Annotated in this window: 53 protein-coding genes, 1 tRNA gene, 2 rRNA genes and 1 pseudogene (1 of these 57 cut by a window edge); 29 read left to right on the top strand and 28 right to left on the bottom strand. The window is 40.5% G+C overall.

The features are described from left to right. Positions 1 to 79 precede the first annotated feature (79 nt). The 6 genes from PARA_RS04190 (at position 80) to hemN (ending at position 6,047) form a co-directional block, all read left to right on the top strand. Positions 80 to 155: transfer RNA gene (locus PARA_RS04190), tRNA-Glu, on the top strand. Between the two features lie 180 nt (positions 156 to 335). Then, positions 336 to 3,234, top strand: a 23S ribosomal RNA gene (locus PARA_RS04195). A gap of 142 nt (positions 3,235 to 3,376) precedes the next feature. Next, positions 3,377 to 3,492, top strand: a 5S ribosomal RNA gene (gene rrf / locus PARA_RS04200). 181 nt (positions 3,493 to 3,673) lie between these two features. Beyond that, positions 3,674 to 4,231 carry a Der GTPase-activating protein YihI gene (yihI, locus tag PARA_RS04205; RefSeq protein ID WP_014064681.1) on the top strand — a complete coding sequence of 186 codons (558 nt, stop codon included), beginning with the start codon at positions 3,674 to 3,676 and terminating at the stop codon, positions 4,229 to 4,231. A gap of 5 nt (positions 4,232 to 4,236) precedes the next feature. After that, positions 4,237 to 4,680, top strand: a complete 444-nt coding sequence (locus tag PARA_RS04210) for a DUF2489 domain-containing protein (RefSeq protein WP_014064682.1) — start codon at positions 4,237 to 4,239, stop codon at positions 4,678 to 4,680. Next, positions 4,680 to 6,047 carry an oxygen-independent coproporphyrinogen III oxidase gene (gene hemN, locus PARA_RS04215; protein WP_014064683.1) on the top strand — a complete coding sequence of 456 codons (1,368 nt, stop codon included), beginning with the start codon at positions 4,680 to 4,682 and terminating at the stop codon, positions 6,045 to 6,047. The genes PARA_RS04210 and hemN overlap by 1 nt, the downstream gene beginning before the upstream one ends. Before the next feature lie 48 nt (positions 6,048 to 6,095). Here the strand turns inward: hemN and lysA are convergent, their stop codons facing one another. Beyond that, on the bottom strand, positions 6,096 to 7,346 hold the full coding sequence (gene lysA / locus PARA_RS04220) for a diaminopimelate decarboxylase (RefSeq protein ID WP_014064684.1): 1,251 nt from the start codon (positions 7,344 to 7,346) through the stop codon (positions 6,096 to 6,098). 27 nt (positions 7,347 to 7,373) lie between these two features. Beyond that, positions 7,374 to 7,499, bottom strand: a complete 126-nt coding sequence (lptM, locus tag PARA_RS10455) for an LPS translocon maturation chaperone LptM (RefSeq protein ID WP_005696979.1) — start codon at positions 7,497 to 7,499, stop codon at positions 7,374 to 7,376. A 95-nt stretch (positions 7,500 to 7,594) separates the two neighbouring features. Here lptM and cyaY point away from each other — a divergent pair, with 95 nt between their 5' ends. Further along, positions 7,595 to 7,900 carry an iron donor protein CyaY gene (gene cyaY, locus PARA_RS04225; protein WP_014064685.1) on the top strand — a complete coding sequence of 102 codons (306 nt, stop codon included), beginning with the start codon at positions 7,595 to 7,597 and terminating at the stop codon, positions 7,898 to 7,900. Then, entirely contained in the window at positions 7,900 to 9,765 is a 1,866-nt protein-coding gene (gene recQ, locus PARA_RS04230) for a DNA helicase RecQ (RefSeq protein WP_014064686.1), read from the top strand. Before cyaY ends, recQ begins: the two co-directional genes overlap by 1 nt. Positions 9,766 to 9,806: 41 nt before the next feature. Here recQ and PARA_RS04235 read toward each other — a convergent pair whose 3' ends face one another. Continuing rightward, positions 9,807 to 11,348 carry a YjjI family glycine radical enzyme gene (locus PARA_RS04235; protein WP_014064687.1) on the bottom strand — a complete coding sequence of 514 codons (1,542 nt, stop codon included), beginning with the start codon at positions 11,346 to 11,348 and terminating at the stop codon, positions 9,807 to 9,809. A gap of 190 nt (positions 11,349 to 11,538) precedes the next feature. Between PARA_RS04235 and PARA_RS04240 the strand changes: the two genes are divergently transcribed. Continuing rightward, a complete protein-coding gene (locus PARA_RS04240; RefSeq protein WP_041918219.1) occupies positions 11,539 to 12,204 on the top strand; it encodes a YczE/YyaS/YitT family protein in 666 nt (221 codons plus the stop codon). On the opposite strand, the gene PARA_RS04245 is transcribed toward PARA_RS04240, so the two are convergent. From PARA_RS04245 to PARA_RS04265, 5 genes are all read right to left on the bottom strand, one after another. After that, entirely contained in the window at positions 12,154 to 13,185 is a 1,032-nt protein-coding gene (locus PARA_RS04245) for a glycosyltransferase family 9 protein (RefSeq protein ID WP_041918220.1), read from the bottom strand. The genes PARA_RS04240 and PARA_RS04245 overlap by 51 nt on opposite strands. A gap of 68 nt (positions 13,186 to 13,253) precedes the next feature. After that, on the bottom strand, positions 13,254 to 14,333 hold the full coding sequence (gene fbaA / locus PARA_RS04250) for a class II fructose-bisphosphate aldolase (protein WP_014064690.1): 1,080 nt from the start codon (positions 14,331 to 14,333) through the stop codon (positions 13,254 to 13,256). A gap of 82 nt (positions 14,334 to 14,415) precedes the next feature. Continuing rightward, positions 14,416 to 14,688: a hypothetical protein gene (locus PARA_RS04255; protein WP_155106191.1), complete on the bottom strand. Its 273-nt coding sequence runs from the start codon at positions 14,686 to 14,688 to the stop codon at positions 14,416 to 14,418. A 68-nt stretch (positions 14,689 to 14,756) separates the two neighbouring features. Beyond that, positions 14,757 to 15,917 carry a phosphoglycerate kinase gene (gene pgk, locus PARA_RS04260; RefSeq protein ID WP_014064691.1) on the bottom strand — a complete coding sequence of 387 codons (1,161 nt, stop codon included), beginning with the start codon at positions 15,915 to 15,917 and terminating at the stop codon, positions 14,757 to 14,759. Positions 15,918 to 16,015: 98 nt separating this feature from the next. Continuing rightward, complete coding sequence (locus PARA_RS04265) at positions 16,016 to 16,729, bottom strand: ribonuclease T2 family protein (RefSeq protein ID WP_014064692.1); 714 nt, start codon at positions 16,727 to 16,729, stop codon at positions 16,016 to 16,018. Positions 16,730 to 16,804: 75 nt separating this feature from the next. Here PARA_RS04265 and PARA_RS04270 point away from each other — a divergent pair, with 75 nt between their 5' ends. The 7 genes from PARA_RS04270 (at position 16,805) to rpoH (ending at position 22,801) form a co-directional block, all read left to right on the top strand. Further along, positions 16,805 to 17,065 (top strand): YfhL family 4Fe-4S dicluster ferredoxin, encoded by a 261-nt coding sequence (locus tag PARA_RS04270; RefSeq protein WP_014064693.1) that lies wholly within the window; start codon positions 16,805 to 16,807, stop codon positions 17,063 to 17,065. Between the two features lie 35 nt (positions 17,066 to 17,100). Next, positions 17,101 to 17,253, top strand: coding sequence for a DUF1232 domain-containing protein (locus PARA_RS10295; RefSeq protein ID WP_005696968.1), 153 nt, complete (start codon positions 17,101 to 17,103; stop codon positions 17,251 to 17,253). Between the two features lie 142 nt (positions 17,254 to 17,395). Then, positions 17,396 to 18,610: an MFS transporter gene (locus PARA_RS04275; RefSeq protein WP_014064694.1), complete on the top strand. Its 1,215-nt coding sequence runs from the start codon at positions 17,396 to 17,398 to the stop codon at positions 18,608 to 18,610. 133 nt (positions 18,611 to 18,743) lie between these two features. Next, entirely contained in the window at positions 18,744 to 20,447 is a 1,704-nt protein-coding gene (gene narQ / locus PARA_RS04280; RefSeq protein WP_014064695.1) for a nitrate/nitrite two-component system sensor histidine kinase NarQ, read from the top strand. A 9-nt stretch (positions 20,448 to 20,456) separates the two neighbouring features. Continuing rightward, positions 20,457 to 21,482: a UDP-N-acetylmuramate dehydrogenase gene (gene murB / locus PARA_RS04285; protein WP_014064696.1), complete on the top strand. Its 1,026-nt coding sequence runs from the start codon at positions 20,457 to 20,459 to the stop codon at positions 21,480 to 21,482. Between the two features lie 19 nt (positions 21,483 to 21,501). Beyond that, complete coding sequence (locus tag PARA_RS04290) at positions 21,502 to 21,813, top strand: DUF2322 family protein (protein ID WP_014064697.1); 312 nt, start codon at positions 21,502 to 21,504, stop codon at positions 21,811 to 21,813. A 145-nt stretch (positions 21,814 to 21,958) separates the two neighbouring features. Continuing rightward, positions 21,959 to 22,801, top strand: a complete 843-nt coding sequence (gene rpoH / locus PARA_RS04295; RefSeq protein ID WP_005697336.1) for an RNA polymerase sigma factor RpoH — start codon at positions 21,959 to 21,961, stop codon at positions 22,799 to 22,801. Positions 22,802 to 22,849: 48 nt separating this feature from the next. Here rpoH and plsY read toward each other — a convergent pair whose 3' ends face one another. Beyond that, positions 22,850 to 23,449: a glycerol-3-phosphate 1-O-acyltransferase PlsY gene (gene plsY, locus PARA_RS04300; protein ID WP_014064698.1), complete on the bottom strand. Its 600-nt coding sequence runs from the start codon at positions 23,447 to 23,449 to the stop codon at positions 22,850 to 22,852. Between the two features lie 97 nt (positions 23,450 to 23,546). Between plsY and folB the strand changes: the two genes are divergently transcribed. Continuing rightward, entirely contained in the window at positions 23,547 to 23,903 is a 357-nt protein-coding gene (folB, locus tag PARA_RS04305) for a dihydroneopterin aldolase (RefSeq protein ID WP_014064699.1), read from the top strand. A gap of 54 nt (positions 23,904 to 23,957) precedes the next feature. On the opposite strand, the gene PARA_RS04310 is transcribed toward folB, so the two are convergent. Then, the gene (locus PARA_RS04310; RefSeq protein ID WP_014064700.1) at positions 23,958 to 24,569 is read right to left on the bottom strand and encodes a cation diffusion facilitator family transporter; all 612 of its coding nucleotides are present in this window, start codon (positions 24,567 to 24,569) and stop codon (positions 23,958 to 23,960) included. Between the two features lie 85 nt (positions 24,570 to 24,654). Here PARA_RS04310 and PARA_RS04315 point away from each other — a divergent pair, with 85 nt between their 5' ends. Next, on the top strand, positions 24,655 to 25,038 hold the full coding sequence (locus PARA_RS04315; protein ID WP_014064701.1) for a MerR family transcriptional regulator: 384 nt from the start codon (positions 24,655 to 24,657) through the stop codon (positions 25,036 to 25,038). Positions 25,039 to 25,088: 50 nt separating this feature from the next. Here the strand turns inward: PARA_RS04315 and PARA_RS04320 are convergent, their stop codons facing one another. From PARA_RS04320 to PARA_RS04335, 4 genes are read right to left on the bottom strand one after another with little or no spacing between them, the layout of a single operon-like run. Beyond that, entirely contained in the window at positions 25,089 to 26,186 is a 1,098-nt protein-coding gene (locus PARA_RS04320; RefSeq protein WP_014064702.1) for an NnrS family protein, read from the bottom strand. Next, positions 26,179 to 26,871 carry an ATP-binding cassette domain-containing protein gene (locus PARA_RS04325; RefSeq protein ID WP_014064703.1) on the bottom strand — a complete coding sequence of 231 codons (693 nt, stop codon included), beginning with the start codon at positions 26,869 to 26,871 and terminating at the stop codon, positions 26,179 to 26,181. The genes PARA_RS04320 and PARA_RS04325 overlap by 8 nt, the downstream gene beginning before the upstream one ends. Then, the gene (locus PARA_RS04330) at positions 26,871 to 27,668 is read right to left on the bottom strand and encodes an ABC transporter permease (RefSeq protein WP_014064704.1); all 798 of its coding nucleotides are present in this window, start codon (positions 27,666 to 27,668) and stop codon (positions 26,871 to 26,873) included. The genes PARA_RS04325 and PARA_RS04330 overlap by 1 nt, the downstream gene beginning before the upstream one ends. 21 nt (positions 27,669 to 27,689) lie before the next feature. Continuing rightward, entirely contained in the window at positions 27,690 to 28,667 is a 978-nt protein-coding gene (locus PARA_RS04335) for an ABC transporter substrate-binding protein (protein WP_014064705.1), read from the bottom strand. A gap of 174 nt (positions 28,668 to 28,841) precedes the next feature. Between PARA_RS04335 and PARA_RS04340 the strand changes: the two genes are divergently transcribed. The 3 genes from PARA_RS04340 (at position 28,842) to PARA_RS04350 (ending at position 37,259) form a co-directional block, all read left to right on the top strand. Beyond that, positions 28,842 to 29,201: an MmcQ/YjbR family DNA-binding protein gene (locus PARA_RS04340; RefSeq protein WP_014064706.1), complete on the top strand. Its 360-nt coding sequence runs from the start codon at positions 28,842 to 28,844 to the stop codon at positions 29,199 to 29,201. 331 nt (positions 29,202 to 29,532) lie between these two features. After that, positions 29,533 to 36,210, top strand: a complete 6,678-nt coding sequence (locus PARA_RS04345) for a YadA-like family protein (protein WP_014064707.1) — start codon at positions 29,533 to 29,535, stop codon at positions 36,208 to 36,210. A gap of 206 nt (positions 36,211 to 36,416) precedes the next feature. After that, positions 36,417 to 37,259: a glycosyltransferase family 8 protein gene (locus tag PARA_RS04350; protein WP_014064708.1), complete on the top strand. Its 843-nt coding sequence runs from the start codon at positions 36,417 to 36,419 to the stop codon at positions 37,257 to 37,259. Positions 37,260 to 37,323: 64 nt separating this feature from the next. Here the strand turns inward: PARA_RS04350 and PARA_RS10460 are convergent, their stop codons facing one another. The 5 genes from PARA_RS10460 to PARA_RS04370 form a co-directional block, all read right to left on the bottom strand. Next, entirely contained in the window at positions 37,324 to 37,662 is a 339-nt protein-coding gene (locus PARA_RS10460) for a hypothetical protein (protein ID WP_231844660.1), read from the bottom strand. 105 nt (positions 37,663 to 37,767) lie between these two features. Next, positions 37,768 to 38,451: a glycosyltransferase gene (locus PARA_RS10465; RefSeq protein WP_231844661.1), complete on the bottom strand. Its 684-nt coding sequence runs from the start codon at positions 38,449 to 38,451 to the stop codon at positions 37,768 to 37,770. Between the two features lie 68 nt (positions 38,452 to 38,519). Next, a complete protein-coding gene (locus PARA_RS04360; RefSeq protein ID WP_014064709.1) occupies positions 38,520 to 39,014 on the bottom strand; it encodes a hypothetical protein in 495 nt (164 codons plus the stop codon). Between the two features lie 26 nt (positions 39,015 to 39,040). Beyond that, positions 39,041 to 40,450, bottom strand: a complete 1,410-nt coding sequence (locus PARA_RS04365) for a multicopper oxidase domain-containing protein (protein WP_014064710.1) — start codon at positions 40,448 to 40,450, stop codon at positions 39,041 to 39,043. Position 40,451: 1 nt separating this feature from the next. Continuing rightward, positions 40,452 to 41,174, bottom strand: a complete 723-nt coding sequence (locus tag PARA_RS04370; protein WP_014064711.1) for a 1-acylglycerol-3-phosphate O-acyltransferase — start codon at positions 41,172 to 41,174, stop codon at positions 40,452 to 40,454. Positions 41,175 to 41,261: 87 nt separating this feature from the next. Between PARA_RS04370 and lpxH the strand changes: the two genes are divergently transcribed. Continuing rightward, complete coding sequence (gene lpxH / locus PARA_RS04375) at positions 41,262 to 41,966, top strand: UDP-2,3-diacylglucosamine diphosphatase (protein ID WP_014064712.1); 705 nt, start codon at positions 41,262 to 41,264, stop codon at positions 41,964 to 41,966. Positions 41,967 to 42,030: 64 nt separating this feature from the next. Here the strand turns inward: lpxH and glmS are convergent, their stop codons facing one another. From glmS to nudC, 6 genes are all read right to left on the bottom strand, one after another. Then, positions 42,031 to 43,863, bottom strand: a complete 1,833-nt coding sequence (gene glmS, locus PARA_RS04380) for a glutamine--fructose-6-phosphate transaminase (isomerizing) (protein WP_014064713.1) — start codon at positions 43,861 to 43,863, stop codon at positions 42,031 to 42,033. 50 nt (positions 43,864 to 43,913) lie between these two features. Further along, the gene (locus PARA_RS04385) at positions 43,914 to 44,696 is read right to left on the bottom strand and encodes a DeoR/GlpR family DNA-binding transcription regulator (RefSeq protein WP_014064714.1); all 783 of its coding nucleotides are present in this window, start codon (positions 44,694 to 44,696) and stop codon (positions 43,914 to 43,916) included. Between the two features lie 126 nt (positions 44,697 to 44,822). Beyond that, entirely contained in the window at positions 44,823 to 45,095 is a 273-nt protein-coding gene (locus PARA_RS04390; RefSeq protein ID WP_005696943.1) for an HU family DNA-binding protein, read from the bottom strand. 138 nt (positions 45,096 to 45,233) lie between these two features. Next, positions 45,234 to 45,824, bottom strand: a complete 591-nt coding sequence (locus tag PARA_RS04395) for a YjaG family protein (RefSeq protein ID WP_014064715.1) — start codon at positions 45,822 to 45,824, stop codon at positions 45,234 to 45,236. 11 nt (positions 45,825 to 45,835) lie between these two features. Next, positions 45,836 to 46,900, bottom strand: a complete 1,065-nt coding sequence (gene hemE, locus PARA_RS04400) for a uroporphyrinogen decarboxylase (protein WP_014064716.1) — start codon at positions 46,898 to 46,900, stop codon at positions 45,836 to 45,838. 10 nt (positions 46,901 to 46,910) lie between these two features. Further along, positions 46,911 to 47,705, bottom strand: a complete 795-nt coding sequence (gene nudC, locus PARA_RS04405) for an NAD(+) diphosphatase (protein ID WP_014064717.1) — start codon at positions 47,703 to 47,705, stop codon at positions 46,911 to 46,913. Between the two features lie 147 nt (positions 47,706 to 47,852). On the opposite strand from nudC, the pseudogene PARA_RS04410 reads away from it, so the two are divergent. Both PARA_RS04410 and PARA_RS04415 read left to right on the top strand, forming a co-directional pair. Further along, positions 47,853 to 48,308 (top strand): annotated as a pseudogene (locus PARA_RS04410) (DUF3290 family protein). After that, the gene (locus tag PARA_RS04415) at positions 48,308 to 48,943 is read left to right on the top strand and encodes a DUF421 domain-containing protein (RefSeq protein WP_014064718.1); all 636 of its coding nucleotides are present in this window, start codon (positions 48,308 to 48,310) and stop codon (positions 48,941 to 48,943) included. The pseudogene PARA_RS04410 and the gene PARA_RS04415 overlap by 1 nt, the downstream one beginning before the upstream one ends. Positions 48,944 to 48,985: 42 nt before the next feature. Here PARA_RS04415 and PARA_RS04420 read toward each other — a convergent pair whose 3' ends face one another. After that, positions 48,986 to 50,200, bottom strand: a complete 1,215-nt coding sequence (locus tag PARA_RS04420; protein ID WP_014064719.1) for an aromatic amino acid transport family protein — start codon at positions 50,198 to 50,200, stop codon at positions 48,986 to 48,988. Positions 50,201 to 50,376: 176 nt separating this feature from the next. Between PARA_RS04420 and PARA_RS04425 the strand changes: the two genes are divergently transcribed. The 4 genes from PARA_RS04425 to murQ all read left to right on the top strand — a co-directional run bounded on the left by PARA_RS04425 (position 50,377) and on the right by murQ (position 54,245). After that, positions 50,377 to 51,240, top strand: a complete 864-nt coding sequence (locus PARA_RS04425) for a YicC/YloC family endoribonuclease (RefSeq protein ID WP_014064720.1) — start codon at positions 50,377 to 50,379, stop codon at positions 51,238 to 51,240. An 8-nt stretch (positions 51,241 to 51,248) separates the two neighbouring features. Then, on the top strand, positions 51,249 to 52,088 hold the full coding sequence (locus PARA_RS04430; protein ID WP_014064721.1) for a folate-binding protein YgfZ: 840 nt from the start codon (positions 51,249 to 51,251) through the stop codon (positions 52,086 to 52,088). Positions 52,089 to 52,214: 126 nt separating this feature from the next. Further along, on the top strand, positions 52,215 to 53,333 hold the full coding sequence (locus PARA_RS04435; RefSeq protein ID WP_014064722.1) for an anhydro-N-acetylmuramic acid kinase: 1,119 nt from the start codon (positions 52,215 to 52,217) through the stop codon (positions 53,331 to 53,333). Between the two features lie 3 nt (positions 53,334 to 53,336). Next, the gene (murQ, locus tag PARA_RS04440; protein ID WP_014064723.1) at positions 53,337 to 54,245 is read left to right on the top strand and encodes an N-acetylmuramic acid 6-phosphate etherase; all 909 of its coding nucleotides are present in this window, start codon (positions 53,337 to 53,339) and stop codon (positions 54,243 to 54,245) included. Between the two features lie 62 nt (positions 54,246 to 54,307). On the opposite strand, the gene PARA_RS04445 is transcribed toward murQ, so the two are convergent. Beyond that, positions 54,308 to 55,966, bottom strand: coding sequence for a phospho-sugar mutase (locus tag PARA_RS04445; RefSeq protein WP_014064724.1), 1,659 nt, complete (start codon positions 55,964 to 55,966; stop codon positions 54,308 to 54,310). A 182-nt stretch (positions 55,967 to 56,148) separates the two neighbouring features. After that, positions 56,149 to 56,718 (bottom strand): DUF5358 domain-containing protein, encoded by a 570-nt coding sequence (locus PARA_RS04450; protein WP_014064725.1) that lies wholly within the window; start codon positions 56,716 to 56,718, stop codon positions 56,149 to 56,151. 152 nt (positions 56,719 to 56,870) lie between these two features. Between PARA_RS04450 and menB the strand changes: the two genes are divergently transcribed. Continuing rightward, on the top strand, positions 56,871 to 57,671 hold the 5' portion of the coding sequence (menB, locus tag PARA_RS04455) for a 1,4-dihydroxy-2-naphthoyl-CoA synthase (protein WP_014064726.1). It continues 57 nt past the right edge of the window; only the first 801 of its 858 coding nucleotides appear in the window; its start codon is at positions 56,871 to 56,873; its stop codon lies off the right edge, out of view.

A 57,671-nucleotide genomic window follows, 5' to 3' on the forward strand; every position in this document is an offset into this window, starting at 1 on the left:
TTGATTGATATATTGTAGAAAATGAATGAAGAGAGAAAAGTGCGTAAGCAAAATGTAAGATAGAGTATCTTTATTTGTTGTCCCCATCGTCTAGAGGCCTAGGACATCGCCCTTTCACGGCGGTAACCGGGGTTCGAATCCCCGTGGGGACGCCAAATAAAGATAACTTTATTATCTTCTGTTCTTTAACAACCAGGAAACAAGCTGAAAAACTGAAGAGACTTTCAAGTCCTTTAAGGATAAGAAAAAGTCTGAGTAAGAATAAAATCTTGATTGAACAAAAGCAATCAAGTGTTTAGTTGAAAACACAACATCAAGAATTTTTGAGGTTGTATAGTTAAGTGACTAAGCGTACAAGGTGGATGCCTTGGCAATCAGAGGCGATGAAGGACGTGCTAATCTGCGAAAAGCTTGGATGAGTCGATAAGAGGCGTTTAATCCAAGATGTCCGAATGGGGAAACCCAGTAGATGAAGAATCTACTATCACTTACTGAATCCATAGGTAAGTGAGGCAAACCGGGAGAACTGAAACATCTAAGTACCCCGAGGAAAAGAAATCAACCGAGATTTCGTTAGTAGCGGCGAGCGAACGCGAAGGAGCCTGTTAGTGATAATGACAGAGACAGAGGAACAAGCTGGGAAGCTTGGCGATACAGGGTGATAGCCCCGTACTCGAAGTCCAGGTCATGGTACTAAGCTAACGATAAGTAGGGCGGGACACGTGATATCCTGTTTGAAGATGGGGGGACCATCCTCCAAGGCTAAATACTCCTGATTGACCGATAGTGAACCAGTACTGTGAAGGAAAGGCGAAAAGAACCCCGGTGAGGGGAGTGAAATAGAACCTGAAACCTTGTACGTACAAGCAGTGGGAGCCCTTTTAAGGGTGACTGCGTACCTTTTGTATAATGGGTCAGCGACTTATATTTTGTAGCGAGGTTAACCGAATAGGGGAGCCGAAGGGAAACCGAGTCTTAACTGGGCGTCTAGTTGCAAGGTATAGACCCGAAACCCGGTGATCTAGCCATGGGCAGGTTGAAGGTTGGGTAACACTAACTGGAGGACCGAACCGACTAATGTTGAAAAATTAGCGGATGACTTGTGGCTGGGGGTGAAAGGCCAATCAAACCGGGAGATAGCTGGTTCTCCCCGAAATCTATTTAGGTAGAGCCTTGAGCGGACACCTTCGGGGGTAGAGCACTGTTTCGGCTAGGGGTCCATCCCGGATTACCAACCCGATGCAAACTACGAATACCGAAGAGTGATACTCAGGAGACACACGGCGGGTGCTAACGTCCGTCGTGGAGAGGGAAACAACCCAGACCGCCAGCTAAGGTCCCAAAGTCTATATTAAGTGGGAAACGAAGTGGGAAGGCTTAGACAGCTAGGATGTTGGCTTAGAAGCAGCCATCATTTAAAGAAAGCGTAATAGCTCACTAGTCGAGTCGGCCTGCGCGGAAGATGTAACGGGGCTCAAATATAGCACCGAAGCTGCGGCATCAGACGAAAGTCTGTTGGGTAGGGGAGCGTTCTGTAAGCGGATGAAGGTGGCTCGAGAGGGCTGCTGGACGTATCAGAAGTGCGAATGCTGACATAAGTAACGATAAAACGGGTGAAAAACCCGTTCGCCGGAAGACCAAGGGTTCCTGTCCAACGTTAATCGGGGCAGGGTGAGTCGGCCCCTAAGGCGAGGCTGAAAAGCGTAGTCGATGGGAAACGGGTTAATATTCCCGTACTTGGATAAACTGCGATGTGGGGACGGAGCAGGTTAGGTTATCGCACTGTTGGATATGTGCGTTTAAGTTTGTAGGTGTGAAGTTTAGGCAAATCCGGACTTCTTTAACACTGAGAGATGATGACGAGGCTCTACGGAGCTGAAGTAACCGATACCACACTTCCAGGAAAAGCCACTAAGCTTCAGGTTTATCTAAACCGTACTGAAAACCGACACAGGTGGTCAGGTAGAGAATACTCAGGCGCTTGAGAGAACTCGGGTGAAGGAACTAGGCAAAATAGCACCGTAACTTCGGGAGAAGGTGCGCCGGCGTAGATTGTAGTCCCTTGCGGGCGAAGGTTGAACCGGTCGAAGATACCAGCTGGCTGCAACTGTTTATTAAAAACACAGCACTCTGCAAACACGAAAGTGGACGTATAGGGTGTGATGCCTGCCCGGTGCTGGAAGGTTAATTGATGGTGTAATCGAAAGAGAAGCTCCTGATCGAAGCCCCAGTAAACGGCGGCCGTAACTATAACGGTCCTAAGGTAGCGAAATTCCTTGTCGGGTAAGTTCCGACCTGCACGAATGGCATAATGATGGCCAGGCTGTCTCCACCCGAGACTCAGTGAAATTGAAATCGCCGTGAAGATGCGGTGTACCCGCGGCTAGACGGAAAGACCCCGTGAACCTTTACTATAGCTTGACACTGAACATTGAATTTTGATGTGTAGGATAGGTGGGAGACTATGAAGATGATACGCCAGTATTGTTGGAGTCGTCCTTGAAATACCACCCTTTAACGTTTGATGTTCTAACGAAGATTACGAAACGTGGTCTCGGACAGTGTCTGGTGGGTAGTTTGACTGGGGCGGTCTCCTCCCAAAGAGTAACGGAGGAGCACGAAGGTTTGCTAATGACGGTCGGACATCGTCAGGTTAGTGCAATGGTATAAGCAAGCTTAACTGCGAGACAGACAAGTCGAGCAGGTACGAAAGTAGGTCATAGTGATCCGGTGGTTCTGAATGGAAGGGCCATCGCTCAACGGATAAAAGGTACTCCGGGGATAACAGGCTGATACCGCCCAAGAGTTCATATCGACGGCGGTGTTTGGCACCTCGATGTCGGCTCATCACATCCTGGGGCTGAAGTAGGTCCCAAGGGTATGGCTGTTCGCCATTTAAAGTGGTACGCGAGCTGGGTTTAGAACGTCGTGAGACAGTTCGGTCCCTATCTGCCGTGGGCGTTGGAGAATTGATTGGGGCTGCTCCTAGTACGAGAGGACCGGAGTGGACGCACCACTGGTGTTCCGGTTGTGTCGCCAGACGCATTGCCGGGTAGCTAAGTGCGGAAGAGATAAGTGCTGAAAGCATCTAAGCACGAAACTTGCCAAGAGATGAGTTCTCCCTGTCTTTAAGACAGTAAGGGTTGTTTAAGACTAAGACGTAGATAGGTCTGGTGTGTAAGCGGTGCGAGCCGTTGAGCTAACAGATACTAATTGCCCGAGAGGCTTAACTATACAACGCTCAAGGGTTTTGGGTGTTGAGAAGACGAAACAAACTCAGAGAAGAAAGAGAAAGTTTTGAAGTTAAATCAGCTTGTTTGGTTGTGAGCGCTAGAGATAGCGGAACAGAAAGAAATAGAGTTATTAAAGGAATAATCCTGGCGGCGATAGAGCGGTGGTCCCACCTGACCCCATACCGAACTCAGAAGTGAAACGCCGATGCGCCGATGGTAGTGTGGGGCTTCCCCATGTGAGAGTAGGACACCGCCAGGTACTGAATAGAAGAACCCCGAGCTGAATGGCTTGGGGTTTTTTGTTTTTAGATTTGATTTTAATAAAGTAAAAGTGCGGTCAAAATCAAAATAGTTTTATTAAAGATGTTTAAATCTTTTAATGAGAAAATAGAGGTGGAATGGTACAATCACCAAAATTTTTTATAGGATAAACAACACAAATGGCTCGTAAAAAGAAAACTCGTAAAATTAGCGATATTATGCCAATTCGTAAATCGGATAAGAAACCTGAAGCACCGAAGCTATCAGGTAAGAAATTAACACGTTATGAATTAGACGCTAAGGCAAGAGAAGATAAGAAAAAACGTAAACATAAAGGTTTAGCATCCGGTTCTCGTCATAGTAACGCAGAGCAAAATAAACATAATCAAGTCGTTGAACAAAAAGATCCGCGTATTGGTAGCCGTAAAAAGGTTCCACTGATTGTTGAATTTGTGAATAAGCCTGAGAAAGGGATGACAATTCCAGCAGTAAAAGAACCGAAAAAACTTGCGCCCGAAATTGAGTTAGAGCGTTTAGAAAATAATGAAATTCTAAATGAATTATTGGATGCCTTAGATGAAGGCAAAACGATTAGTAAAGCTGATCAACAATTTGTGGATGAATGCTTAGATCGTATTGCTCAATTAATGGAAGAATTAGGTATTCAAGATGAAGAGGAGACAGAGGATGATCTCTATCGAACCTTCGAGAAAATTGATATCAACCAATTCAGATAAGTGTCATGTGGCCGATTATTTTAAGTATTATTGCTTTGGGAATTATTGCTGGCGTATCATTCTATGCTTTCAAATTACTTAGGAAGTTACGCGAGCAAAACACTCTCATTAAACAGGCTAAAATAGCGCGTACAAAACGCCTAAAAGAGAGTATGGTAATTATCGCTAAAGCGATGCAAAATGGAGATTGCAACCATTCAGAAGGGGTAATTCGTTTATCAATGCTTTTACTCCCTTTTGGACAATCTTTAAAGCCATATCAAGCGATGTATGCACTTTATAATATTGTAAAAGAAATGCCTACGCATGAAGCTCGGAAAGCATTGTTAAAAAAAGAAAGAATGAAACTCGATCTTGAGCGAGAAAGTGCAGAAGTAAAATTTGAAGAAGAAATTATGTTGGAGTTACGTCAGTTTTTAAATGACGTAGAGAAATTTGGGGAAGTTTAATGTCTGAAATTATTTGGGATCTTGCGTTAATTCAAAAATATAACCAATCAGGACCTCGTTATACATCTTATCCAACTGCATTAGAATTTAATGAAAGTTATACAAACGAAGATTTTATTGCAGCGGCTAATCGTTATCCGGAAAGACCACTTTCCCTTTACGTACACATTCCGTTTTGTCACAAACTTTGCTATTTCTGTGGCTGTAATAAGGTGATTACTCGTCATCAACATAAGGCGGATATTTATCTTGATTATCTTGAAAAAGAAATCAAAGCGCGTTCAGAATTATTCAAAAATCGTGTTGCGACTCAAGTGCATTGGGGCGGCGGTACACCGACTTATTTGACAGAAGAACAATCTGCTCGTTTGATGAAGATGCTTAAAGAGCATTTTACGATTGCAGATAATGCAGAAGTCAGCATTGAGATGGACCCACGCGAGATTGAACTCGACATGCTTGATCATTTACGCAATATTGGTTTTAATCGAATTAGTATGGGCGTACAAGATTTTAATAAAGCGGTTCAAAAAGCGGTAAATCGTGAACAAGATGAAGAGTTTGTGAATGCATTGCTTGTTCGCGCTCGTGAGTTAGGTTTCCAATCGACGAACCTTGATTTAATTTATGGATTGCCACTTCAAAATGTAGAAAGTTTTATGTTCACATTACATAAAGTGATTGAATTGAATCCAGATCGTTTAAGTATCTTTAACTATGCCCATTTGCCAAGTCGATTTGCGGGGCAAGCAAAAATTAAAGAAGATCAATTACCGCCACCAGAAACCAAGTTAGAAATCTTACAGAAAACGATCGAAACCTTAGGTAATGCGGGTTATAAGTTTATCGGTATGGATCACTTTGCTAAACCCGATGATGAATTAGCGATTGCCCAAGAGAAAGGTATCTTACACCGAAATTTCCAAGGCTATACCACGCAAGAAGAATGTGATTTGCTCGGTTTAGGTGTATCCGCTATTAGTTTATTAGGTGATACATATGCTCAAAACCAAAAAGAATTAAAACATTATTATCATGATGTAGAAAATTCAGGAATTGCATTACATAAAGGTTTAGCGATGACTGAAGAAGATTGCTTACGCCGTGATGTGATTAAGCAATTGATTTGTAACTTTAAGCTTGATTTTGCATCAATTGAAAAACAATATAATATTGATTTCAAAAAGCACTTTGCTGAAGATTTACAGTTATTACAGCCATTACTTGAAGATGGATTAATTTCTGAAACGGAAACAGGCTTACAGGTTTCGCCTAAGGGTCGATTATTAATCCGTAATATTTGCTTATGCTTTGATACCTATTCAAGAGCAGCCGCAAAACGACAACAATTCTCTCGAATTATTTAGTCATACAAAAACGGTCAAGACTTATATCTTGACCGTTTTTCTTTTTATTTATTTTGCAATACTTTCTAGTGCCCATAATTCGCTGAAATTTTCTCTGCGACGAATTAAATGAGCTTTATCTCCATCCACTAACACTTCTGCCGTACGTGGACGAGAATTATAGTTTGAAGACATACTTGCACCATAAGCTCCTGCAGAGCGTTGAGCAATATAATCCCCTTCAGCAATGGCTAATTCACGCTGTTTACCTAGGAAGTCAGAGGTTTCGCATACCGGGCCAACAACATCATAAATGGCTTTTTCACGCCCTAAAGTGCGGTCAATTTCAATGATGTTCATATAGGCTTCATAGAGCGCTGGGCGAATCATATCGTTCATGCCAGTATCGGTAATCGCGAAGTTACGGCTTTCATTACTTTTTAGGTATTGAACTTTAGCTACTAAAATCCCCGCATTCGCCGCGATCGCTCGACCCGGTTCTAGAATAATTTCGAGATTTTCATAGCCTTTTAATTTATTCAGTAACGCAGCGGCATAATCACTTGGGTGTGGAGGTGTTTCATCAGTATAAGTTACGCCTAAACCACCGCCGAGATCTAAGTGTTTTAACGTGATGCCATCTTCTTGTAACTGTTCTATTAAACGAATAAGGCGATCAGTTGCATCTAAGAAGGGCTGTAATTCCGTAAGCTGAGAGCCAATATGACAATCCATACCCGTAATTCTTACATGAGGTAAGGTTGCTGCTAATTTATATACCTCACGCGCTTCATCTACGCTCACACCAAATTTATTTTCTTTTAATCCAGTGGAAATGTAAGGATGTGTATGGGCATCAACATCGGGGTTTACACGTAAAGAAATAGGCGCAATTTTCCCCATTTCGCCTGCAATTTGGTTGATGTGATGTAGTTCCGCGACAGATTCCACATTAAAACAACGAATGCCTACTTCTAACGCTCGCATAATTTCGGCACGAGATTTTGCTACACCAGAAAAGACCACTTTTGAAGCCTCTCCACCAGCCTCTAAGACGCGTTCTAATTCGCCCTGTGAAACGATATCAAAGCCTGAGCCTAATTTTGCCATGACATTCAATATACCAATATTGGAATTGGCTTTTACGGCATAGCAAATTAAGTGCGGATGATCTCCTAAGGCTGAATCAAAAGCATGCCAATGGCGCTCAAGCGTGGCACGAGAATAAATATAAAGCGGTGTGCCAAATTCTTCAGCGAGTTGTTTGACGGGCAAATCTTCAACATAAAGTTGCTCGTTTTTATATTGGAAAAAATCCATGACGAATCCTTTAAGTGCGGTCAGTTTTTATTGTGTTTTTTGTGTGTTTTGCGGCTGTTCTTTTTCAGGGAAATATAATGGCCCTTTTACGCCGCAACCTGTAGCCAAAGTACAAAATGCACCTAATAACAAAATAGAAAGTAATTTTTTCATTTTTCAATCTCTCTAATAAGTAAAATCTGCCTTTGCCAACGAGGCGAAAGGCTTTATAATTCACGGCATTCTATCAGATTTAATCGGAAAATTTTATGAATGTTGCAGAATTTCACCAAAATATTGAACAGGTTTGGCAAAAAATTGAAGAAGCGTTAGAGAATCAAGATTGCGATGTGGATTGCGAAACACAAGGTTCGGTATTCACGATCACATTTGATGACCGCTCACAAATCGTGATTAATAAGCAAGAACCGCTTCTTGAGCTTTGGCTTGCGAGCCGCTTGGGTGGATTTCATTTTGCCTATAAAAACAATGATTGGGTGGCAAATGATGGCAAACGCTTTTGGGATTGTTTAACCGAGGCGGTTGCCGCTCACGGAGAAACGGTAACATTCTAATGGCCGAACTCGCGGAACATGCCCCGCAAAAAACAGACTTAAAAACGACCGCACTTAATATGTTGCGGTCTGTTTTTGGTTACCAATCTTTCCGCAAAGGGCAGGAAGAAGTGATTCATGCTGCATTAAGCGGTCAAGATGCCTTAGTGGTGATGGCCACAGGAAATGGCAAATCCTTGTGTTATCAAATTCCAGCACTTTGTTTTCCTGGTCTCACATTAGTGATTTCGCCTTTGATTTCTTTAATGAAAGATCAGGTGGATCAACTCCAAGCAAACGGTATTGAAGCTGATTTTCTAAACTCTAGTCAGACACCAGAACAACAACAGCAAGTTGAAAATAAGCTGATTTCAGGACAATTAAAATTATTATATGTTTCGCCTGAAAAAGTGATGACAAACAGCTTTTTTCAGCTGATTTCTTATGCTCAAATTTCCTTTATCGCCATTGATGAAGCCCATTGTATTTCACAGTGGGGCCATGATTTCCGTCCTGAATATACCCAACTTGGCGGCTTAAAAGCAGCTTTTCCAAATGCGCCAATTATGGCATTAACGGCTACGGCGGATTATGCGACAAGACAGGATATTCTCACTCATCTTAAATTAGACCATCCTCACAAATACATCGGCAGTTTTGACCGTCCGAATATTCGTTATACGTTGGAAGAAAAGTTTAAGCCGATGGAGCAGCTCACCCGTTTTGTGTTAGCTCAAAAAGGCAAAAGTGGCATTGTGTATTGCAATAGTCGTTCGAAGGTGGAACGTATAGCAGAAACTTTGCGAAATAAAGGCGTGTCGGCTGCGGCGTATCATGCGGGAATGGAAACCGCACTACGTGAACGCGTCCAACAAGATTTTCAACGAGATAATATTCAAGTCGTGGTTGCGACGATTGCGTTTGGCATGGGCATTAATAAATCTAATGTGCGTTTTGTCGCCCATTTTGATTTGCCGAGAAGCATTGAATCATATTATCAAGAAACTGGTCGCGCGGGGAGAGATGATTTACCTGCGGAAGCGGTGCTTTTCTACGAACTGGCTGATTATGCTTGGTTACAGAAAATTCTGCTAGAGAAATCAGAGACGCCACAACGTCAAATTGAGCAACATAAATTGGAAGCTATCGGTGAATTTGCCGAAAGTCAAACTTGTCGCCGCTTGGTATTACTCAATTATTTTGGCGAACATCGTCAAACACCTTGCCAAAACTGCGATATTTGTCTTGATCCACCAAAGAAATATGATGGCTTAATTGATGCACAAAAAGTGATGTCGACGATTTATCGTGTAGGGCAGTGTTTCGGTGTGCAATATGTGATTGCGGTATTGCGTGGGATGCATAATCAAAAAATTCTAGAACGCCAACATGATAAGTTAAGTGTTTATGGCATTGGTAAAGATAAAAGCAAAGAACATTGGCAATCCGTGATTCGCCAGCTTATCCACCTTGGTTTTATTCAACAAGTGATCGGTGAGTTTAATAGTGCAACGCTTCAGCTCACAGAAAGTGCACGCCCTGTTTTAAAAGGCGAAGTGCCTCTTGAATTAGCGATGCCGCGTATTTCATCCATTAATAAAATTGTGCATACATCTCATAAAAATACGGTGGCAAATTACGATAAAGATCTGTTTGCTCGCTTGCGTTTCCTACGGAAGCAGCTAGCGGATAAGGAAAATATTCCACCGTATATTGTCTTTAACGATGCGACGTTGCAAGAAATGGCGCAATATATGCCAACAAGTAATATTGAAATGCTACAAATTAATGGAGTCGGGGCGATCAAATTAGAACGCTTTGGGCAGCCGTTTATGGCATTGATTCGAGAACATAAAGCAATTTTAGAAAAGGTAGAAAAAGAATAAGTGCGGTCAAAAAACAGAAGATTTTTCGACCGCACTTTTTTCTAGCTTGCGCTTACATCTTGTTCATCACGTAATTGACGGTCAAAGACTTGTGCACAATCATCGGTACCCGAACCATACCAAGTGGTATCACGCAGTGCTACTTCTCCTTTACGGTATTTTTCCACTTCGCTTTTCTTCACCAAATAGCCCGTTACACGAATCAAATCGGTGTTTTTAAGGTAAGTGGTGATATAGCGGTAACCTTGAGCAAATGAACCATCGATAATATCAACGACGGCATCTAAATGATCCACATAGGTTTGGTCAAAGGCAAACAAATCTCCCGTACCTGATGGGAAGTATTTATGGAATGGCGCGGATTGTTTTAAATGAGCCAATAACGTTGGTTCTTCACCCACACGAATACGATGCGCAGGCGCATTACGTTTATCTTCTTCATGGTTGCTTGCGCCTACTTGCGCATGTAATAAATAACGATTGCCCGTGCGTTCCGCATACACGCCTTCATGGTTATCTGTGACTTCTTTCAATTTATCCATAATCATGGTCGCAATTTCATCACCGCGTTGGCTTTTACCAAAGGTTTCATTTAAGCCTTCTTGTTGTAGCAAGTGATTCGCTGCATCTGCAAGTCCTACAATGGCAAACATCCCCGTAAAATTAGTGCGTTTGATAAAACCTTCTTTTTCGAGGAATGAGGTATTGAAGAAGTTGCTTTCTTCCACTACAAATTTATGGCGTTTATCCATAGTGGAAAGTGCACATTTTGCTACACGAGGTAAGAGCTCATTGATCATTTCATCCACGGTTTTACAGGCGCGCGCGATAGTCCCTAAGCGCAAACGAGTGAGAGTATAAGCCCCGCCACATTCAGGTAATGCGTTATAGCAGCTTGCAATGCCATATTGTTCGCCTAAGTCAGAAATGTAGTAAGCATCATTGGCAAAAGATGGTTTAGAAACCAATAAGCACGCTTTTGCGGCTAATTCTGCAAATTCACGACTTGTTTTGCTCTTATCGTAACGAATGGTCATATTTGGCGTCGGTGCTTCTAACTCAATTACCGCTTTTAAAATCAAGCGCCCTGCTTTGGTGTCATAAGGGCCAATATTGGCATGACAGAATGAATCCGGCACAGTTTTATCCACATGATTTAAGAAACGTTTAATTTTGATGTAGTCTTGTTCCTCATCGGTAATAAACGGATCAAGTAGCACGTCTAAACGACCAATGTAAACTGGGAATGTGGTAATGGAGGGCACGTGGGAATATAAAATCAATAAGCCATCTAATACGTCATCAAGATTCTTAGGGGCTGGCAATTCAAGGAATTCACAGCCTTTTTCAATATACACATTGTAATCTGGCAAAATATAGCGGGGGCGATAAATCGCATAGCCTTCGTTTAAATCACAGATCATTTGATTTTGAAGGAATTGCCATTCTTCATCCGTGTAGCCTAATAATTCACGAGGATCAAATAATCGCTCGGCGATATTGCCTAAACACATGAGTTTTTGTTGATAGGTGAGTGTATTGGATTTTACGGTATCCAAAATATCTTGAAGAGATGCAAGCATAATCATGTCCTAATTAAAAAGGGTAGCTTATTTTAAGTCAGTGAATGAGTGATGACAATTTTGACAATGTGATCTGTATCACATTTATGATATTTATCAGTCAATTCGGTTATATCATATGACGTTAAAATGTTTGGGTTTTATCGGGTTTCCCATTATGATGTCGGCGTTAAATAGAAATGGGAATAATATGAAAAAAGCACGGGTGATTCCCCACACTAGTTGGGCAGCCAAATCGCTATGGTCAGTCGAAGGTAAAACGATGTCGATGCTCTTATTTGCATTGGCAATACTGGGCATTGGAGATGGCTTGATTGTGCTTGCTAATTTGGGTTCCTCACCTTGGACCGTGCTTTCTCAAGGTGTGGCATTACAAGCTAAGGTAAGTATCGGTTGGTCATCATTTTGGATTAGCTGTTTGGTCATGTTAGCCTGGATTCCCCTAAAATTAAGGCTTGGGCTTGGCACTATTCTGAATATTATTGTGATTGCCTTTTTCCTTGGCTTAACCACGAAAATTGTGCCAGAACCAACCGCACTTTTTAGCCGAATTTTATTCGGTGGAATTGGGCTTTTGCTTTATGGATTAGGAACAGCATTGTATTTAACTTGTCATCAAGGAGCAGGCCCGCGAGATGGTTTAATGGTAGGGCTTTGTCAACGACTTCATTTAAAAGTAGGGATTGTGAGAACAAGCCTTGAAGTGTCGGTTTGTGTGTTAGGTTATATTCTCGGCGGCACAGTCGGAATAGGTACCGTTGTTTTTGCCGCCGCAATAGGTTGGATTGTGCAGTTATGCTTAAACTCAATTGCTCGCTTGCCACATCTTCCGCACGAAGGGGATAATCTCCACTAAGGCATCATCAATCGAAATTAAGCCTAAATTCATTTCGTCTTTCCCTTTTGGCGGGCAGAAAGCAAGGTGTTTATCCGCATCGTTAATCGGTTTCCAACGACGAGGCTGAGATGAGCGACTGTTTGGATAGAATCCAATTGTTGGTACATTGAATGCACTGCTTAAATGCAATGGTCCAGTAGAGCCTGCAATGAATAAATCCGCACAAGCCAGAGAATGTGCAAAATCAACTAATCCTTTATTCTTATCGTAAACCACCACATTTTGGCTGTCGATTTTTGCCGCTAACTCATGGGCTTTTTCACTTTCACCTGGTCCTGCCGTTAAGATAATCTGGCAATCAAATTCGCTTAACAAACCTTGTATCAATTGAGCATATTGTGACAATGAGAGACTTGTTGCTGAACCACCTGTTCCGTTATGCACAAATACCCATTTTTTGTCTCCCGATAAGCCTAATTGTTCTTGAAGAAAAACACGTTGATTTTTAACCGCACTTTCAGGAAATGAAAGGTAAGGTGGTTTGGGTTCCACAATCGGCATGTTGTGTTTCTTTAAGAACGCCCGAGCCAGATCTTGATTGTACTCGGCTTCCGATTTTTCTGAACGTGAACGGCGTTGTGTTAAACGATGGTTATAAAGGATTTGTACCCATTTTGTTGCGGGCGCAAGGCGATAAGGAATCCCACTTTTCCAGGCTAATTTACCGTTATGGGTATTGGAAAAGAAGCTAATCATGCCATCAAATTGCTGCTCTTTGATTTCTTTAACAAGACGATTGAAATCCGCTTTGTCGTTCTTGGCACTATCAATGATAACATCATCTAAATAAGGGCAAATTTGTGCAAGTGGTGCGGTATAAGTCGGCACAAGTGCGGTCAGTTTTAGCTCGGGATTTGAGGCTTTCAATATCGCAAAAGCCGGAAATGCCTGAACAAAATCACCCAGTTTATCGTTACGAATGACTAAAATCTTTTTCATATTTTCTCTTGTTAAATAAAAAAACCGCACTAACAAAGTGCGGTCTCATTTTAGTCTATTTTTATGGATTATAAAACATCAACGCAGTTTAAGTCTTCGAAAGATTGTTCTAAGCGTTTAGACATTGACTCTTCCATTTTACGTAACCAAACACGTGGGTCGTAGTATTTTTTGTTTGGTGCATCAGGACCTTCAGGGTTACCTAATTGACCTTGAAGATAAGCTTCATTTGCTTTATAGAAGTTTAAGATACCATTCCATGCAGCCCATTGAGTATCAGTATCGATATTCATTTTGATTGCACCATAGCTAATTGCTTCGCGGATTTCTTCGCGGCTAGAACCTGAACCACCGTGGAAGACGAAGTTGATTGGTTTAGCTGGTAGATTGCGTTCTTTTGCAACGAACTCTTGTGAGGCACCTAGAATAGATGGTTTTAATTTTACGTTACCTGGTTTGTAAACACCGTGTACGTTACCGAATGCTGCTGCAACGGTAAAGTTAGGGCTTACAGGATGTAATTGGTCGTAAACGTAAAGCACATCAGACGGTTGGGTATATAAACGAGATTCATCTACATCTGAGTTATCCACGCCGTCTTCTTCACCACCAGTAATACCGATTTCGATTTCAAGGGTCATACCTAATTTGTCCATACGAGCAAGGTATTCACGGCAGATTGCCATGTTTTCTTCCATAGGCTCTTCAGATAAATCAAGCATGTGAGAAGAGAATAATGGACGACCAGTTTCTGCAAAGTGTTTTTCACCCGCTTCAAGTAAGCCATCGATCCATGGAAGTAATTTTTTCGCTGCGTGGTCGGTATGAAGAATAACGGGCACACCGTATTCTTTGGCTAAAGTATGAACGTGTTTTGCACCTGCGATCGCACCTAAAACATCTGGACGTGCACCGCTTGTTGGTTTGATACCTTTACCTGCGTAGAAAGCTGCACCGCCGTTTGAGAATTGGATAATTACTGGTGCTTTTACACGTGCAGCGGTTTCCAATACAGCATTTACGGAGTCAGAGCCTACGCAGTTCACTGCAGGGATCGCGAAGTTGTTTGCTTTGGCATAAGCAAAGATTTTTTGAACATCTTCACCTGTTACTACGCCAGGTTTTACGATATCTAATAATTTAGCCATTTTACTTTTTCCTTATATGTTGTGTGGATTAAGTTCACTATTGGAGAATTTTTGATAATCTAAAGTAATTTCTACACATAGGTTAATTAGGATAAATAAAGTCCATTGTGTTGTCAGAATACCATTTGGCATATCTTGGACATAACGTTTGCCCCCTAGGTAAATAACCTTGAAAGGTACCAAAAGCATTTTGTCCTGAAATATTATAAATACATTCCATTAACTGAGCCTGTCTGTCCCAACTAGATCCAACTAACTGCCCTTTGTAGTAGTAGACACCTGAGCCACCATTATTACAAGCTGTTAACAACAATATAGCACTAGCTAATATATTAGGTGCTAGAATTTTAGACATATTTATCATAAATAATTAAACCTTAGATTAGTAGTATATTAATGGGGATACTTAGCAATTATCCCTAATTAACCGTTAGCGCGTTTTTCAAGAATTTCTACTGCAGGTAATACTTTACCTTCAACGAATTCTAAGAATGCACCGCCACCGGTTGAGATGTAAGAGATTTTATCTGCAATACCGAATAAATCGATAGCCGCTAAAGTATCACCGCCCCCTGCGATAGAGAATGCATCGCTGTTTGCAATTGCGTGAGAAATGATTTCAGTCCCTTTACGGAAGTTAGGGAACTCAAACACACCAACTGGACCATTCCATAAAACGGTTTTTGCATTTTTGATGATTTCTGCTAATTGTTCTGCAGATTTATCACCGATATCGAAGATAGATTCGTCATCTTTTACTTCAGTCACTGATTTTTCTGTTGCAGCTGCAGTTTCAGTGAACTCCAAACCAACACGTACATCAACTGGAACAGGAATATCTGTGCTTGCGGCTAATTCTTTTGCTACAGGGATTAAATCTGCTTCATATAACGATTTACCCACATTGTGGCCAGCTGCCGCGATGAAAGTATTTGCAATACCACCGCCCACGATAATTTGGTCAGCAATTTTTGAAAGAGAGTTTAATACTTCTAATTTAGTGGAAACTTTAGAACCACCTACGATCGCAACCATCGGACGAGCTGGTTCTTTTAATGCTTTACCTAATGCATCTAATTCTGCTGCAAGTAATGGACCTGCACAAGCAACTGGTGCAAACTCCGCTACGCCATAAGTTGATGCTTGTGCACGGTGAGCTGTACCGAATGCATCCATCACGAAGACATCGCAAAGTGCGGCATATTTTTTACCTAATTCAGGATCGTTTTTCTTCTCACCTTTGTTTACACGTACGTTTTCTAAAACAACGATTTCGCCTTCTTTAACATCCACACCGTTTAAGTAGTCTTGTACTAAACGCACATTGAAACCTGCGTCTTTTAAGTAATCAACAACTGGTTGTAAAGAGTCTTCAGGTTTGAATTCGCCTTCAGTTGGACGACCTAAGTGAGAGGTAACCATCACTTTTGCGCCTTTCTCTAAAGCCAGTTTTAACGTCGGGATAGTCGCACGAATACGCGCATCAGATGTCACTTTGCCATCTTTTACTGGTACGTTTAAGTCCGCACGAATAAATACACGTTTACCTTTTAAATCTAAGTCGGTCATTTTGATTACTGACATAATCTTTCCTCTTGGGTTAGTTAAAATTAAACTTAAACATTATACCTAGTTCTGACTAGGTTGTAACGATGTAGATCAAATAAAAAAGCGAATTATGCTTATTTTTGGCAATCGATTACTTCCCACTGGCGATCGTAACAAATGAATAGTTCATTATGGCTCGCGCCTAAATAAGCGCCTTTTAATTGCGGATTATGTTGCTTCATCCATAGAAATAATTCTTTACGGCTTAATTGTTCGTTTGGCAAGGAAAGTGATTCAAATAATGCTTTCTCTTGTTTGAAATAATCTTCTGCTGAATCAAAAGCACAGCTACCGTGTTTTTCCCATTCGCCTTGCAATAATTTTGCGCCTGGCGAGATTGAAAGGTAAGGCTCGAGGGTTTCAATTGGAAGTGGTGCTAAATCACCCTTACAAAAACGTGGATGATCCGTAACAGAACGCGCATTGGCATTTTGTGGCCATAAGCCATGCACTACCCAGCCAAATTGATTTTTTGTACTACATTGATATTGCGCTGAATCAGGTAAATTATTGCCATATTGCGCACGTTGTTTTTCACAGAATGCAGGCGACCAAGATAAGGCCAACATATAGTAATCAACAGGGGCGTTTTTGTTTTGCCCAATAGCATCATCACGCATGATGACATCATAATTACCAAAATCTTTGGTATTTTTGACCGCACTTTGACTTTGCTGTTGTGTGGTTGTTGGGGCGGGTTTGGTGTCTTTTTTGTGCTCAGTAAAATATTGCCAAATGCTAAATGCGGCAAGGGCAATAAGGGAAAGAGTAGAAACCTGTTTTTTCATAAAAATCCTGTTTAAATTTTGTCAATTTTGCTTTTGTCGGCTATAATTCGCCGCTTTCTCATATAAAGGAATGGTATGGCGTTACTGATCACAAATAAATGCACAAACTGCGATATGTGTCTCCCCGAATGTCCGAATGAAGCAATTTCAATCGGCGAGGAGATCTATGTGATCGATCCTGTACTTTGTACGGAATGTGTTGGTCATTATGACACGCCAACCTGCCAAAAAGTTTGCCCAATTACAAACTGCATTAAGCCAGATCCTGAACACCAAGAAAGCGAAGAGCAGCTTTGGGAACGTTTTGTGATGATTCACCATTCGGATAAGTTGTAGAATTTACCTGATCTTTTTCTTTTCGTCCAATGACTATGAATAAAACAAAGTTAATTAAAATCGCCATTATTCTGATTTATTTGTTCAGTCCGATTGATATTTTGCCTGAAGCGGTGCTTGGCCCATTAGGTTTGGTGGATGATGCGGCAGCCATTGCTTTATTAATTCGAATTTTATTGAAAAAATAAAAACTTGAATAAAATCAACCGCACTTTGCTTTTCTCATTCTTGCAAAATCCCGTCAATTTCTCTAAACTACGCGTCGGAAAATTTCTTTCCTCATCATTTCACTTTAAACGCTACCCGTGAGTAGCAAAAGGGACCTCAATCATGACAAACGTCAATCAATATGGCTGGAAAGCCTTGATTGGATCAGCTGTCGGCTACGCGATGGATGGATTCGATCTTCTTATTCTTGGATTTATGCTTAGTGCCATTTCGGCCGATCTTAATTTAACCCCCGCACAATCTGGCTCATTAGTCACTTGGACACTTATTGGTGCTGTGGTGGGCGGTATTGTATTTGGCGCATTAAGCGATCGTTATGGACGTGTACGTGTGCTGACTTGGACAATCGTCCTCTTCGCCGTATTTACCGGATTATGTGCAATCGCACAAGGCTATTGGGATTTATTAATTTATCGCACCATCGCGGGTATCGGTTTAGGCGGTGAATTTGGTATCGGTATGGCATTAGCCATTGAAGCTTGGCCTGCAAAACACCGCGCAAAAGCGGCTTCTTATGTGGCGTTAGGTTGGCAAGTTGGTGTGTTAGCCGCTGCGTTACTCACCCCAGTATTGCTTCCACATATCGGCTGGCGCGGCATGTTCGTTGTCGGTATCTTTCCAGCGTTTGTGGCTTGGTATTTACGTACCCGCTTACACGAACCTGAAATTTTCTCACGAAAACAGACCGCACTTTCTACCCAAAAAACATCCAAACTGGAATCTTTCAAACTCTTAATTAAAGACAAAGCAACCACAAAAGTGAGCCTTGGTGTGGTAGTGTTAACTTCCGTACAAAACTTCGGTTACTACGGCATTATGATTTGGATGCCAAACTTCTTATCTAAACAACTTGGCTTTAGTTTAACGAAATCAGGTTTATGGACCGCTGTTACCGTATGCGGCATGATGGCGGGGATTTGGATTTTTGGTCGCTTAGCCGATAAAATCGGGCGTAAACCAAGCTTCTTATTATTCCAACTAGGTGCTGTGATCAGTATCATCACTTACTCTCAATTAACTGATCCAACTGCGATGTTGGTGGCTGGCGCATTCTTAGGGATGTTTGTCAACGGCATGATGGGCGGTTATGGGGCGTTAATGGCAGAAGCCTATCCGACAGAAGCGCGTGCAACAGCACAAAATGTATTGTTTAACTTAGGTCGTGCCGTAGGTGGTTTTGGACCGGTTGTTGTTGGGGCGATTGTATCCGCGTACTCATTCAGTATTGCGATTGCTTTCTTAGCAGTGATTTATGTGATCGACATGGTGGCGACAGTCTTCTTAGTGCCAGAATTAAAAGGCAAAGAATTAAGCTAAGTGCGGTCAAAAAATTAACGTTTTTGAAAACATCGGTGTCAAAGCCGATGTTTTTTATTTGTGAAAAATCAGCCAATTTCAACCGCACTTTATGCTAAACTATGGGTAATTTTCCTAATTTTGAAGAATTATCGTGTACGCTAAACGTTCAGTTTCTACCCGTATTGCTAAATATTTATTTGTAGTCATTATCTTCATGGGCATTATTAGCTCATTGAGTTTGATCGTGATGGCAAGTAATAAGTCGGATGCGGAAGCCATTAATATCTCTGGTTCTTTGCGTATGCAAAGTTATCGGCTATTAACGGAAATGGAACGTTCGCTGGATACGGTCGAACAGAATTTAGTACGTTATCAACGTAGTCTCAATGCTGATGCTTTGCTGACGGTACAAAATCAGCTTTTTGCACCTTCAGGGGTGAGAGAGTCTTATCAAGAAATCCTAAAACGCTGGGCGGTGATGTCCGATTTTGCGCGTAGCCATCAAATTGAAAAATATCACGCCGAACTAAAAAGTTATGTACAAGATGTCGATGATTTTGTGTTGGAATTACAACGCTTTACTGAACTAAAATGGATTATTGCAGTTTCGGTATTGTGTGTTTCCATGCTATTGATTCTTGCGATGGTATCGTATGTGATTTGGTATATGAAGCGCGAAGTGGTGAAACCTCTAGAACTCATGACCAAAGCCAGTATGCAAGTGCAAATGGGGCAGTTTAAACATATCCAACTTGATACAGAAAGTAATAATGAGCTTGGTATTTTAGCGAAAGTGTTTACGCAAATGTCTTCTGAGTTAGGGCGACTTTATTCACGTTTAGAAGATGCCGTTAATGAGAAAACGCAAAAATTGCGCCAAACTAACCGCTCTTTAACAACACTTTATCAAAGCTCTCAGTTACTTACGCCAACAAAGATTAATGATAAAATTCTCAGTCAAGTGTTGAATCATATTCGTGTCAGCGAACATTTACGCTACATTGAGTTAGAAATTTTCGGATCAGAACATTGGGAAATTTCTTTTGGTCAAAAAGATCCTAAACAATCACTTCAAGTCGAAGAACTTTCCATTGAAAATGAAAACTTAGCGGTGCTTTCATGGCAAGCGGGTTTGCCTTGTCCTGATCCTCGCATGATGAAAAACTTAGGACAAATGGTGGCAAAAGCGTTGTATTCACACAAAACACAACGCCAACAAGAGCAACTTTTGCTGATGGAAGAGCGGTCAATTATTGCAAGGGAATTACATGACTCATTGGCACAAGTACTGTCTTTCTTACAAATTCAATTAACGCTGTTGAAGCATAATTTGAAGAAAGAAGACGAGGAATCAAAAAAGAAAAGCATTGCCATCATTGGTGAATTTGAACAAGCTTTATCAGATGGGTATTCTCAATTACGAGAATTATTGGCGACCTTCCGTTTAACGGTGCAAGAAGCCAACCTACAGGTTGCTTTGGAGCAAGTTATCGAAAGCTTGCGTTCGCAAACGAAGATGCAAATGACTGTGGACTGCAGTTTGCCATCGCAAAGTTTAAATCCACAAGAATTAGTGCACGTTCTGCAAATTGTGCGTGAAGCAACATTGAATGCGATCAAACACTCAAAAGGTACGTTGATTGAGGTGAAAGCGCATATCAATGCAGAAGGGGAATACGAGATTCTTGTGCAAGATAATGGCGTTGGGATTCCAACGTTAGACGAGCCAGAAGGGCATTATGGTTTAAATATCATGACTGAACGCAGTCGCCAATTAAATGCTCAGCTTACAATTTCAAAAAGGGAGCAAGGTGGTACGATGGTTAAAATCACGCTTCCTCACACATTTTTTTAAGGAAAGTTAATGCAAAGTTTACAGCCTTTTCATACCTTCAATATTCCAGCAAATGCGCGTGAAATCATTGAAGCCACATCGATTGAACAAATCCAACAAGCTTGGCAAAAAGCGCAAGCTGAAAATCTCCCTGTCTTATTTTTAGGCCAAGGCAGCAATATGCTGTTTTTAGAAGATTTCCAAGGGATAGTGATAGTTAACCGTTTAGCAGGTATTCAACATACAGAAGATAGCGGTTACCATTATTTGCATGTCAATGGTGGTGAAAATTGGCATCAGTTGGTGGAATGGTCGCTTTCACAAGGAATTAATGGGTTAGAAAACCTTGCACTCATTCCAGGCTGTGCCGGTTCAGCACCGATTCAAAATATTGGTGCGTATGGCGTAGAATTTAAAGATGTGTGTGATTATGTGGATGTACTGAATCTTAACACGGGAGAACAATTCCGCTTACAGGCGAACGAATGTGAATTCGGTTATCGTGAAAGTATTTTTAAACATCGCTATGCGCAAGGTTATGTGATTACGGCAGTGGGATTGAAATTAGCCAAAAACTGGCAACCGATTTTAAAATATGGCTCATTAGTGAATTTTGATCCTCAAACGGTAACGGCAAAACAAGTGTTTGATGAGGTATGCCATATTCGCCGCAGTAAATTGCCCGATCCAAAAGAATTTGGCAATGCAGGCAGTTTCTTCAAAAATCCTGTGGTGAGTGCAGCGCAATTTGCGAGAATCCAAAAACAGGTCGAAAATCTACCGCACTTTCCACAACCGGATGGCTCTGTGAAACTTGCTGCGGGCTGGTTAATCGATCAATGCCATTTAAAAGGTTTTCAAATCGGTGGTGCAGCTGTTCATCAACAACAAGCGTTAGTGCTGATTAATAAAGGCAATGCCACAGGGCAGGATGTTGTTAAGCTAGCACATCATATCCGTCAAACTGTAGCGGATAAATTTGGTGTGTATTTACAGCCAGAGGTACGCTTTATGGGAGCAAATGGCGAAGTGAATTCAGAGCAAGCCATCAGTTAATTTATAGAGGAAAGCAATCATGAACTTTAAAGACATTTTAGAGACTTTACCCACCATTGATCATCTAACAGGTTTAGACGTATTAAATGGTGAAACGGTGATACATCATATTCCAGCTGCGCCAGGTAAGTTAGGTTCGCTTCGTCTTTATCATGCGTTAGCAGAAAAATTTAATGGGAAATTAGACCGCACTTCTGCGCAGCAAGGCATTGAATGGTTTGCCGAACATGTTGAAGATGCGAAACAAAACCCTGGAAAACATCCCAATATTGACTTATTGTTTAAAGTGGTGGCGGAAGATGTGGTTTATTCGCTTGTACCATTAAAATAATTTGAAAATTTTTAGTGATTAATCTGAACTTTCAATCGTTAAAAACTGTCAAATAAAACAAATTGAGGTATAATGACAATAGTTGTTATACAATAACAAATAAGTAATGAGTCGGGGCGTTGTTCCGCATGCTGTGAGGAGAAGAATGAATAAAGAAACTCAAATGATGTTAGTACCTCAAGGTAGCATCGAAGGTTATATTCGAGCAGCAAACGAATATCCGATGCTCACTGCAGAGGAAGAAAAAAGCTTAGCAGAACGTTTGTATTATGACGGTGATATTGAAGCAGCGAAAAAATTAGTTTTATCACACTTACGTTTTGTTATTCATGTTGCGCGTGGTTATTCAGGTTATGGATTGCCACAAGCAGATTTAATTCAAGAAGGTAATATCGGATTAATGAAAGCGGTAAAACGTTTTAATCCGGAAGTGGGTGTTCGCCTTGTATCTTTTGCGGTGCATTGGATCAAAGCTGAAATCCATGAATATGTCCTTCGCAACTGGCGTATTGTGAAAGTCGCAACCACAAAAGCACAACGTAAATTGTTCTTTAACCTACGTAAAACCAAACAACGTTTAGGTTGGTTCAATGAAAACGAAGTGGATATGGTGGCGAATGAGCTTGGCGTGTCAAAAGAAGATGTCATCGAAATGGAATCCCGTATGACTGGCGCTGATGTCGGCTTTGATTTGCCAACAGATGATGATGACGAAGCTTATGTACCTTCTTTATATTTAGAAGATAAAAGCTCAAACTTTGCGGCAGAACTTGAAAGTGAAAACTTTGAAGAACAAGCCACAGAAAAATTAGGTACAGCCTTAGCTAATCTTGATGAACGTAGCCAAGAGATTATCAAAGCACGTTGGTTAGATGATGAGAAAGCCACCCTTCACGATCTTGCAGCAAAATATAATGTGTCTGCAGAACGTATTCGTCAGCTTGAAGCCAACGCATTGAAAAAACTTAAAAGTGCGGTCGATTTCTAAGCCGTTTTGATAAAAAGAAAACCTGTCGATAATCGACAGGTTTTTTATTTATTTCTTTTTGGATTTTCCCCACATTTTATCTTCTTGGCCTCGCCATAAACGCTGAATATTGTCGTGGTGGCGGTAAATCAGCAAGCAGCAAACTAAGGCAACGGGGAAGGTAAATTCCGGTTTAAGCCACCAAACGTAAAATGGCACGAGAAGTGCCGTAATGACCGCACTTAATGAGGAATATCGACTAATTAAAAAGACTAACAACCACGTCCCTAACGTTGAACCCGCTACGCCCCAAGAGATTGGCGCGATGGCACCGAATGCGGTCGCGACGCCTTTTCCGCCTTTAAACTGAAAGAAAATAGGGAAAATATGGCCTAAACATGCGCCTAATGCCACCATGCCTAATTCAAATTGCGTGAGCCCTAAATAATACCCTGCCCAAACCGGTAACATCCCTTTTAAAATATCGCAAATTAATACTGCGAGCGCCGCCCAACGTCCACCAATACGCAATACATTGGTCGCACCTGGGTTATGAGAGCCGTTTTTTCGCGGGTCAGGCAAGCCAGCTACCTTACAAATCAAAATTGCACTGGAAATTGACCCCAGTAAATAAGCAAAAATCATATAAAAAAGGGCAAATAGGCTCATTTTGTGCTCCACAATCTTGATTGTATTTGAAAAACTTGTTCGTTATTTTAACCAAACTTGATAGCATTAGCCCACTATATTTTTACAGGAATGAGAGATGGATCGAATTTTTATTGAAGAATTAATCGTCTTCGCACAAATTGGCGTGTATGACTGGGAACAACAAATTAAACAAAAGCTCGTTTTTGATTTGGAAATGGCATGGGATTGTCAAAAAGCCGCCGAAACGGATGATGTACAATACTGTCTCAATTATGCTGAAGTGAGCCAATTTATTTTAGATTATGTGCAAGCTAAGCCATTTTTATTGATTGAGCGCGTGGCTTATGAAGTGGCAGACCAATTACAACAACGTTTTGGTATTTCATGGTTACGTCTTAAATTAAGCAAACCCAAAGCAGTTGCTCAAGCAAATAATGTCGGAATTATTGTAGAACGAGGCGAGTTGAAATAATCGCTGAAAATTGACCGCACTTTGGAAATATCAAAACAAAGTGCGGTTCATTTTTTAGATGTTTTTAAGCGCCAAACGGAATGTGCCAATCCCACTTTTTAATACTAGTACACTTAATATCATACTTGCTAGCGGATCAACCCATAACCATCCCAGAAAATAAGCGCTTAGCCCCGAAAGTATCGCAATAATGGAACCGAATAAATCGGTGAGTACATGTAGATATGCCGCTTTGATATTGAGATTATCATGATCGCTGTTCAACATCATCTTTGCAACGAAAAGATTCACCAATAATCCGAGAGATGCCACCCCAAGCATCGGTAATGCCATCATCTCAATAGGATTTTGCCAGCGTTGAATGGCTTCAACTAAAATCATCAATGCCACAATAATCAACGAGCCGCTATTAAGTAGGGCAATGTATCGTTGTTTTTGAGCGGATAGAAACAACGCTAACAAGGCTAAAAATAACGATAAACTATCATTTGCCATGTGTCCCGCATCAGCCATGAGTGCCAAACTGTTAAACCAATAGCCACCAACAAATTCGACAACCATAAAGCCGGTAATGATGGCCAAACTGAGTGCTAAGATTTTTTTATCTTGTGGAATATGCGCATGAGATGAATGGTCATGGTGTTCATGGGAATGATGTTCGGACATAATGCTCCTCATTGTGTCTTTAATTAACTTGAGATAAAGTATAAAGTCCGTAGTCACTACAAGGTCAAGGCTTAATTTTAAAAAGATGAAGATTCATGAACTCAGCAAACAAAGCGGTATTCATTTAGAAACCATTCGCTATTATGAAAAAATGGGGTTAATGCCGGAGCCTAAACGGCTGGCAAATGGCTATCGAGATTATGATGAAGCCAGTTTGAAACAATTAAAGTTTATTAAAACCTGCCGAGCGTTAGATTTTAGCTTAGCCGAAATTAAATTTTTTAATGAGATGAAAACGCAGCAATCTCAACATTGCGAAGTGGATAGTATGTTGGCGAAGCATTTAGCTTCAGTTGAAGAAAAAATTGCCGAACTGACCGAAATTAAACATTTTCTACAAAGTTTAATTACCGAAGATGATCATCAAGCTGCAGATTGTAAAGCCATGGCTCAATTAAAAGCCTATTAAGTGCGGTCAAAAAATATTAAAAATCCGCACGTGGATGTGCGGATTGGTCATTATTCCGGATCATCTGTAAAGGCATTGTTTCGGAATATCGGCACAAAGGTTGCGAGATATAGCATAAACACGATGGCAATTAAAATAGCGGGAATCGTGATAAAAAACAGCTCGTCCACATACATTAAACAAGCTCGGGAAAGTGCTGCCGTAAAAAGACAAAGCACGGCAAGGCGACAGAGTTTTGGGTAATCCAGTTTCGTAAAGCCACTATGCCATAATCCCGCGGTGAGCCAAATCATCATCATACTGCCAAGAATGCCGCCGAGTGTCACCATGTGTAATGGATCGGCAGTAGGCTCATCAATTAATTTATTGATGCCAATCCACAAATAGCCAATCGCGGCGAACAATTGAAGGAAATAATAAGTGCGTACGTAATGTTTACGTAGCAGTTCGTGATGATGTAATTCGCGTAACTTGGCAAGCAAGATAAAGCCAACGGCAAAAGCAGTAAAAGTGGCTGTTTGCGCAGGCAACCAAAGCTCTGCTGCGGTATGGAGCAGCAAGAATGTAATTGCAATATTTTTATACACGACATTTGGGATAAATACGGGATCTTTCAATGTACTTTCTTTCAGTGCCTCTGCGCCTAATAGAATGCTGACTCGAATTGATACAAACATTACAGCCGCCATATTCAAATGCACCTGTGCTCGCAATAATTTCAGACTATCAGTCATGGCGTAAGCTGTCTGACAAACTGTAAATGCGGCAAGTAATATCAGTAAAGTAAAATTGTCGGTATTACGATCCAACCAAAACAGCCAAGCACAAAAGAGTAACAACGCGAGCCAATAAGCTGCCACTAAAAACGAGGCGGTTTGCGGCGAAAATGGCAATAACACCAATCCTGTAAGTAAGAGTACCGCTAAAATCGTCGCAATAGGTTTTAAATTGCCTTTGTAATTTGTCCATTCAAGCATGGAAGCTGTCAGAAAGCCGCCGTATGCGGCTGGCAGCATAAATTCTAAGAAAATTTTGCGGTGTAGGATGAGATCATCGGGGTTGATGAAAAAGCTCAACGCCCCCACAATCGCAAGAATGGCAGCCCCAACAAAAAACGGTCGCATTGGATGGGTAAAGAAATTATTCATAATAATGGATTCCTTGAAATTCGCGTGCGACTACGGTTTCTTCAAAGGCTGAATTGCGTTCGGATAATGGCGTTGGCAAGGTAATCACATTTTGAACATCCATCCCTTTTGGAGAAAGCTGCATAATCTCTCGGCTTAATCGAGCTGCTTCAAAACGATCGTGCGTCACTAAAATACAAGCCATGCCTTGGTGCTCAATTTTTTCCACTAACATCGCAGCTAAAATATCACGTAAATCGCGATCCAAACCGACAAAAGGTTCGTCCAATAAGGCTAAATCACAGCCACATAGTAATAGACGCAAAAATGCCACGCGTTTTGCCATACCGCCCGATAATTCGGTCGGATATTTATTCAAATCCCCCGAAGAAAGCCCGATCTTTTCTGCCAGCGCAATGATTTCATTTTCATTAGGATTATCCATAAAAATGGCAATATTCTGCATGGCAGTGAGATTTTCTAATAGACGATTTTCTTGAAACAGAAAGCCTGTTTTACGGAATGTATTCTTGATTTCGCCCGATTTTGGTGTTTCTAAACCTGAAATCAAACGCAGTACCGTAGTTTTACCACAACCGCTTGGGCCGAATAAAGTTTTCACTTCGCCTGGTTGTAAATTCATACTGAAATCGCGCACGATGGGATCGCGGAGAATTTCAAAACGCACATTTTTTAAACTCAGCATTATCTTCTCCACGGCATAAACAGGATTTCTAATGGCTTGGTAATCAAATATTCAAAGAGTGAAACAAACACAATCACTAACAGCACATAAGCCATCACTGTTGAAGTATCTAACATGGCTCTGGCATCGGCAATTCTTGCACCTACACCCTCATTGGCTCCCAAAAGCTCAGCCATAATCACCACTTTCACGCCCATAGCCACCGCGACGCCAATGCTGGAAATCACATAGCCTGTGAGATGGGGAACATACAAATAGCGGATTTTTTTCCACAATCCGAGTTTGTACGCATCAAACAATTCTTCATGTTGTTTGTTTACACTTGCCATGCCCATAGCAGCACTGGCAAAGGTCAGCGGGGCGACTAATACGATAATGGTAAATAGCACACTTGGGTTGCCAAAGCCAAACCAAAATAATGCCATCACAACCCAAATAATTGGCGGCATGGCTAACAAAATCGTAATGACGGGTTTAAGCAATGCCATAGCGGTTTTAAAGCTTCCCGCAATCAGCCCTGCCGCTAAGCCTGCGACTAATGCAATGGCAATACCCACTACAGAACGCCATAATGAAATACCGATTTCGTTTTGTTGGAAATGATCGAGCAGCTCAAGGGCTTTTTGAAAAACATCCGAGGGAGCAGGCAGCATAAATTCACCAAATAGTGCGCTGCCCCAAGCCCACAAAGCAACCACCATCATCGCCACACTCAAGCCGGTAAAACCGCTCCAGAGGTAGTCGATGATGTAAAACAGGACAGGTTGTGGTTTACGGATTTTGTCAGTTTTAATCATGTTATGTGATTCAGTTTCAAATTAAGCCAAGAAGAATTTATCATCTGGTAATTTACCACCTAAGAGTTTTGGATTGAACTCCATCAAGGTTTCATAGAATTGCATGATTTCATTTTTCAGTTCACTGGCTTTGGTTACTGTTAAGCGTGCACCGTCTAAGCCCATTTCAATAGCGGCTTCTGGTGCTGGTAGATAATTAGCGCCAATTTCAGCCGCACTTTTACGGTTAGCCATAATCCAGTTTAACGCATCACTTAAATCTTGGTGAAGTAGATCAAACTCCGCCTTGTGTGCGTGGAAGTATTCTTCGTTAGCAATAATGCCTGCCATTGGAATAAGTGGTTTGGTATTAAATGCTTGACCCCATTCTTTCACTAAATCAAAACCGCGTACAATCTCCGTACCAACAATTTTAGCTTTCAGCACAACGGCACTCGCCATCGGTTCTGGCAAGATGGCCGCATGGAAATCTTTAAGCAAGAACAAACCAATTGCTTCAGTTGGCGTTGCCGCATAGGTGATATCCACTTTATTAATATCAATATTCAATTTTTTCAATAAGGCCTGCAATACGATGTCTGGCATATCGTTTTTAAATGGCACAAGGATTTTTTTACCCACCAATTCTTGCGGTGAAGTGATAGGCGTACTTTTACACATCAACTGCGTAATGCCATTGGTAAGAATATTCACCATGCCAACTTGTTGCCCTTGATTACGTAAATTCACGCCTACATTACTTGGGCTCATCATTACTTTAAATTGACCACTTGCTACACCCGCACGCAATTGATCTGGCGAACGCCAAATCTCTAATGCGACATCCGCTTGTTTGGCTAATTTACCTTGTGCTGCCGCCACTGCAATGGTCACACTTGGCATAGCCGGTGCGCCATAAATAGTAAATTGTTCTTTCGTTGCTGCAAAGAGAGAAGGCGACATGCCCGCTGCTGTAAATGCCGCACTCATTCTTAAAAAATCACGTCTATTCATTGTCATGGTTATCTCCTTATAATGAAACAAGTCTAATACCTGTATTTTGATAATAGTTTTCATTTATTATCTTACTACTGTGATTAAAGTAAAGAAAGACAAAAGTGCGGTCAGATTTTTAGGTGTTTTTTTAATTTCTTTAAATTTTGACTGCACTTTGCAATATAAAAGGAACAAACTATGCGACAAGCACAGCAGATAATGGATTACGCAGAGAATCACTATGCCGCACAGCCCGAATACCTTTGGGCAAAGTTTCCGGACTATGCGATTTTGCGCCATAGCAATGCAAAAGGAAAATGGTATGCCCTTATCGGCAAAATTGCTAAAACGAAACTGGGTTTAAAAGAAAAAGGGGATACGGATTTTATCAATCTTAAATGCCCTCCCGATATGGTAAGTATTTTGCGACAATCTCCACCTTTTTTGCCTGCCTATCACATGAACAAAACTCACTGGCTGACAATTTTGTTAGATCATGGTGTAGAAAGCGAAGAAATTTTTAAATTGCTCGATTGGAGCTATGATTTGACGAAGTAGAAATAAGGGGGAATCTTACGCCCCCCTCTAAAATAGATTATTTTTCATACAAAAATTTACACTTCTTTAAGTTTCTCGTAAAAATTTTCAAAAATCTTTACATATATTTACATAACTCAAAATTTACCTTAATTGCTTGTAATTTTTAATAAATCTTTTTTTTGATGCTTTCTTTTTATACAAAGTTGGCTTAAAATAAGCCGTTCTGACCAGAAGGGTAAGGGAAACTATTGACTAAATTTGTTGTCGCCACCTTTTTGATGCTGAATTTTTTGGTGCTGTTGTCCGTGCAACAGCTTCTCAACAATCCTAATAAAAAGGAATAAAACTTATGAACAAAGTGTTTAAAGTTATTTGGAATCATGCTACACAAACGTGGACTGCTGTTTCTGAACTTGGGCATGCTAAGGGTAAAACCAAGTCTAAAAAGATCGTTAAATTGACCGCACTTGCAGGTGCTGTGATTGGCTCATTGGCTGCATCTCAATCAGTAATGGCTGCAACAGATCTTAGAACTAATGACGCAGTGAATATTGCAGCGGATAATGTGGCAAATCCAACAGCTGGTCGTGAAGCGATTGCGGTAGGTCAAAATGCAAATGCGTCCCACCAACATTCTATTGCGATTGGTAGAAATGCAACGGCGAACTGGACTAACACTATTTCTATCGGTAAAGATACCGTATCAACGAAAGACCATGCTGTTGCAATTGGTACGAGTGCAAATGCATCAGGTATTCAGGCTGTTACTGTGGGTTCATATGCTAGAACTGATGCAAACTCTTCAATTGCGCTTGGTCAAAATGCAACCGTTTCTGGTACAGGTTCGACAGCAGCAGTAGCGGTGGGCTTTTTAGCAAATGCATCAGCAGCAAATACTGTTGCAGCAGGTAAGAGTGCGACTGCAACGGTTGATAACGCGGTAGCACTTGGTGTGAGCTCTAGTGCGACCGATCGTAATGCTTTAGCGCTAGGTGGATATGCTGCGGCTTCTGGTGAACGTGCAGCTGCAGTTGGTGCGGCCTCAAAAGCATCAGGCACTGCTTCATTTGCGGGTGGTACGTCTGCTAATGCTTCAGGTGCTAATTCTGTAGCTGTCGGCGGTTCAATGACTCCAGCAGAAGCCGCTCAAGCATCAGGCGAGAACTCTATTGCGGTGGGTGCAAACTCTAATGCATCGGGTGATAACTCTATCGCTCAAGGTAAAGGTGCTAATGCAGCAGTTGAAAACTCAATTGCAATTGGTACAAATGCATCTGCTACCGGTATTTCTATCGGTAATGAGGCGTCAACAAATGTTGATTACTCTATCGCTATAGGGCATAAGAGTAATGTAGTAGGTGACCAAGGTGTTGCTGTTGGTAATAATGCAACTAATAGTGCCGCTAGTTTTGCTGCTGCAGTGGGTGCTGATTCAGCGGCAAATGCAAATTATTCTGCAGCGTTGGGTTATAGTGCTGTAGCTGATGCAGAACATTCTGTGTCATTGGGCGCAGCTTCTAAAGCTAATGCAGAATATTCTGTGTCATTGGGCGCAGCTTCTGAAGCGGGTGAAGATTTTGTTGAGAGCCGTAGTGCAGAAATTAATGGCGTTAAGTATGAGGGTTTTGCGGCTAGTACCAGTGACTTTGGAGCAGGTGCTGTCGTTTCTGTTGGTAAAGCAGGTAGTGAGCGTCAAATTAAAAATGTTGCAGCAGGTCGAGTGAAAAGCAATTCAACAGATGCGATTAATGGTTCTCAACTTTATGCTGTAGCGGATGTACTAGCAACCAAAATCAATAAACAACATTGGAATGTCGGTAACAATGACGGTGCAGTAGTAAATGGCGTTTACCATGAAGATCAAGTGAACTTTGTGAATGGTAATGTAACAACTGTTAAAGTCGTTAAAGCACCAAGTAAATCCAGCACGCCAGATGGTGGCCCAAATATTACTAATGTTTCTTATGATGTGAACGTGGGTAAAGGCTTAAAAATTGAGGACAAGAAAATTGTTGCTAACTTCGTTGCTGGTACGGGCATAACCTTTGATACAAAAGGTGACGAAATCACAATTAATGCGAAATCAACTGGTGGCGCAGCATCTTCAGTTGTTTCTGGTGACAATAATACTTTATCTGTAAAACAGAATGCAACTAATCCATCAGAATATATTGTTACACCTATAACAGGTTCTTTATCAATATCAAAGGATGAGAAAGGAAAAGTTGGTGATGATGCCGATGGTAATAAAGATAATGGTAAAAAATTAACTACTATCCAAACTACACGTGACATGATTAATAAGGCTCACTGGAATTTACAAATTGGTACATCAAGTGATCCGAAGAATTCTGGTGAATCAGAGATTGCAAGTGCAGATCAAAATGCTGAGCCTATTCATGCGGGTGATACAGTTAATTTCTTTGCAGGCAAAAATATCAAGTTGAAACGTCAAGGTTCTGATATTACTATCAGTGCGACAGATACTGCAGTTGATAAAGGTGAAATCATTCCTGCAACAAATACAACTAATACCAATAACAATGGTACTGTAATGGCTAAAGATGGTGATGGTGATAAATTCGCGAACATCACGAATGTTGTAAATGCAATTAACAGTGCATTCTGGAAAATTGGTGAAGAAAATTCAGGTACTGTTACACCTAAAGGTAATGTTACTGCAGGTAGCCAAGTGAACTTCTCAAATGGTGTTGGCACGATTGCAAAAGTCACTGCAGATGAAGCGAACAAAACCTATAAAGTTCAATATGATATCAATGCAGGCCCTGGTATTGAAATTCCTGCTACCGGTGATAACAAAGGCAAAGTAACGGTTAAGGTTGATAATTCAACTGTGACAATTAACGATGATGGTCAATTAGTCGCTAACTCAGCATGGAATGCGAATGCAACGGGTAATGTTGACGGTACTGCAGCTGCAAAAGCTGTGAAAGCTAACGCAACAGTGAATTTTGATGCGGGTGAAAACTTAAAAGTGAAACAAACTGGTAATGAAGCAAACCAAGTTTATAGTTTCTCTTTAAACCAAACATTAACCAACATCACAAGTATTCAAAATAAAGCAACTGGTCCAAAACTTACCTTTGGTGATAACTCAATCAATATTACCGGCGGTAATCTTGATATGGGCGGTAACAAGATCACTAACTTAAAACCAGGTACTAATGGTACTGATGCGGTTAATCTTAATCAGTTAAATGCATCTCGTACGATTGTCAAATCAACTGATGGCTCTGTTACAGTGACTCCTTCAGAAAACGGTCTCACTAAAACTTATGATTTAAGTGTTGATTTATCAAAACTTGATTTAAGCAAAGCGAAGTCATCTTGGAATGTGAAATCATCTGCTGCTGAGGGCGGTAATGTAACGGATGCTCATAATGCAACAGAAAAAAATATTGCAGATAAAAATACTGTTGAATTTAAAGCAGGTAAAAACTTAACCGTAGAACAAGTTAATGGTGATAACGGTGCAAATGTTACTTTTGCTTTAAGTAATAATATCACACTTGATAATAGTGGTAGCATCAACATTGGTGGCACAACAGTTAAAGATGGCGATATCAAAATTGGTGATACACATATTACCAATGGTGCAGTAAGTAATTTAACCCATCACATCGAGAACGCAACAACTGTTGTGGATGGCAGTGTGTTAAATATCTCTGATGAGAAGAAAAAAGAAGCGGCGACAGTTCGTGATGTATTGAACTCAGGCTGGAACTTACAAGCAAATGGTGACGCTGTTGATGCCGTAACACACGGTAACAACGTGAACTTTGCAAGTGACGGTTCAGTTAAGATTACCCCAACGACTGATGGCAATACCAGCACAATTAGTCTTTCTGTAAATGCAACGAATGTTGTTAACCAAGTAACAGGTAATGTTTCAGCAAATACCACTACAGGTAAAGCAGTTGTAGGTAAAGATGGTAATGAAGATACAACTCCTAATGCAGGCAATAAAGTTGCCACAGTAGGTGATGTAGCGAATACCATTAACAACACAGGTTGGATTACAAAAGCAAAAGATAATACTGGTGCTGAGAAAAATGTCACAGTTAACCCAGGTGACCGTGTTGAATATGTAGATGGTAAAGGCACAAAAGCTAACGTGACTGTAACCACCACAAATGGTCAAGACGTTGTAAATGTAACCTATGATGTGAAAACTGATGGTACAACTGTTACTGTTAACAATAATGGTAACTTAACTGTAGTTACAGGTAACATTACTAAAGCATCAGATGATGCAACACAACCTAACGCAGGAAAAGTTACAGTTGATACAGCAGACGAGAATAAAGTTGCAACAGTTAAAAATGTAGCGGATGCAATCAACAGTGCAGGCTGGATTGTTAACACAGGTAAAGCAGATGACCAAAACTCATTCAAAACTGAAACTGGAACAGCCAAAAAAGTGGGTGCTGGTAATAAAGTTAACTTCCAAGCAGGTAAAAACTTAGAAGTGAAACGTGTTGGTGACAATATCATCTATGCTACATCTGACGACTTAAGTGTGAACAACATTACAGTCGCTGATAACGGCAGTATCAAAATTGGTGATACAGCAGTTAAAAATGGTGATATCAAAATTGGTGATACACATATTACCAATGGTGCAGTAAGTAATTTAACCCATCACATCGAGAACGCAACAACTGTTGTGGATGGCAGTGTGTTAAATATCTCTGATGAGAAGAAAAAAGAAGCGGCGACAGTTCGTGATGTATTGAACTCAGGCTGGAACTTACAAGCAAATGGTGACGCTGTTGATGCCGTAACACACGGTAACAACGTGAACTTTGCAAGTGACGGTTCAGTTAAGATTACCCCAACGACTGATGGCAATACCAGCACAATTAGTCTTTCTGTAAATGCAACGAATGTTGTTAACCAAGTAACAGGTAATGTTTCAGCAAATACCACTACAGGTAAAGCAGTTGTAGGTAAAGATGGTAATGAAGATACAACTCCTAATGCAGGCAATAAAGTTGCCACAGTAGGTGATGTAGCGAATACCATTAACAACACAGGTTGGATTACAAAAGCAAAAGATAATACTGGTGCTGAGAAAAATGTCACAGTTAACCCAGGTGACCGTGTTGAATATGTAGATGGTAAAGGCACAAAAGCTAACGTGACTGTAACCACCACAAATGGTCAAGACGTTGTAAATGTAACCTATGATGTGAAAACTGATGGTACAACTGTTACTGTTAACAATAATGGTAACTTAACTGTAGTTACAGGTAACATTACTAAAGCATCAGATGATGCAACACAACCTAACGCAGGAAAAGTTACAGTTGATACAGCAGACGAGAATAAAGTTGCAACAGTTAAAAATGTAGCGGATGCAATCAACAGTGCAGGCTGGATTGTTAACACAGGTAAAGCAGATGACCAAAACTCATTCAAAACTGAAACTGGAACAGCCAAAAAAGTGGGTGCTGGTAATAAAGTTAACTTCCAAGCAGGTAAAAACTTAGAAGTGAAACGTGTTGGTGACAATATCATCTATGCTACATCTGAAGACTTAGAAGTGACTACTGTTAAAGTTGGCAAAGATGGCAAAGATGGCAAAGATGGTTCTATCGGTGTAACCGGTAAAGACGGTGCAGCTGTAGCGATTAACGGAAAAGATGGTTCAATCGGCCTAACTGGACCGAAAGGTGCAGATGGTAAAGATGGTGCATCAGTTACTATCAAACCAGAAAAAGGCACAACCACAGTCGCAGAACGTGATGGTGGTAAAGAGATTAACCGTGTTACCTATACAGATAAAGATAAAGATGGCAATGACATCAAACGTGAAATTGCAACACTTGATGATGGCTTGAAATTCACCGGTGATGATGGCAAAACAGTTAATCGTACTTTAGGTTCTAACCTTAATATTAAAGGTGGTGCTGCAGATTCAACAACAGCGAAAAACATTCGTGTGACCAAAGCTGCGGATGGTGAAGGTTTAGATGTGAATCTTGCAAATAACATTAAGTTAGATAACAATGGTAGCCTTAACATTGGTGGTACAACAGTTAAAGATGGTGATATCCAAATTGGTGATACTCATATTAAAAATGGTGCAGTAACCAATTTAGAACATCACATTGAAAACCCAACAACAGTTGTGGATGACAGCGTGTTAAATATCACTGATGATAAGAAAAAAGACGCAGCAACAGTTCGAGATGTATTGAACTCAGGCTGGAACTTACAAGCAAATGGTAAACCAGTTGATGCGGTAACACACGACAACAATGTGAACTTTGCAAGTGATAAAGGTACTGTGACAGTTACAGCGAACTCAGACGGTAAAACATCTGTTGTAAACCTTGATGTTAACGTTGATAACGATACCATCACTGTGAATAATAAAGGCCAATTAGTCGCTAGCGGTGCAACCAACTTTAATGTTGCAACTAAAGATGGTGGCAACAAAGTTGCTAAGAAAGGTGGTAGCTCAACAACGAAAATTACTTCAGGTAAAACAATTACTTACACTGCAGGTAAAAACATTGCGATTGAGCAAAATGGTGGCGATATCCTTGTTTCAACAACTGAAGATGTAGATCACAACAGCGTAACCACTAATAACTTAACGGTTAAAGAAGGTGGTAACGTGACAGTGGGTCCAAACTCAACAGTTAATATGGGTGGCAACCAAGTTCACAACGTGAAAGCAGGTACTGCAGATACTGATGCGGTGAATGTTTCACAATTACGTAGTAATGTGACTCACTTGAATAACCGCATTAATAAAGTAGGCAAAGAAGCTCGCGGTGGTATCGCAGGTGCTAACGCAGCAGCAGGTTTACCACAAGTTTACATCCCAGGTAAATCAATGGTTGCTGCTTCTGCAGGTACTTTCAAAGGTGAAAGCGCTGTAGCAGTAGGTTACTCACGTTCAAGCGACAATGGTAAAGTTATCTTCAAACTTCAAGGTAACGCAAATACCCAAGGCGACGTAGGTGGCTCTGTGGGTGTTGGTTACCAATGGTAATTTAATTTTCCATTAAAATAGATAAAAACCCAGCTTCGGCTGGGTTTTTTTATGAATAATATTTATAATGTCATTTGATGATTTAAACTAAACTAAACTAAACTAAACTAAACTAAACTAAACTAAACTAAACTAAAACTAAAACTAAAACTAAAACTAAAACTAAAACTAAAACTAAAACTAAAACTAGAATCTAGGAATCGAATATGTCCAATTCAACTAATGATTATATGAATATTGCGTTTGCTGTTGATGCAAAATACACACCACACGTAGAAACCTTGATTAAATCTATTTGTTATCATAATAAATGTGTTAATTTTTATGTATTACATAATGATATCCCTAAGGAATGGTTTGAAGGCATTCAGCTGAAGCTGGGAAAAATGGGATATCAGCTTTTTCCGGTACATATTTCTGATGATGTTTTTAAAAATTATAAAACCTTAGCACATATTTCTTCATCAAGCAGCTATTATAGGCTATTGATCCCCAACCTCATTAATCAAGAGCGAGTGTTGTATTTAGATGCAGATATTATTGTAAATGGTTCGTTAGCTGACTTTTATTATAGTGATCTTGAGGGGGCGCCTGTTGGTGTAGTGAAAGATTATTGTGCCTGGGACAACTTTTCTTTTTCTTATCTAGATGCGAATGTTTCAACTAATTATTTTAATAGCGGTGTATTGCTCATTGATACCGTGAAATGGCGAGAAACTCATTTGGTTGATATATTACTTACGCTTGCAGAGAAGTTTTCTGATAAAGTCCTTTTTGGCGATCAATGTATTTTAAATATTCTTTTGAGAGATAAAGCAAAATATTATAGTTTAAATGAGAATTGTCAGGTTCATTACATTGAATCAATAAAAAGAAAGTACAGTGATAAATTTGTTAATCTAAGCTCTAAACCAGTTATTATTCATTATAGCTCCACACAGAAGCCTTGGGATAATAAGAATGACAGCTTGTATTATCGTGAAAAATATTGGTTTTTTCGCCATCTAGATTGGTCTTATCTTATCATGCGCCCGAATGAGAAATGCTAGACAAAAAAGGTTACGTAAATAATTTTCGTAACCTTTTTTTGATTATGATAACCGCTATCTTTCTTTAAAGATGTTTTTTTGCCAGCATCAAATTGTCTAGGAATCGTTTTTTATTTTGCTCTGGCACTGCTGGGTTGAATAATAATTCGATGCAAAGATCATGGCAAAGCTGATAATTTCCCACCGAATTGGCACTCATAGCCAGTTCCTCTTTAGCTTTCCATTCATAAACAGCGTGATCCACAAAAAGAATATCTTTACTTAGAGGAATGTTTGCCGCCACAGTTGCATAAATATAAGCAAGTTTGATTTTATCGTGGAAACGTAATTGGCGCGCCAAATGATAAAGACTTTCTGCGCGTTGTGGGCGATATTCATAAGCGGCGAGTAAAAGATTTTGCACTTCATCTAATGGGGCATCTAATTCAATTTTTAATAGGGCAATTTGGAGAAGTGAATAATAAACTTCTTCATACCAGCCCCCTAAATTTGCACGTTTGGCATACCACTAAATAGCTTTTTCATACATATCTGCATCACGATAAGATTGTGCAGTATAAAACGCATAGCGATTTTTAAGATCTTCATCTTCAGGTGAATAGAATGCTTTTTCTAACACTTGAGCATCTTGGAAATATTTTTGTGGATTGTTGCTACGCGCCCCAAATCGACTGCTAATCACATAATAATCACCAAAGATTTTTTGTTCCACAACGGTTTTTTTACGTTGTTCAACAAATTCATGTAATACGCCACGCCAATAGAATGACCCATCATTACGAAACATAAGCGTACGGAAATAAACATTTGCACCCGTTACACTATTTGCCATGCGTAGATAATAGCGATCGCTCGTTAGTTCTTCAGGCAATACAAAGTTTCCTTCAAAACGATCATCGGCATCGAAGATTAATACATAATCTGTTTTTCCTTGTGCATGTTGTAGAGCACAGTTTCGGTTATGGGCAAAATTCACCCATTCATCGTGATGAATTTCGCCTTGAATACCTTTTTCAGCAAAGAACTGTTTGATAATTTCTGCGGTATTATCATCAGAGCCTGTATCACTAATGACATAATAATCTAATGGAATATGCACAATAATGTTCTCTAATGTATCTCGGATGATAGCAGATTCATTTTTCACAATCATATTTAAACAGATTGTTTTTTTATCAGTTTTTTTAGACATCAACAGACTCTCTTTTTATTTTTTTATGCTTTATTGGTAAGTTTGGTTATTTTTAAGCTTGTTTTTGACTATTCTGTTATGTAGAAAACTTGTTTTTCAAATTCGTGTTTATCAATTTTTACAGTCAGCACATATTTGCCGATTGGATCTCTACGGTCGAATATCCAACAGTTCATCATGTATTTACCATTTTCTAATGTTGGTCTGGTATAAGTGATGGTATGGAGTTTTTTATTTGGTGATGAAACCACTTTTGCATTTTCAATTGTACTTGAGAATTCAATTTCAGCTTGTGCTTTAAATGTTTCGCTTACCGTTGCTTTTTTACCAAAATTACCAGCTGCTACCCAGCATACTTTTTCCGCTTTATTAGTGCGAGATATTTCTTTTTTATTTAAATCGGGTGATGGCGCGGGTTCATTCGTTCTATCAAAAACAGAAAGATAAATAGTAGGCTCATTTGCCGTATCTTTTTTAGTCGTATCTTTTGATTCTGGCGCCGCAGCAAATACGCCTGCTGAAAATAAGGTTGTAATTAAAGCGAATGCGAAGATTTTTTTCATGTTAGATTCCTTTTTATATCATTATTTTATTGAACGATCATTATACCAAGGCAGCCCATATCAGCTAGCATTAAATTGGATGAGCCAAATAAGAAGGGATGCGTATTTGACGAAGGTTGTTCAAATTTTACTAAAATTTGTACTTTCTTTTTCACCCAAACTGTGTCTTTCCATGCAAGTTCCGATGTATCGATGTTAACATCATCTTGGCTTTCAATCACAAATTTAGCCCCTTGAATGGTGAAACCCACAGGCAGTGAGCTGTTGATAATCCAACGTTCAACGGTGCCGACTTTAGCCGAAACATCAACTCGACGCGGATCGAAGCGTTGTTTGTTGATTAAGCCATTTGTTACATCCAATTCAAAGGTGCGTTCTTGGGCGATTTTACTTTCGAGTATAGCCGTGGCATCAGTATTAAATTGCTCATTCATTTTTTTACTGAATGCGGAGATTTCGCCTTGTGGACGAAGTTCTAAAACGGTATTATCTGCAAAATCATTACCTGAACTGAACACATTTTTGATTTTGTCGAAGAAACCACGTTTAGCCCCAGAGATGAGCGATACGCCTTCTCCTTCGCTTAAATTGACTAACACTTCGGCACGTTCACCCGGTGCAAGAATAAGAGAATTAATCGCTTTACCTTGTGGTAAAAAACCTAAATCTCTCGCAATGAGCAACATATCTTGTTCATTATCTAAACGCAGATCATAGGCTCTTGCTAATGAAGCATTGAGCAAACGCAAACGCACCCAGCCGCGAGGGACGTCAAGATAAGGCGCTTCCTGTCCATTAACGAGAAGACGATTACCGACAAAGTGCGGTTGATTTTGCTTAAATAATTGTAATCCGTCACCGTTAAATTCCATGTCTTGCAAGATTAATGGAATATCGTCCACACCGTATTTATGAGGTAGCTGAGATTTTAAGCTTTGATCATCTTCAATCAACCACATCCCCACAATACCGCGATAGGTTTGATAAGCCGAGTTAGCTAGGGTTGCAGAGCGATACCAGCAAGTCGCGGCAGGCTGCTCTATTGGGATAATCGGTGCCCAAGATTCCCCTTTTTTGAGGGCTTTTGCGGCGCCACCAAATAATTCGCCACTGGCTTGTAATCCCTGAATAGAGAGAGCAATACTTTGTGGCAAATTGTTGTGATAATTGAGTTTTGCAAAAGAACCCGATTTAATGCGAATAGTGGGCCCAAGATAATTGCCGTTAAAGCCCCAGACACTGACACTATGGGAGCCATCTAACTTATAGCCGGTTTCTTCCATATTAAGGATAATGGGGCGACCACGTTTTGCTTCCATCAACGGCGGAATGGTTAATTTTTCACGGGATGCTGCTAATACTGATTGAGGTGTGGCAGCAAGTGCGGTTGAAATTGCGGTAGTTTTTAATAATTGGCGACGAGAAAGACGCAACATATTATTTTCCTTGTGCAATTTCAGCATCGAGTTCAGCGATGCGTTTTTCCATCAAATCGTGGCAGTAAGTGGCGAGTTCGCGTACATTGTCTTTTGTGTAGGATGAAGTATCAATCGGATCCATCATTTCACAAATCACCTTGCCGTTATCCCAACGATTTAAATCAATTTTGTTATGTGTCGTCGAGCACACCACAGGCACGATTGGTACGCCAGCTGCAATCGCGGCATGGAATGCGCCTGTTTTGAATGGCAATAAACCACGACCACGGCTACGAGTGCCTTCAGGGAACATCCAAATTGACAGGTTGTCTTTATTGATACGACGAGCAAGCTCAGTCATGGTGCTGTGTGCTTTAGAGCGATTTTCACGATCTAAGAAAATATTGCCCGTTACCCAATATAAAATGCCGAAAAAAGGAATCCAAATTAAGCTTTTTTTACCTACACTTACCGTGCGAGGCAATACCATGTAAGAGATGGTTACCATATCGAAATTATTTTGGTGGTTACCAATGTAAATACAACGTGGCATATTCTCTTTATTTTTTGGGAAGCGGTGTTCTACATTTAAGCCAAATAAAGGGTATAGACGACCAAACCAGCGAGCCATAACGCCCACATTGCTTGGATTTTTGAAACGAATAAAGGAATAGATTGTACCGAGCACACAAATTAAAATACAACAAAGTGCAACGATAAGAATTCTGGCGATTTTTAACATAGAAAATACCTAATTAAAATTTTTGGAAAGTATAGCAAATTACACAAAAATGTGTGCTAATCTAATGAAAAAAATGACGGAATAGTTATGAAACCCATTTATTTTATTGCAGATCTTCATTTGAGCGAAACGCATCCGGAATTAACCGCACTTTTTAACGATTTTATGCAAAACAAAGCGCAAGAAGCGCAAGCGGTTTATATTTTGGGAGATCTTTTTGATTTTTGGATTGGTGACGATGAAACTTCACCTTTAATCTCACAAGTAAAACAGTTGATTAAAAACCTGACAGAAAAGGGCATTGCTTGTTATTTCATTCACGGTAATCGAGATTTTCTGCTGGGGAAAAAATTTGCACAAGATTGTAGTTTAACGTTATTGCCTGATTACTATTGTGTTGATCTTGGTGGCGTGAAAACCTTAATTTGTCATGGTGATACCTTATGTATTGATGATGTGAAATATCAACAATTTCGCCGAAAGGTGCATCAAAAATGGCGACAAAGATTGTTTTTATGCTTGCCATTAAAAGTGCGGTTAAAAATTGCAGAGAAAATTCGCGCGAAGAGCAAAGAAGATAAGCAATATAAGTCGCTGGATATCATGGATGTGAATTTAGGGTTTACGGCACAAACAGTGAAAGAATTTGGCGTAGAACGGTTAATTCACGGTCATACGCATCGAGAAGCTATTCATCAGGAAAAAGGGTACACGCGCATTGTGTTAGGCGATTGGCGAAAGGATTATGCCTCAATTCTGGAAGTGACAGAAAACGGTTATCGGTTTATTTAAACAAAAAGCACAGGATTAAACCTGTGCTTTTTTGCATTAAAACGTGCTGATTTTCAACCGCACTTTATTCTACGGTTACCGATTTCGCTAAGTTACGAGGTTGATCCACGTCAGTTCCTTTAATTAATGCCACATGGTATGACAATAATTGCATAGGAACAGTGTAGAAAATTGGCGCAATAATTTCATTCACTTTTGGCATAGTGATAATTTTCATACCTTCGCTTGGTGTGAAGCCCGCTTCTTTATCGGCGAACACATAAAGTTGACCACCACGCGCACGCACTTCTTCAATGTTTGATTTCACTTTTTCAAGTAATTCATTGTTTGGTGCGACCACGATAACCGGCATATCTGCATCGATTAAGGCTAATGGACCGTGTTTTAATTCACCCGCCGCATAAGCTTCAGCATGAATATAAGAAATTTCTTTTAATTTCAATGAAGCTTCCATTGCGATAGGGTAGAACTCACCACGACCTAAGAAAAGTGCATGGTTTTTCTCTGCGAAGTCTTCTGCTAATGCTTCGATGTCTTTATCAAACGCAAGGGCTTTTTCAACTTCAGCCGGAAGTGATTGTAACGCTTTTACAATTTCCACTTCTTGTTCATTTGAGATATTGCCTTTTACTTTACCAATTGCAGTGACTAACATTAATAATGCGGCCAACTGAGTGGTAAACGCTTTGGTTGATGCCACACCGACTTCAACGCCTGCACGTGTCATGAAAGCAAGATCAGATTCGCGTACTAAAGATGAACTTGATACGTTACAGATCGTTAAGGCTGCCATGTAACCTTTTTCTTTTGCAAGACGAAGTGCTGCAAGGGTATCCGCTGTTTCACCTGATTGAGAGATAGTCACTAACAAGCTATTCGGACGAGTCACGAATTTGCGATAGCGGAATTCAGATGCGATTTCAACATCACAGCTTACGCCAGCAAGTGCTTCAAACCAGTAACGAGCAGTCATCCCTGCATTATAAGATGTACCACAAGCCACAATTTGAATGTGTTCAACTTTTTCTAAGATTTCTGCTGCGCCATTACCAATAGCATCCACAATCACGTTATTGTGAAGGATGCGTCCTTCCATGGTGTTGATTAATGCATTTGGTTGCTCATAGATTTCTTTTTGCATGAAATGGCGGAATTTGCCTTTTTCTGCAGCATCATTTTCAAGGTTAGACTCGTGTACTTCACGTTCTACTTTTTGACCATTCGCATCATAAATATCCACGGTACGACGTGTGATTTCTGCGATATCGCCTTCCTCTAAATAGATGAAACGACGAGTTACGCTTAAGAGCGCAAGTTGGTCAGATGCCAGGAAGTTTTCACCAATTCCTAAACCAATCACTAATGGGCTGCCTGAACGAGCTGCCACTAAATGTTCTGGATGCTCACGATCTAGTACAACCATACCATATGCACCAGTAAGTTGTTTTACGGTTTTTTGTACTGCTTCAAGAAGATTTGAGGCTGTACGCATTTCCCAATTAACAAGGTGTGCAATTACTTCGGTATCGGTTTGAGAATTAAACACGTAGCCACGTGATTTAAGTAATTCACGTAATTCTTCGTGATTTTCGATGATACCGTTATGGACGACAGCAAAGTTACCTGAAGTATGCGGGTGAGCATTGGCTTCAGACGGTTCACCATGAGTTGCCCAACGGGTGTGTGCAATCCCTGTACCACCGATTAATGGTTTTACTGCAACGGCTTCATCAAGGGCTTTTACCTTACCCAAGCAGCGTACGCGGTGTAATTCATGGTTTGGATCCACAACAGCAACACCCGCAGAGTCGTAACCACGATACTCTAAGCGGTGTAAACCATTAATTAAAATTTCTGCTACATCACGTTGTGCTACCGCACCAACAATACCACACATAGTTTTTCCTTATTTAATAAAATTAAAAGTCTTGTTTTTCTGACCGCACTTTATGCTACATCCACACAAATCACTTCCACGCCTTGCACCATTATGGCTTCTTTGTCAGCCTGAGATAATTTGTTATCGGTAATCAGCACATCAATTTGCTGCCATGTTAATTCCACATTTGGCATTTTTCTGCCAATTTTTTGTGATTCCACCATCACAATCACTTCACGAGATACTTCAGCCATCACTTGGCTTAAGCGAACTAACTCATTAAATGTTGTTGTACCACGTTCTAAATCAATGCCATCGGCACCAATAAATAATTGGTCAAAATCATAAGAACGTAGCACTTGCTCGGCAATATTGCCTTGGAAGGATTCAGAACGCGTGTCCCAAGTGCCTCCCGTCATTAAGAGTGTCGGTTCATTTTCGAGTGAACGTAATGCCGTGGCCACAGAAAGCGAATTCGTCATCACAACCAAGCCTTGCTTACGATTAAGTTGTTTAATCAAGGCGGCGGTTGTGCTGCCACTATCTACAATAATGCGATTATGATCACGAATACGTTCTGCAGCTGCCTTTGCTAAGACTAACTTTCGTTGCGAAAGTTCATCATCTTGTTCTTCTTCGATGATTTCTTGTGGCATTAAAATGGCACCACCGTATTTTCGAAGAAGGAAACCATTACTTTCCAATGCAGTGAGATCTTTTCGAATCGTCACTTCAGAGGTATCAAATAATTGTACAAGCTGTTCTACACTGACTTCACCTTGTTCTTGTAGCAGTTGCATAATGGCATGTCTGCGTTGTTGGGTATTTCGGTGTTGAATGTTTCGTTTCATTATTTATATTCCGTAATAAGTTTCGGTTCGGAATTATATCGACAAAATGATGAATGTAAAGCTAAAATTTAGGCAACAAAAAACCCTGACAAAGCAGGGTTTAATTAAAATCTGTTTTGAGACTAATTATTTGATTGCGTCTTTTAATGCTTTACCAGATACGAAAGCTGGAACTTTAGATGCTGCGATTTTGATTTCTGCACCAGTTTGTGGGTTACGGCCAGTACGTGCTGCACGCTTGTTCACTTTGAATGTACCGAAACCAATTAATTGTACAGGTTCACCTTTTTTAAGGCTGCCAGTGATCGCTGCTAAAGTTGCTTCTAATGCAGCTTTAGCTTGTTTTTTGTTTAATTCAGCTGCACTTGCAATTGCATCGATTAAATCTGTTTTGTTCATAAATTTGTACCTTCTGTTAAATTAAAATTTGACTCTATTCAAATAAGCGTAGCTTTTAACTGCTACGGCTTGGCAAAGTCTAATCTAACTGAGCGGGAAATAAAAGCTCGATTTGTAAAAATTGTGACAAATCTCACGTTATTGCTCAATTTTTATACCAATATTGGAGATTCCCTCCTGTTTGATCTCGTTTCGGAGGGATAAAATCAGGTCTACATCGCGTTTTTCGCAGTCTTTGAGTAAGCGATAGATTTGCCATTGAAGGTCAAGCTCCTCTTCAATTTCTTTACGGCTTTTCAGTTCGCTCTCAGAAAGATCGCGATTTTCTTGTGTTTCTAACAAAGAACAAACCGTGCCTAATGAAATTTGGCTGATTTGAATTGCTTTTTCAAGTGTCTCGCCCGCGATAATCGCATGCAACAATTCACCTAGCGCTTCACAAGCATCGAGAGCAGGTACCACACCAAAGAAGTCGTAATCATTCACATCAGGAATGATTTCTTCGAGCTTCTCTAGTTGGTTTTCGAAATTGATTTTCGCCCCTTTAACCGTTAGAAATTCCCACACTAAATTTAAAATGTTGTGATAGGTCTTTTCTGCTTGCTCCTGTTCGGTCATTTGACAAAACAGGGCAAAGTTCGGTGCCATGCGTTCGCATAAGCAAGCCATAAAGGTCAGATGTTGCCAGCTTTCAACATTTTCGAGGCGCTTGTGAATTGGATTTCGCATTTTTTTCTCGCTTATTTATGATAGGCTTTAGAGAACTCATGAATCGCATCCACGAAGATTTTTGGAGCACTTTCTGGTACATCTTGGTGAATACCGTGACCTAAATTAAACACATGTCCGCTACCTTGTCCAAAATCAGCTAAAATTGACCGCACTTCTTGCTCAATACGCTCTGCTGGTGCATATAGCACGCTTGGATCCATATTGCCTTGTAGTGCCACTTTATGGCCCACACGTGCTTTTGCATCCGCTAAATTCACTGTCCAGTCTAATCCTAACGCATCACAGCCCGTATTAGCCATCGCTTCTAACCATAAACCGCCGCCTTTAGTAAATAAAGTCACCGGCACTTTACGTCCATCGTGTTCACGAATTAAACCATCAACGATTTTGTGCATATATTGCAGAGAGAAGTCTAAATATTCACGATGACCTAACACACCGCCCCAAGTATCAAATACCATGACGGCTTGCGCACCTGCTTTGATTTGAGCGTTTAAGTATAAGATCACGGAATCCGCCACTTTATCTAATAAAAGATGCAAAGTTTGCGGTTCGGCATACATCATTTTTTTGATTTTATTGAAGGTTTTGCTGCTACCACCTTCAACCATATAAGTCGCCAGTGTCCACGGGCTACCAGAGAAACCAATCAATGGCACTTCGCCTTTTAATTCACGACGAATTGTGCGCACAGCATTCATCACATATTGAAGTTCACCTTCAGGGTCAGGAATGGGTAAATTTTCGACCGCACTTTTGTTTTCAATTGGATGAGCAAATTTCGGGCCTTCACCTGCACCAAAACTTAAGCCTAAGCCCATTGCATCAGGAATAGTTAAAATATCTGAGAATAAAATAGCCGCATCTAAAGCATAGCGACGAAGTGGCTGTAAGGTAACTTCACAAGCTAAATCCGAATTACGGCAAAGAGACATAAAATCGCCCGCTTCTGCACGTGTTGCTTTATATTCAGGCAAATAGCGTCCCGCTTGGCGCATCATCCATACGGGTGTCATATCCACTGGTTCACGTAATAAAGCTTTTAAATAACGATCATTTTTTAATTCAGACATGGGCTTTCCTTTATTTATTTTGTTCCGCTTTGCAAAGCTCAAGCGTAGCATTAATTAGTTTGAGTGCGATAGTACCTGTTGGCGGTAATTCTGGCAAGGGGGCAGCGCTAGAAAACCATTGTGCATCATGTAGTTCTGTTTCTTGCAGTTGAATTTCTCCACTGTCGTAATCAGCTAAAAAGCCCACCATTTGTGAATTCGGGAATGCCCAAGGTTGACTACCGAAATAGCGAATATTTTTAATGCGAATCCCCGTTTCTTCAAAGACTTCGCGACGAACGGCATCTTCGAAGGTTTCACCCACTTCTACAAAACCGGCTAGCGTGGTGTAAATACCTGCTTTGCCTGGCGTGTAATGGCGTTTATGGTTGGCTAATAAAATCTCTGTGCCACGGCGAACGGCGACAATAATCGAAGGGCAAATAACTGGGTAAGTACGATAGCCACAACTTGTGCATTGAACCGCAAGCTCATCGTGAGTTTGTTCCGCTTTTTGACCGCACTTTCCGCAGAATTGGTGGGTTTTCAAAAAATGATTGATTTCCACGCCTCGGCTTAATAAATGAAAATCTTCAGTCGGTAATGACAACAAACTCCGTAAGGAAAGGTATTCTCGTTCATCTTGCTCATTTTCTGCCACAAGCCATAAAGGTTGTGATTTCCATTTCCCGAGCAACATTGCTTTTTGCGTTGTGAGGCCGAGTTCCTTTGCTGATCCAAAAGGCAGATCATTTTCCTGCCAATAAAGCGTCGATCCTTTGGTTAACAGCCAATATCCCTGATCTTCGGGCTGAATTGCTTTCATATTTTTCTCTTTTTTATTCTAAAAGTGCGGTCATTATAAAAGGGATTTTTGGAAAAACGAATTTAATTTCTGTGATAAAAATAGCTAGTCAGTTTTCGTTGTGCTACAGTGGTAACCTGTTTTTCTCTTTAAAATTAGGAATGACAAATGTCTTTTTTCTCTTTTGCTTTTTTAGAAAATGCGATGTCTTTTCAGGGTTATCTTAAATATATCGCCATTTTTGTCTCGTTAGGTGCATTGTTTGTCGTGACAAGCTTATATTTGCGTCATCGGTTACAAACCAAATATCGTGATCTCAGTATTATCTTTCTTTTATTAATTATTTTCTTGCTCGGTGTGTAATATAAGCAATATGAGCGAGATGAAGTCTATGCAGCTGATATCTCTAGCATGGTGACATTTTTAAATTCGGTGAAAGACAGTCAAAATTTACAGAAAGAAGATATTCGTACCAATAGCCGTACATTAACGAACGGCATGATTTTAAATATTCGGGGTCAGTATTTCGAAGTCCATTTTAATAATGATTTTACCGCATATACCTTATCCCCAATTAACTTAGTAAACCCGAATGTTACTGTAATTGATAAGGAGGATAAATAATGGATGGCTACACATTATTAGGCTTAAAATTGGCCATGGGTATTGTTGGACTCGTACTTCAAATTCACTTAATGGGCAAAGGCAACCTCGCGCCGACCTCTGCGATGGATCAGGCACAAAACTTTGTGCTGGGTGGCATCATTGGTGGTGTGATTTATAGTGATAGTATTGGGGTATTTCAGTTCTCTTTAGTACTCGTACTTTGGACATTATTGATTTTTACCCTTCGTTTTATCAAAAACCATAACCAATTAGTTAAATCGTTGATTGATGGTAAACCAGTTCCGGTGATTTCAAACGGCAAGGTAAAAACTGCTGAATGTATGAAAAACGGTATTACTGCTCATGACCTTATGTTTAAGTTACGTGCTGCCGGTATTTATGAAATCAAAACGGTTAAACGTGCGGTATTTGAACAAAATGGACAACTTTCGATTATTCGATACGGTGATGATAATTTACGTTATCCATTAATTATTGATGGACAATTAGATGATGATGTTTTAGAAATTATTGATCGTGATGAAGAATGGGTTAAAGCTGAGTTAGAAAAACAGAACATGACGATTGAGCAAGTGTATATTGGCGAATACTTGAATGGTCAGTTAGTCACACATTTATATGAAAACAAATAAAAAAGACCGCACCTTAAAAGTGCGGTCTTTTTTTCGCTCATTTTAACCGACAACAAAAGGTAAGTAACCCGCTCGGATGGCAAAAGGAATCGAAGTAATAATCACACCAAGTACCAATACAAGCAGTAACAATGCTTTACCACCCCATACTCGGTATGGCAAGTTTGGATGAATTGAGCGTGCTTTCCAAACTAATGCTACCGGTAAAACCACTGCGTAGAACGCGAACATTTGACCAGCATAACCCAGTGCGAGAATAAAACCTTCTGGATAGAAAAGGGAGAAAAGCACAGGTGGAATAAAGGTCATTAAACCTAATGAAATGCGCCCTGCATGAATATCAAAAGATTGCTTGAGCAAGTCTTCAATACATTCTAATAAACCTAATGCCACTCCTAAGAATGAAGTTACCAATGCTAAAGTGGAGAAGATTTTTACTGCATTCGCAATAATTGGGCTTTGGGTGATTTCTAAGGTCGCTTTCACTAAGCCATTTAATGTGGCGTCTTCGCGTAAAATTTGTAAGAACTCATTTTGGCTGAGTAAGCCGTGCGTAGAAAGCTGCCATAAAAAGTAAGCAAATAACGTAATGCCGGAACCCACTAAAATAGCAATGCGTAAGGATTTTACGTTACCGCCTAAGTATTTATTTAAGCTAGGAATGGAACCGTGGAAACCAAATGCCGTGAAAAATACAGGGCTTGCAGAAATAATTAAGGCATTATCAATTGGCATCGCCATTAAGTTATCAAATTTAATGTTTGGTAACATTAATGCGAGTACTAAGATAAAAGCAGCAATCATCACAAAGAATAACACGCGATTGATTTTATCTACACTGTGTGTGCCGATGACAATAAAACTGCCGAAGAACATGGTGAATGCAAGCACCGCGATCTTATTCATGGTGTCTTTATCCCCCATGGCAGGGAGTAAATCCATTAATAAGGATCCACCACCACTTACATAAGCGGCAATTAAGGCATATAAAAAGACAATTAAAACCGCAGTGGAAATAATTCGCCCTGCTTTACCAAAATATTGTGCAGCAAGTGTGCCGATCCCTGCATCACTGTCAGCAGTTTGATACAGTTCCACGAATAATAGAGCAGTGAAAGTGAGTACCGCCCACAATCCAATTAATAAGAAAACCGTCGCCGTTAAGCCAATCCCTGCTGAGGTGAGCGGCATCGCCAACATCCCCGCACCAATCATGGTTCCTGCTACAAGCAAGGTACTTCCCACAGTCTTGTTCATTTTACTTTCCTTTGGTTGTAATGATAAATTTACGATGATTGTATTTTAATCTTTACATTGTGTAAAGTAGGAGAAACAAAATTCTTCTACAAAATGTACGGTAGAAATGACCGCACTTTCCCGATAAAATAGCCGGCAAATCAATTAAGACGAGAGACAATAGTAGGAGAGCGCTTATGATTTATAGTATGACAGCCTTTGCACGCCTTGAAATCAAGAAAGATTGGGGCGATGCAGTTTGGGAAATTCGTTCAGTTAACCAACGTTATTTGGAAAACTTTTTCCGCTTGCCAGAGCAATTCCGTGGTTTGGAAAATGCTTTGCGTGAGAAACTTCGTCAAAATCTCACCCGCGGTAAAATTGAATGTTCGTTACGTATTGATAGCAAAAAACAAGCGGCGGCTGAGCTCAATTTAAATAAAGAATTAGCGAATCAAGTTATCCAATCTTTACAATGGATTAAGTCGCAAGCTGGCGAGGGCGAAATCAATTTAACGGATGTGTTGCGTTATCCCGGCGTGGTGGAAGCGGCAGAGCAAGATTTAGATGCGATCAGTCAAGATTTGTTGACAGCTTTTGATGAATTGTTGGTGGAATTTATTGCAATGCGTGGACGTGAAGGCGAAAAATTGCAAGCCATTATTCAACAACGTCTTGATGGCATTACGGTGGAGGCTGAAAAAGTGCGGTCACAAATGCCGGCGGTTTTACAATGGCAGCGTGAGCGTTTATTGCAACGTTTTGAAGAAGCGAAGATTCAACTTGATCCACAACGAGTCGAACAAGAAATGATTTTACTGGCGCAACGTGTGGACGTGGCGGAAGAATTAGATCGTCTGCAAATGCACGTGAAAGAAACCAACAATATCTTGAAAAAAGGTGGGGCAGTGGGACGTAAACTGGATTTTATGATGCAAGAGCTCAATCGCGAATCTAACACGTTGGCATCGAAATCCATTAATGCTGATATCACCGCTTCCGCCGTGGAATTAAAAGTATTAATCGAACAAATGCGTGAGCAAATTCAAAACCTTGAATAGGGAAAATCATGTCAACATTTATTTCATTAAACCACTATGATTTGGTGGAAGTAGCTGGAGTCGATGCGGAGAAATATCTGCAAGGCCAATTAACTTGTGATGTGGTGCATTTGGCAGCTGGTGCTTCAACGCTTACAGCGCATTGCGATCCTAAAGGCAAAATGAATTCGTTGTTCCGCTTAATTAAGCTTTCAACAGAGCAGTTTTTGATTTTAATGCCGAAAGCCTTGTTGGCTCCACTCGATCATTTAAAAAAATACGCGGTGTTTTCCAAAGTCACTTTCCAAGTGTTGGATTGGCAAATTGTCGGCTTGATTGGTGAAAAGTGCGGTCGAATTCACGCGCAGATTGAATTAGATATTGATGAAAATCGTGCAATTTTGCTCAATCCTACACCGTTAGATGTCACCTTTAATGGCGATGAAAAACAATGGCTTTGTGCAGATATTCAAGCGGGCTTACCAAGCTTGAGTGCGGAAACGCAAAATGAATTTATTCCGCAGGCATTAAATCTACAAGCGATTGAACAAGCGATTTCTTTTACTAAAGGGTGTTATATCGGGCAGGAAACTGTCGCGCGAGCCAAATATCGTGGTGCCAATAAACGTGCGATGTATGTGCTTTCGGGGGAAACAACGGTTACACCGAAAATCGGCAGCGAGATAGAAATGCAGTTAGAAACGGCTTGGCGTAAAACCGGCACAATCGTCAGTGCGGTCAATTTTGACGGCATTTTATGGTTGCAAGTCGTGATGAATAACGATTTAGAGGAAGGGACGCATTTCCGTTTGCCAGAAGATGGAACCATTCTGAAAATTGAACCATTACCTTATTCCATCAATAGTTAAAAAACGATTTAGTCATTGACGACTTATAAGAGTCATCTATGATGAAAAGAGAGAACCACAATGTTCTCTCTTTTTTTATTTTTTTAAAATCCGCTATAATTCTGAAAAACTCACGAATTAAATACTATGACTTATTATCTTGGCATTATGTCCGGCACCAGCCTTGATGGGGTGGACATTGCTCTTACTGACATCCAATCTAATCAAACCAAATTAATTGCGGCTGATTTTACGCCGATGCCAGCAAATTTACGCGAAAAAGTGACCGCACTTATTCAATCGGGCGAAACCTCGTTACAAGCTCTGGGGGAACTCGATCACCAATTTGGCTTACTTTATGCGGATTGCGTAAATGCCTTTTTACGTCAACACGAGTTAAAACCAGAACAGATTGAAGCCATTGGTTGTCATGGTCAAACGGTGTGGCATTCTCCAAAAGGTCAATTTCCGTTTACCATGCAAATCGGTGATATGAATTTATTAGCCGCTAAAACAGGCATTACGGTTGTTGGTGATTTGCGACGTAAAGATATGGCGTTTGGTGGACAAGGGGCGCCTTTAGTACCCGCTTTTCATCAAGCGGTGTTTTTTGCTCCTCATTGGGCAACGGTGGTGCTTAATATTGGCGGCATTAGTAATGTATCCTTATTGATACCCGAACAGCCTGTTATTGGATTTGATACGGGAACGGGTAATACCTTGCTCGACCAATGGATCGAAAAACATCAAGGCAAAGCTTACGACAAAAATGGTGAATGGGCGGCTTCAGGTCAAGTGAATTCAGATTTGTTAGCGGCATTATTAGATGAAGATTTCTTTCAACTTCCACCACCGAAAAGCACAGGGCGTGAATTATTTAATTTAACTTGGCTAGAGAGTAAAGTTCAAAAAATAGCAGGCAAAACAACCGCACTTTTACCACAAGATGTGCAAGCTACGTTGGCAGAATTTACCGTGCAAAGCATCGCTTTAGCCCTTAACAATATTCAGACGACATTACCATGCAGATTACTTGTTTGTGGAGGAGGTGCTAAAAACCAGGCGATCATGAATGGCTTAAAACAAGCATTGCCAAGTTGGCGTATTCAACTGACGACTGAATTAGATCTTGATATCGATTATGTGGAAGCGGCGGCTTTTGCTTGGTTGGCCTATCGTCGCATGCATAATTTGCCAGCTAATTTGCCGAGTGTGACAGGCGCTACAAGTGCGGTCAGTTTAGGGGCGATTTTTCCAAAGGAATAAACCATGGCAGAAAATTTATTACAAACCCTTTCAACTTTAATTACTGAACAACGGAATCTCAATTCCATGAATGTAGATAGCTTGTCTGCATTGGAAATTGTGCAGTTGATGAATGAGGAAGATAAACAAGTACCTTTGGCAATTGAAAAATGTTTACCTCAAATTGCTCAAGCGGTCGAACGTATTGTTGCAGCATTTCAACAAGGCGGTCGATTAGTCTATATTGGCGCCGGAACAAGTGGTCGATTAGGCGTACTGGATGCCTCTGAATGCCCGCCAACATTTGGCGTGTCACCTGAAATGGTGAAAGGTATTATTGCAGGCGGTGAGCGCGCATTACGTCATCCAATTGAGGGCGCAGAAGACAGCAAAACGCAAGCCGTGGTTGACTTACAAACCATTCAATTTTCCTCAAAAGATGTCTTGGTGGGTATTGCAGCTAGTGGCCGAACCCCTTATGTGATCGGTGCATTGGAATATGCGAAAAGTTTAGGTTCAGTGACCGCTTCGATTGCGAGTAACCCGAATTCAGCGATGGCGAATATTGTGGATATTGCCATTGATACGGTAGTGGGACCAGAAGTGCTAACTGGCTCGAGCCGCTTGAAATCAGGCACGGCACAAAAATTAGTACTGAATATGCTCACTACGGCTTCTATGATCTTAATGGGTAAATGCTATCAAAACTTAATGGTGGATGTGCAGGCAAGCAATGAAAAGCTGAAAGCTCGTGCCATTCGTATCGTCATGCAAGCCACGGATTGCGATAAGGCACTCGCAGAAGAGACATTAAAGCAGGCTGATCAAAATGCGAAATTAGCGATTATGATGATTTTGAGTGGACTAGATCGTGCTCAAGCAGAGGCGTTATTAGAAAAACATCACGGAAAGTTACAACTTGCATTGAAATAAAGGAAAATAAAAACGCTAGGCATCAAACCTAGCGTTTTTTTATCATGTAATAGTTTGCTCAATTAGCAATCTTGTTTGCCGTAAGCATCTTGACGAAGGATTTGACGAACGCCTTCATCAAATTGTGCTAAAACTTGATCCGCGTCTTTTGGATCTTTACCGCGCGCATCAAGATAGAACTTGATTTTCGGTTCAGTACCAGATGGACGAACGATTAAGCGGCTACCGTTTTCTAATACGAATACAAGGATGTCGCTTTGACGATCTGTTTTAGTGTGGTCGATGAATTGTGCCACTTTAACACCGCCTACTTCTGCTGGAGGCGTGTTGCGAAGTGCGGCCATTAATTTACCAATTTCAGATAAATCGCTTACACGAATAGAAATTTGACCACTTACATAAGCACCGAATTCTTGCGTGAAGTCATTGGCGTAATCCGCTAAGGTTTTACCTTGTGCTTTTAAGTGACGCACTAAATCTAAGAACACGATCGCTGCAGAAATACCATCTTTATCGCGTACTTTATCTGGGTCAACTAAGTAGCCAAGCGCTTCTTCAAAACCGAATAATAAGCCTTGAACTTTACCGATGTATTTGAAACCAGTTAAGGTTTCTTCTGATTGGAAGCCGTATTTTTTCGCAATTTCAGCAAGTGCAGGAGAAGATACTAAAGAACACGCTAATACGCCTTTCTCACCTTTTGCATGATATTGTTTTGCTAAATACCAACCTAAGAAACAACCTACTACGTTACCGTGTAAAGGTTTCCAGTTACCTTGCGCATCAGGAACAGCTACAGCTAAACGGTCTGCATCAGGGTCATTCGCAATAATGAATTCAGCATTGTTTTCTTTTGCCACTTTAATGGCTAAATCTAATGCACCTTTTTCTTCCGGGTTAGGGAAGTTTACCGTTGGGAATGTGCCATCGGGCCATACTTGTTCTGCCACAATGTGAGGTTGTGGAAGACCTGCTTTGGTTAAGGTTTTGCTTAATACTTCATAGCCTACACCGTGCATTGCGGTATAAACGTAGTTAATGTCTGCTTGAGGTTCTTTAGCAAGAGAAGCGGTTTTTTCGATATAAGCGTTAACCACTTCATCATCTAACACCACATAATCTTGGCTACGTGGTAAATCTTTTACGTTGCCCGCTGCTACTTTATCGATTAATGCGGCAATATCTTTGTCAGCAGGAGAAACGATTTGGCCACCGCCGTTCGCTTTACCTAAGTAAACTTTATAGCCGTTATCTTCCGGTGGGTTGTGACTTGCAGTCACCATGACACCAGCAGTGGTATCAAAATATTGGATTGCGTAAGCTAATACTGGAGTGGGTAATTTACGTGGAAGTAAATAAGCTTTCACGCCTGCACCCGCCATGATTTCAGCGGTATCACGTGCGAAAACATCAGAATTTTTACGACCATCGTAACCAATCACGATAGAGGGTTGTTTGTCGTAACCTTTTAAATAATCCGCTAAACCACCTGCTGCCTGTGCCACTAAAACACGGTTCATACCCATAGAACCTGCTTGTAAAGGTCCACGAAGCCCTGCAGTACCAAATTGTAAACGGTCACTAAAGCGAGCTTGTAATTCAGCGTGTGCTTTTTCATCACCATTTTTCGCCGCCGTTAAAAGTGCGGTTAATTCTGCGTGAGTTTCAGCATCAGGATCTTGGTTTAACCAGTTTTGTGCGATATCAAAAAGCTTTGTCATGATGTTTTCTCCTTGTAAAAAATATTTCCAGTTAGACTAGCTGAAAATGACTTTAATTTAAATGGCTATTTTGCTTTTTTACTTAAAATCTAAGCTTTTTTTGATCGTAATCGTTTTCGCTGAATACAAAAACGGCGTAAAAAATATTTACGCCGTTGTTTTTATAGAAAATAATGAAAAAATTAGAGAAGAAGAGCTGAACCCCATTTGATAATATCAAAGAAGAATTTGTTCTGATTGGTGGCAATGCCATCACCCGTTTTCTTCAATGTGCCATCATCATTTTTGGTTTCATCCACCATACCATTTACATATTGCCCTTTAACGACATCCAAATCTTCTTTTGCCTGAGTACGTAAGACTTGGCAAGCTTTTGGTTCTAATGCATCAACATCACCGATTTCTGTACGGAATTTCTTGAATTGATAGGTCGCATAATTCATCGATTTTTCATCTTTTTGAATCATTTTCACATAGTCTTCACCGATGATTTTTTCTAACGGATAGAAAAAGACATATTGAGAATGAATGTAGCTATCTTCTTTTGCAAAATGTTGTTGCTGAATACGGGTTAAATTCGGGTAGATACATTGTTCAGCTTGTTTACTTGCCGTAGCCCATGTTTTCGCATTCACATCTGAAAGGAGGTAATCCGCTTGTGCAAATTCTGCGGGGATCGGCGATTGTGATGGGCCAAATAAACCACAAGCACTTAAGAGTACAGTTGCACCGAAAATAATAAATTTTCTCACTTAAATTTCCTTATAACATCTAGAATGGCAAAATTTTAGCAACAACAATCTGATTGTAAAGTGATTCTCTAATTGAGAAGTGATTTTCTTTCCCGAACTAAAAAACTTCCGCTATAATGACCGCACTTTTTACACTTATAAAGGAAAGAACAATGCAAAATCCAAAAGATGATGTTTTATATGCACCAGTTGAGTGGGTTGATCATAGCGAAGGTTATACTGATATTCGTTTCCACAAATCGACTGACGGTATTGCAAAAATCACCATTAATCGTCCAGAAGTGCGTAATGCATTTCGTCCGCAAACAGTTAAAGAAATGATCCATGCATTTTCTAACGCGCGTTTCGATGAAAAAATTGGCGTGATTGTGTTAACCGGTGAAGGCGAAAAAGCATTCTGTTCTGGTGGTGACCAAAAAATTCGTGGTGACTACGGCGGTTACAAAGATGAAAGCGGTGTGCATCATTTAAATGTATTGGATTTCCAACGTGATATTCGTACTTGTCCAAAACCAGTTGTAGCAATGGTGGCAGGTTACGCAATTGGTGGTGGTCACGTACTTCATATGTTATGTGATTTAACGATTGCAGCAGAGAATGCGATTTTTGGTCAAACGGGTCCTAAAGTAGGTTCATTTGACGGTGGCTGGGGTGCAAGTTATATGGCGCGTTTAGTTGGTCAGAAAAAAGCGCGCGAAATCTGGTTCTTATGTCGTCAATATAATGCGCAAGAAGCATTAGATATGGGCTTAGTGAATACTGTCGTGCCTTATGCTGATTTAGAAAAAGAAACTGTGCGTTGGTGTCGTGAAATGTTACGTAACAGCCCAATTGCATTACGTTGCTTGAAAGCCGCATTAAATGCAGACTGTGATGGTCAATCAGGTTTACAAGAACTCGCGGGTAATGCAACCATGTTGTTCTATATGACTGAAGAAGGGCAAGAAGGTCGT

This window comes from Haemophilus parainfluenzae T3T1 (genome assembly GCF_000210895.1).
Classification (GTDB): Bacteria; Pseudomonadota; Gammaproteobacteria; order Enterobacterales; family Pasteurellaceae; genus Haemophilus_D; species Haemophilus_D parainfluenzae_A.

Bases quoted from the DNA above. Each gene is read 5' to 3' on its own strand.
- PARA_RS04320 (WP_014064702.1), bottom strand. From the start codon at position 26,186: ATGAATAATTTCTTTACCCATCCAATGCGACCGTTTTTTGTTGGGGCT.
- plsY (WP_014064698.1), bottom strand. From the start codon at position 23,449: ATGAGCCTATTTGCCCTTTTTTATATGATTTTTGCTTATTTACTGGGG.
- PARA_RS04235 (WP_014064687.1), bottom strand. From the start codon at position 11,348: ATGCTTGCATCTCTTCAAGATATTTTGGATACCGTAAAATCCAATACA.
- recQ (WP_014064686.1), top strand. From the start codon at position 7,900: ATGGCCGAACTCGCGGAACATGCCCCGCAAAAAACAGACTTAAAAACG.
- PARA_RS04345 (WP_014064707.1), top strand. From the start codon at position 29,533: ATGAACAAAGTGTTTAAAGTTATTTGGAATCATGCTACACAAACGTGG.
- lpxH (WP_014064712.1), top strand. From the start codon at position 41,262: ATGAAACCCATTTATTTTATTGCAGATCTTCATTTGAGCGAAACGCAT.
- PARA_RS04395 (WP_014064715.1), bottom strand. From the start codon at position 45,824: ATGCGAAATCCAATTCACAAGCGCCTCGAAAATGTTGAAAGCTGGCAA.
- PARA_RS04385 (WP_014064714.1), bottom strand. From the start codon at position 44,696: ATGAAACGAAACATTCAACACCGAAATACCCAACAACGCAGACATGCC.
- PARA_RS04315 (WP_014064701.1), top strand. From the start codon at position 24,655: ATGAAGATTCATGAACTCAGCAAACAAAGCGGTATTCATTTAGAAACC.
- pgk (WP_014064691.1), bottom strand. From the start codon at position 15,917: ATGTCAGTAATCAAAATGACCGACTTAGATTTAAAAGGTAAACGTGTA.
- PARA_RS04210 (WP_014064682.1), top strand. From the start codon at position 4,237: ATGTGGCCGATTATTTTAAGTATTATTGCTTTGGGAATTATTGCTGGC.
- PARA_RS04415 (WP_014064718.1), top strand. From the start codon at position 48,308: ATGGATGGCTACACATTATTAGGCTTAAAATTGGCCATGGGTATTGTT.
- PARA_RS04265 (WP_014064692.1), bottom strand. From the start codon at position 16,729: ATGAAAAAACAGGTTTCTACTCTTTCCCTTATTGCCCTTGCCGCATTT.
- PARA_RS10465 (WP_231844661.1), bottom strand. From the start codon at position 38,451: ATGTCTAAAAAAACTGATAAAAAAACAATCTGTTTAAATATGATTGTG.
- PARA_RS04275 (WP_014064694.1), top strand. From the start codon at position 17,396: ATGACAAACGTCAATCAATATGGCTGGAAAGCCTTGATTGGATCAGCT.
- yihI (WP_014064681.1), top strand. From the start codon at position 3,674: ATGGCTCGTAAAAAGAAAACTCGTAAAATTAGCGATATTATGCCAATT.
- PARA_RS04365 (WP_014064710.1), bottom strand. From the start codon at position 40,450: ATGTTGCGTCTTTCTCGTCGCCAATTATTAAAAACTACCGCAATTTCA.
- rpoH (WP_005697336.1), top strand. From the start codon at position 21,959: ATGAATAAAGAAACTCAAATGATGTTAGTACCTCAAGGTAGCATCGAA.
- murQ (WP_014064723.1), top strand. From the start codon at position 53,337: ATGGCAGAAAATTTATTACAAACCCTTTCAACTTTAATTACTGAACAA.
- PARA_RS04340 (WP_014064706.1), top strand. From the start codon at position 28,842: ATGCGACAAGCACAGCAGATAATGGATTACGCAGAGAATCACTATGCC.
- PARA_RS04245 (WP_041918220.1), bottom strand. From the start codon at position 13,185: ATGAAAAAGATTTTAGTCATTCGTAACGATAAACTGGGTGATTTTGTT.
- fbaA (WP_014064690.1), bottom strand. From the start codon at position 14,333: ATGGCTAAATTATTAGATATCGTAAAACCTGGCGTAGTAACAGGTGAA.
- lptM (WP_005696979.1), bottom strand. From the start codon at position 7,499: ATGAAAAAATTACTTTCTATTTTGTTATTAGGTGCATTTTGTACTTTG.
- PARA_RS04390 (WP_005696943.1), bottom strand. From the start codon at position 45,095: ATGAACAAAACAGATTTAATCGATGCAATTGCAAGTGCAGCTGAATTA.
- PARA_RS04335 (WP_014064705.1), bottom strand. From the start codon at position 28,667: ATGACAATGAATAGACGTGATTTTTTAAGAATGAGTGCGGCATTTACA.
- PARA_RS04325 (WP_014064703.1), bottom strand. From the start codon at position 26,871: ATGCTGAGTTTAAAAAATGTGCGTTTTGAAATTCTCCGCGATCCCATC.
- PARA_RS04425 (WP_014064720.1), top strand. From the start codon at position 50,377: ATGATTTATAGTATGACAGCCTTTGCACGCCTTGAAATCAAGAAAGAT.
- PARA_RS04330 (WP_014064704.1), bottom strand. From the start codon at position 27,668: ATGATTAAAACTGACAAAATCCGTAAACCACAACCTGTCCTGTTTTAC.
- lysA (WP_014064684.1), bottom strand. From the start codon at position 7,346: ATGGATTTTTTCCAATATAAAAACGAGCAACTTTATGTTGAAGATTTG.
- cyaY (WP_014064685.1), top strand. From the start codon at position 7,595: ATGAATGTTGCAGAATTTCACCAAAATATTGAACAGGTTTGGCAAAAA.
- hemE (WP_014064716.1), bottom strand. From the start codon at position 46,900: ATGTCTGAATTAAAAAATGATCGTTATTTAAAAGCTTTATTACGTGAA.
- PARA_RS04370 (WP_014064711.1), bottom strand. From the start codon at position 41,174: ATGTTAAAAATCGCCAGAATTCTTATCGTTGCACTTTGTTGTATTTTA.
- nudC (WP_014064717.1), bottom strand. From the start codon at position 47,705: ATGAAAGCAATTCAGCCCGAAGATCAGGGATATTGGCTGTTAACCAAA.
- PARA_RS04435 (WP_014064722.1), top strand. From the start codon at position 52,215: ATGACTTATTATCTTGGCATTATGTCCGGCACCAGCCTTGATGGGGTG.
- PARA_RS10295 (WP_005696968.1), top strand. From the start codon at position 17,101: ATGAATAAAACAAAGTTAATTAAAATCGCCATTATTCTGATTTATTTG.
- PARA_RS04290 (WP_014064697.1), top strand. From the start codon at position 21,502: ATGAACTTTAAAGACATTTTAGAGACTTTACCCACCATTGATCATCTA.
- PARA_RS04420 (WP_014064719.1), bottom strand. From the start codon at position 50,200: ATGAACAAGACTGTGGGAAGTACCTTGCTTGTAGCAGGAACCATGATT.
- PARA_RS04350 (WP_014064708.1), top strand. From the start codon at position 36,417: ATGTCCAATTCAACTAATGATTATATGAATATTGCGTTTGCTGTTGAT.
- murB (WP_014064696.1), top strand. From the start codon at position 20,457: ATGCAAAGTTTACAGCCTTTTCATACCTTCAATATTCCAGCAAATGCG.
- PARA_RS04255 (WP_155106191.1), bottom strand. From the start codon at position 14,688: ATGTCTAAAATTCTAGCACCTAATATATTAGCTAGTGCTATATTGTTG.
- folB (WP_014064699.1), top strand. From the start codon at position 23,547: ATGGATCGAATTTTTATTGAAGAATTAATCGTCTTCGCACAAATTGGC.
- PARA_RS04310 (WP_014064700.1), bottom strand. From the start codon at position 24,569: ATGTCCGAACATCATTCCCATGAACACCATGACCATTCATCTCATGCG.
- PARA_RS04360 (WP_014064709.1), bottom strand. From the start codon at position 39,014: ATGAAAAAAATCTTCGCATTCGCTTTAATTACAACCTTATTTTCAGCA.
- PARA_RS04240 (WP_041918219.1), top strand. From the start codon at position 11,539: ATGAAAAAAGCACGGGTGATTCCCCACACTAGTTGGGCAGCCAAATCG.
- glmS (WP_014064713.1), bottom strand. From the start codon at position 43,863: ATGTGTGGTATTGTTGGTGCGGTAGCACAACGTGATGTAGCAGAAATT.
- PARA_RS04445 (WP_014064724.1), bottom strand. From the start codon at position 55,966: ATGACAAAGCTTTTTGATATCGCACAAAACTGGTTAAACCAAGATCCT.
- hemN (WP_014064683.1), top strand. From the start codon at position 4,680: ATGTCTGAAATTATTTGGGATCTTGCGTTAATTCAAAAATATAACCAA.
- PARA_RS04270 (WP_014064693.1), top strand. From the start codon at position 16,805: ATGGCGTTACTGATCACAAATAAATGCACAAACTGCGATATGTGTCTC.
- PARA_RS04430 (WP_014064721.1), top strand. From the start codon at position 51,249: ATGTCAACATTTATTTCATTAAACCACTATGATTTGGTGGAAGTAGCT.